We start from the raw sequence: 54723 nt of genomic DNA on the forward strand, positions 1-54723 counted from the left end.
TCCAGTGTGTTTATTGGCTGGCGGATAGGAGCTGGAGAACCGATATTCCTGACTCAGAGTAGCGCCCTAGGAATGTCAGTTGCCATGTACTTTGCACTGATTGCAGGCGTCTTTGCTCTTGCCTACCTGGCCCACTGGATGAGCCATACTTTTGGTTCAACGCCAACCTTTACTCAGGCGCTAGAATTAGCCGCTTATACAGCAACCCCTTTATTCATGGTCAGCATTGCAGCTATTTACCCTCAAGTATGGTTCCTTATGATTGCCGGGTTAATTGGTGTTGCCTATTCCGTTTATCTACTCTACACAGGTGTGCCGATTCTTATGCATATCCCCGAAGAGCGTGGCTTTATTTATGCTAGTTCCATCGTGACCTGTGGCTTGGTTTTACTGGTATCCATCATTGCCGGTTCAGTTATTCTCTGGAACCTGGGTCTTGGACCGCAGTTTAGTCACTAATGCTTAAGGGAACGAAGTAGTATTAGAGGCGAGAGATAAGAAGCGAAATAAATAGAGGTTAGAGAGGCGAGTTTGAGTCAACCCGACCTCTCGCCTCATAAATCTAAACCCCTTCGTTATGTAACTCGAGATTTGCCAAATCCTGCTGAATTTCACGAGCTTTAGAATCTTCACTTCGCAGACTTTCAAGGTAATCAAGATATTGCTGGTTAACATCACCGGTAACATAAGTCCCGCTAAAGACAGAGGTTTCAAACTCTTTAATATCTGGATTACCGTCAGCCACCGCAGCCACCAAGTCATCAAGGTCCTGGAAAATAAGGCCATCAGCACCAATCATTTTACAAATTTCATCAACTTCACGACCATGGGCAATCAGCTCATTAGCACTTGGCATATCAATACCATAAACGTTAGGAAAACGTACTTCCGGCGCTGCTGATGCCAGATACACTTTACGGGCTCCGGCTTCACGGGCCATTTCAATGATCTGCTCAGATGTCGTACCACGCACAATGGAGTCATCCACCAACAGGACATTCTTATCCTTAAATTCAGAGCGAATGGCATTAAGTTTACGGCGTACTGACTTACGGCGCATATGCTGACCAGGCATAATAAAGGTACGACCAACATAGCGGTTTTTCACGAACCCCTGACGGTATGGCTTATCCAGTGTACGGGCAATTTCTAGCGCGCTGTCACAGGAGGTTTCCGGGATAGGAATGACAACATCAATGTCATGGTCATACCATTCTCGCTTAATTTTCTCCCCCAACTTCTGTCCCATACAAACACGAGCACTGTAGACTGATACTTTATCGATAAAGGAATCCGGGCGGGCAAAGTACACAAACTCAAAGATACACGGGTGAAGCGCCGGGTTTTCTGCACATTGCTCAGTATATAACTCACTATTGAAATCTATATATACCGCTTCACCGGGCGCAACATCGCGAACAAAATCAAAACCGACAGCATCAAGAGCAACAGACTCAGATGCCACCATATATTCCACTTTTCCGTCTACTTCACGACGTCCCAGACACAAGGGGCGAATACCATTAGGATCACGAAATGCAATCAAGCCATGACCAATTACCATAGCCACAACGGCATAAGCACCAGAAACTATTTTATGAACGGCTCGGACAGCAGAAAAAATATCATTCGGAGAGAGGGGGTAAGAAGCGGCTTTTTCTAACTGGTTAGCCAATATGTTAAGGAGGATTTCTGAGTCAGATGAGGTGTTAACATGACGCCGGGCCTCTTTAAACAAACTCTCCTCAATATCTGCGGCATTGGTCAAATTACCGTTATGCGCCAGAGAGATGCCGAAAGGAGAGTTAACATAAAACGGCTGAGCCTCTGAGGCGCTTGAACTCCCTGCGGTCGGGTATCTGACGTGACCAATTCCCACACTTCCCTGTAGCCGCTGCATGTGCCGGGCCTCAAACACATCCCGCACCAAACCGTTAGCCTTACGAAGACGAAAACGATTGCTTTCCAAGGTAACAATACCAGCGGCATCCTGTCCGCGATGCTGCAGCACGGTCAGTGCATCATAGATAGACTGGTTTACCGGGGTAGATCCCACGATTCCGACAATACCACACATGTCCTAAATCCTCGTCACGCATTAAGTAGCAGTTAAAGCTGCTTCAACAATTACTCATTATTCCGCGGGTTCCGGTTAACCTGATTTAACCGAATCCCGCGGAAAGGTATCCCAAAAAGCAGCTTGTACACCGGCACTATAATGCGCCGGGCAAGAAGCTTGACGTGTCTTTGAGATAAGTGAAAAACCATTCAATCACCACGCCGAACTGCGGAATCAACTGTGACTGCTGCCACCAATCTGCCTTGGCAAATCCCGTAAAGGCGTCGATGAAGAACAGTATGGCAGATACAATTAGTACCCCCCTCACTCCACCAAAGACAACACCCAGAACCCGGTCCGTTCCTGATAACCCGGTCTTCTGGACCAACTGTCCAATCACATAGTTCACTACCGCACCGACAATCAGTGTCGCAATGAACAAGGCAGCTATTGCGCTACCATTACGCAACATCTCATCATGAATGTTCGTAAAATATGCTGCCAGCTCAGTATAAAAATTACTGGCGATGAAAAAAGCAGCAAACCATATAACCAGTGACAATGCTTCTTTAACAAAACCACGGATCAAACTGACCAGTGCAGAGAAGCCTATTACGCCTAAAATTACGTAATCAATCCAAATCATCATTTGTTGTTTTCGTCTTGTTGGTGCGTATTCTAACAGAAAAAATGAGAACGCAAACGTTTACCTAAGGGTTTAGTGGGTTAAATCTGAGCAATCGGCCCTTCAATCCGGTTAATTTTTCCAAATCTTTGAGCTGTGCCGACAGCTTCGATTTAGAGACATCCGGACCGACAACAACCCGAGCCAAGTCTCCTGGTTTTGGCTGCTTGGGAAAAACATGCGCCTGATAACCGGCATCTCGTAATTTTGCAACCAGCTGGTTTGCGTTATCGATATTGCGGAAAACACCTAACTGAACCACCCAGCCACTGTCATGATTACCGACTTTCGGTTTTTCAACCGGGTACGGTGCCACTTTCAACGGTTTGACGTTTAAAGGCTCGGAAACACCTTCCAGCTCCTGAGGTTCCTCTATAACCACGGTAACAGGCTCAGGAGGCAAATCAATTTCGGCGAACTGAGGTTCAGGGATAGTTGCAAACTCATCTTCAATGCCAATTTGAGGCTGAAGGGGAATACTGGCGAACTGCTCCTGGTAATGCTGCTTCTTCCCATCGAATAAATCAGGCAGGAAGATAACGCCGATAGCGACCAGAATAATGGTTCCGACCAGTCGGCTTTGGAATTTACTTGCCACGTTTACTCCTGTGTTGATGAAATATGGCTGGAAACTTGACCGACAGTGTAAAACGAGCCAAACACGATTACCATATCATCGCTTTCAGCCTGAGCTAGTGCCGCATCATAAGCTTGTTCCGGAGAATCAAAAGCAGCCTGCTCTCCTTCTAAATGCGAAATAATCTCTTCCGCTTTCGCAGCACGGGGACCTTCTAATGAAGCCGGATACCAAACGTCTACAATGTCTTTCATCTCAGCCATTGTTGCTGCGATATCTTTATCATGGAGCATGGCAACCACAGCGTGGATACGCTGTCTGTTTTCGCGCTGTCGGATCTTCGTCAATTGCTCAGCAAAATACTGCGCCGAGTGCGGGTTATGGGCAACATCCAGGATAGTCAGCGGAGATTCCGAAATTCTCTCCATACGTCCCGGCAGGGATGCTGTGGCAAGACCTGCGGCAATGTGCTCATCACTGATATCCAGCTCGGCAACGCCCAGCGCCATCAATGCTGTTGCCGCATTTGGCAGCGGTAGAGACGGCATCGGCAGATCCTGCAAATCAAATGCACCGCAATGCCAACTCCAGCTATTACCATTCTGCTGGTAATCGAACTGATAACCAACCTGATAGAGCTGCGCACCAATATCATCAGCGTGGGCCGGCACACTGGCTGGAGGATTCGGCTGACCACACACGGCTGGTTTTTCTGCCCTGAAGATGCCCGCCTTTTCATAACCGATAACTTCAATGTCATCACCCAGCCAATCAACATGATCAACCGCCAGGCTGGTGATCACCGCCACATCATGGTCAACAATATTGGTTGCATCCAGGCGTCCGCCCAAACCGACTTCTAAAATAGCCACATCGACCTGATGTTGCTTAAATAGTTGCAGCGCAGCCAGGGTACCAAATTCAAACAAGCTCAAGCTGCTATCTGACCGATTTTGTTCGATAGCGGCAAAAGCATGAGTATGTTCGCTATCGGCCAGTTCTTGGCCATTAATACGTACCCGCTCGTTGTAGCGCACTAGATGAGGAGAGCTGTAAACACCAACCTTGTAACCGGCTTCAAGCAAGATGGCTTCAAGGATCGCGCAGGTTGAACCCTTGCCATTGGTACCAGCAACAGTAATCACGCGAGGTGCAGGTTTAGTTAACTGGGCGCGCTTTGCAACAGCAAACGCACGATCTAGGCCAAGGTCGATAGCACTGGTGTGGAGGTTTTCTAAATAAGTCAGCCAGGAGGAAAGAGGTGCCGTGGCTTGTGGGGCTGTCAGTCCGGACATTGTCTTCATTCTAATTAGTACCAATAATAGGTACTAATTTAACACTGAAACGAGTCTGAATTCATGTAATCACAACAATAAATTCAATCAACAGATTGTTCTATAGCTGAGATAGCCACTCAAACCCGCTTCAGTTTCATCAGTAGCGATTATTCCTGTTCGCTATCTATTTTAGGCTCATCAGCAGGCTTTTGCACTGGCACGACCATTGGTGATGTCGCATGCGTCATCTTAGCCACCAGACCACCAATACGCTGACGCATTTCACGGCGATCTACGATCATATCAATCGCACCGTGCTCAAGCAGAAACTCACTGCGCTGGAAGCCTTCCGGTAGCTTCTCACGTACAGTCTGCTCAATTACACGCTGACCGGCAAAACCAATCAGGGCCTTCGGCTCACCAATATTGATATCACCCAGCATTGCCAAACTTGCAGATACACCACCCATCGTCGGATCTGTCAGAACCGAGATAAATGGCAGGCCTTTGGCAGACAGACGCTCAAGAGCAGCACTGGTTTTTGCCATCTGCATCAAAGACATCAGAGCTTCCTGCATGCGGGCACCACCACTGGCAGAGAAACATACCAAAGCACAGTTGTTAGCAATCGCTTCGTCAACAGCGCGAACAAATTTAGCACCGACAACAGAACCCATTGAACCGCCCATGAAAGAAAACTCAAAGGCGCAGGCAACCAAAGGCTGCTCCAACAGGGTACCTTTCATTACTACCAGAGCATCTTTCTCGCCGCTCGCTTTTTGCGCCGACGACAGACGATCTTTATATTTTTTCGAATCGCGGAACTTCAGTTTATCCTGTGGCTCCATCTCACCTGCGATCTCTACCTGGCCTTCTGCATCCAGGAAAGTTTCCAGGCGACGACGCGCCTTCATGCGCATGTGATGATCACACTTAGGGCAGACTTCCAGATTACGTTCTAGCTCTGCATGATAAAGCACTTGTTCACATGACGTACATTTGGTCCATACCCCCTCAGGGATAGACGCTTTTCGAGAAGAAACAATGTTGCTTTTCGTAAGGATCTTTTCAAGCCAGCTCATGAATGACCTTTAATCTTCTTATTTCCCTGCTACATAGCAGAGAATTACAAATTCGTTAAATTACCGACGTGGAATTAAAGCACAAAGTTGTCGATCTGTAGATAAAAAACTGGTTGTACTAGTTAGTTAACAAGGCCCGAATTCGGGATCTTAGTTCAAATAATTCCGATTATGCGTGATGTGGAACCGATAAGTAGTCCCAACATCACCTATTAATCCGGCAGAAACAGCGGGCCAATAGATGCCTTTGGCAATTCAAACTCTTCCGGATAATCCACGTCAACCAGATACAGACCTTCAGCTTTCGCCGTTGCCCCTGCAAGGGTTCTGTCTTTTTGCTCCAACAACCATTGAATCCATTCTGGTTTTTCTTCACCGCGACCAACCTTAATCAGGCTACCAGTGATATTCCTAACCATATGGTGAACGAAAGCGTTCGCCTTAATATCAATAATGACGAAGTTACCCTGGCGAGACACATTCAAGTGCATTAGGTTACGCCAAGGGCTAAGTGATTGACAATGCACAGCACGGAATGATGTGAAGTCATTCTCACCCAACAGGTACTGACCGGCCTCATGCATCTTTTCGGTATCAAGTTCACCATGGTAATGGCTTACACCTGTACTCAGAATTGCAGGTCTTAGTGCATGATTATAGATGATATAGCGATAGCGGCGAGCAGTTGCTGAAAAGCGGGCATGGAAATCCTCACTGACTTCTTTCGCCCAGCGAACAGCAATGTCTTTTGGCAGTTGAGCATTCACGCCCATTGTCCAGGCCGCCATTTTACGATTTACATCAACGTCAAAATGAACAACCTGGCCGGTACCGTGAACACCGGAATCAGTTCGGCCTGCACATTGCACTTCTACAGGCTTGTTCGCAATCTTAGTTAATGCTTTTTCAAGTCGCTCCTGCACACTGTCAACTTCACGCTGACGCTGCCAGCCATAATACTTGGCACCGTCGTACTCGACACCTAAAGCTATTCGCATAATTTACTTCGTTCTTACTGTCGGCGCAGATGGCCTGTTTTCTCTAAGGGATGGGGGATTATAGGGAAAAAAGGAATGAGTTGCGAGGACGTAAAAAACGACCCTCGAACTTATAACGTTTCGAGGGTCGTGTTGATTGTGACAGCGATATTTTTCTTAACGCCTAATCTTCTGCAGCAGATCCTGTGCCTGTCGCTGGCTCTGTGCATCGCCGTTCTTAGCAATGTCTTCCAGCAAATCCTGTGCACCTTCTCTGTCATTCATCTCAAGGTAAGCTTTAGCCAGATCTAACTTGCTGGCATATTCCCCCTGACTGTCAACATCAAAGGCAGATACATCAGATAACACATCTGGGAACTCATCCAAGCCAACTTCCAGATTCAGCGGTTTATCTTCCTCTTCTGCCAGCTCATCTGCATCCATTTCCTTTAACAGCTCATCTATGCTGATGTAGTCCGTCGGTGATATTTGCTTATCAACCAACTCACTGTCAGGCTGCGCCGAGAAATTACCCTGCTCATCCAGTTCAGCCAACAACGATTCCGTATCAAAAGCATCAACATCTTCAAGCTGCATCTGAGGCTGTTCAGCCCAGTCTTCTGTAGCAATTTCAGGCTCCGGACTCGATGCAGCCCATATTTCGGAATCTTCTTCCGACATTTCTAACTCAGCCGTAGCAAGACTGTCCTCAGCAAATGAGCTGGAAAGCAACTGCTCACGCTCTGCATCCAGTTCATCATGCAACGCCCAGTCAGCCGGTTCAAAATTAAAGCTTGAATGTCCAGTATATGTATTATCGGCAACCTGTTCTTCATCAAGCACTTCAGGCTCGACAATAACCTCTCCGGCCTCCTCAAGTCCGGTACCCGAAACAACAGCGTTATCATCAACCATTGTCTCCGGAGACTCGACAACATCGCTTTCAGAATCCTGAGCGAATGGCTGGGTCGGCTCTGATCGCTCATCTTCACTGACCAAGTTTGATTCAGTGAAATCCGGTACAGTTTCAACATTATCAAATACAGCTTCGGAACTGTCAGTCGGCAAATTTTCTTCTGCCGGAGCAGAGACTACTTCCGGTTCTGTCGATACCGGATTCTGAACATCAAAAGCAGACGGCTTTTCATCAGCAATAGCATCACCCAGCACCGACTCTGGCTCTGCATCCGGCTCACTTAGCAGTGCTGCCATATCCAAGCCAGCAGTGTCCACCAGCTCATCATCAAAGATGTTTTCCGGCTCTTCAACGTGTACCTGAGATTGTGCCGGAGCAGGAGCAGACTGACGGTTATCCTTCAGCCCGTGTTCCAGCTCATATTGCTCAAGCTCATGCTGCTCATCAAACGATGCCTGCAACGCTTCGTCTTCACTGAATTCTGGCAGTGAATTGGGATCCAATGTCTCAAATTCAATGTGCTGTTCGCCATGAATCGAAACAGGCTTGTCCTCTGCAGATTCCGCCGCAACAGCCTCTTGCGAAGCAACATTTTCAAGCGGTGTAACTTCATCTGTCTGACGTGCTAGCTCTTCCTGCTGCGGCTCAGCAACTGAATGAACATCCGCCGGAGCAGCTTCTGCCGCTTGCTGCAGCTGTTTAACGATCTGGTCAAGTGCAGCCTGCTCATCATCGTCAGAAATGGCTGTAAACTCATTCTCAAGCTCTTCTGCTTCAGGATCATTGAAGGCCGCTTCTTCATCAAACTCAGGCAAATCATCAAGATTCAGCGGATCAATTTCACTTGCATCTAATGATGCCTGCTCAAATACTGCCGAAGGCTCATCTGGCTCAGACTCGGCCAGCGCCACCTCTTCATCAAATGTCGGGAACTCATCATCAGCAATAGCTGACAACAGCCCCTCCTCCAGGTCGCCTTCAAAAGGCTCGGGTAGTTCTGAAGTAATTTCGGCTTCGGCTTCGGCTTCGGCTTCGGCTTCGGCTTCGGCTTCGGCTTCGGCTTCGGCAGGTCCAGTATTCCCTAGAAGCTCATTTAAATCTTCTGATGCCGCTTCATCCTGTACGGGTTCTTCTGCTAAAAGCTCTTCCTGCTTTTCCTGAATATCCAGGCTTTCAAGCAACTCATCGACACTTTGTTCAATATTTTGAACGTCATCAACCTGCTGCTGTTCTGCAACTGAATCAACTGCCGGTATCTCATCAATACCATCAAGCAGAGCATTAATCTCATCGACACTGTCACGAGCTTCATCTATCGCATCTACACTGTCATCACCAACATCAGGCTCTTCAACAGTTTCAACAGTTTCAGCAGTGAAAGCTGACAGCTCTTCAGCAAAATCGGTTCTCTCAGCTTCTGGCTCTGGCTCTGGCTCTGGCTCTGGCTCTGGCTCTGGCTCTGGCTCTGGCTCTGGCTCTGGCTCTGGCTCTGGCTCTGCAACATCCTGAGCTACTTGCTCATTCAACGCATCATTTAAAATTGCATCAAATGCACTGCTTCCCGCTTCCGGAAAATCAGCATCTTCAGGTTCTTCATCAGCTAAATCCGATGAAGAGTCTTCCGATTGTCGCGACACAGGTTCAGCAACAGCAGGCTCAGATTCAAATTCAGGATCAGAGAACAGATCATTATGTTCATCCAGCTCACTTGTTTCCAACTGAGCTGACACGTCATTCAGTTCCGGCTCTTCAGACGGAATATCAAATTCCGCATCAGCCAACAGCTCTGCGTCACCTTCGCTGTCAGCTGCCGCCACATCTGGCTGAACACTGTGATGTTCAAGAATGTCATCCAGTAAATCTGTGCTGGTTTCATCAATAACGACATCAGTAGCATCAGTAGCATCAGTAGCATCAGTAGCAGGCTCTTTGATGTTCAGCTCATCAAACGCCTCAGCGATATCCTGAGCATCACCAGTGTCACTATCAAGCCCATCTACAAGCTCATCAAGTAACGCAGTGCTGTTTTCGTCAATTGATATATCATTATCAAATAAAGACTTATCTGAGTCATCGCTATCCAGAAGTTCATCCAGCAGTTCTGTGCTGGTTTCATCAATTACGATTTCATCATCAACAGGCTGGTTTTCTTCAAGCAACTCATCCAACAGCTCTGTGCTGGTTTCATCAATTACAATGTCGTCATCAGCAGGCTGATTTTCTTCAAGCAGCTCATCCAGCAGCTCTGTACTGGTTTCATCAATTACGATGTCATCATCAGCAGGCTGATTTTCTTCAAGCAGCTCATCCAACAGCTCTGTGCTGGTTTCATCAATTACTATGTCATCAGTAGCAGGCTGATTTTCTTCCAGTAGCTCATCCAGCAGTTCTGTACTGGTTTCATCAAACACGCTTTCATCATCAGCGGGCTGATTTTCTTCCAGTAGCTCATCTAGCAGTTCTGCATTAGATTCATCGAAAACGCTTTCATCACCAGCGAGCTGTGTTTCGTCAATCAGCTCATTCTGTAGTTGAGCATTGTTTTCAGCAAAAAGAGAATCCAGTTCTTCTTCCGGAAGCGCATTTTCTTCAGCTGCGAAGATAGCATCAGCATCCGCAAGAGCCTGATCAACAGCAGCCTGCTGAGCAACCTCTTCAGCCTTATCTACAACGGGTTCGTCAACATCTGTGACCTGAGTCGCACTGATGTCCTCAGGTTCACTCTCACCAATGGTTGCAAATAATGAATCCAAATCATCTTGGTTAATAATCTGCTCTGATGGTTCTTCCTCTTTTTCCGGCGCCTTACTAACGTCCACTTCAGACAGCAAGTCATCAAGAATCGACTGATCCAACAACCCCTCTTCAATGCCCTGATCCGAAACCAGGTCATCATCAAGCTTGTCCATTGAGCCGTTATCAGCAAGATCGAAGTTATCGTCTTCATCAGAGTCATTCTGCAACGACTGTTCCCACATAGAAGCCAGCGCTTCATCTGAGCTCTGTTCTGAAGACTGCTCCATTTCGTCAAGTGCGCGTTCCATGTCTTCAAGGCCGATCGCCTCTTCGTCACTCTTGACGGAAATACTGCTTGGAGTCAGGCCGCTATCAATTTCGAACTCATCATTACTGTTCGCTGAAAGGTCCAACATATCCAATGAATCCGACGCCTTCGCAGCAGATGCATCCCCTTCGGCAGAGAACAGACTGGTTTCAGGATCATTAAACAGAACATCTTCATCAGCACCGAAAAGGTCATCCAAATCATCGTTACTGTCAGGACCTTTATCATCACCCGGAGGCGGAACCATCGCAGGCTCTTGTGCTTCCGGCGCATCAAGAGATTTAACCTCATCGTCTTCGTTCTTACGTCTCATCATGAAGAACGCCAGCACACCTGCAATCAGTGCGCCTGGGATAAATGCTACGGCAGCAAGAGCCAACGGGCTGGCAATCAGGTTATCAACCCATGATGATTCAGGCTCAACAGCTTCAGGTATCTGAGCCTTTTGCTGGTCAATAAAATCTTTGATCTGCTCTCGCAGAATATCATCACTACTAACCTGCTCTCTCAGAGCTGCCACTTCATGTTGCATTTCAGAAAGACGAACGCGCAACAGGTGGTTACTTTCCAGCAGTTTGGTCATTTCAACATCTGATGTATCCAGCTGTTGCTGAAGTGCAGATGGTTTTGGAGGAATCGCACCTCTGTCTGTTGCTCCAGCCTTAGCCGGGGTCGATGTCACCCTTGGTGAGTTTTTAACAACAGTTTCTTGAACCGACTCAGGTTCAGGCTGAGGTGACGAAACAACAACAGGTTCCGGCGCTACCGTAGCAGGTGTTGGCTTTGGTTTCGGAACCGGTGCTGAGCTCCGATTTGTACGCTGGCGAGGCTGCTGCTTGTCGGTCTCCAGACGACGTTTAACGCTATCAACATCTTCCTGAAGTGCTTGCCCCAGGGTAGGCATGACAAGAGTACTCCCTGGGATCAAACCGTGGATATTGTTATTCTCAAACGCATCCGGGTTAGCGCGGTGAATAGCACCGATGATCTGGTATACAGAAATACCACCACCGTCTGGCATGCTACGCGATGCAATCGACCACAAGGTTTCACTCGGCTTAGTCGGACCATAAAGAAATGAGGGGTCGACAGCTGAACTGCTTGTTGCAGGTACGGTATTCTGAGGAACGCTCTGGGTATTTGCCCTCGCCGGAGTACGCTCCACAACAGTAGTCGGCGCTTCAACCGCTGAAGGGCCAATAATGCGAACTGCATTCGCCTGAGCCGGCATATGGAAGGCTGCACTTGCGATAATTGCCGGCAATAAAATTCGTTTGATCATATTCGATAGGTCAGGCACTGCCTGTTATCCTCTCTGACAGAGATAAGTAATTCGTTTCGGGCACCGAACTGTTGGAACGAGATCGATTAATGGTGCTTAGCATAAAGAATCTATCGACCTCTCATCAAGACTCTTGAGCAGTAAAAGAGGATTGTTGCTAACCTGACGGGTATGTCAAGGTTGTCAATAGGGTTTTACAATGGAGATCATATCCAGAAATCAAGTCGTTCAGATATGAATATCAAAAAACTGGTTTTAAGTAACGAGAGACGAGGTTCTCGTGATGAGTGAACATTAGAGCTAAATGCGCTCGCCTCTCCGTTTCTCACCTCTCGCTACTTATTACCACTTACAGATACTCTTCAATCAGTTTCTCTGCAATCTGAACACTGTTAGTTGCCGCGCCCTTACGAACGTTGTCAGCCACTACCCACATATTCAGGCCACAAGGATGGCTGATATCTTCACGGATACGGGCAACCATTACGTGGTCTTTACCGGTGGCATCACCAACCTGGGTCGGATAGTCGTTGCCGTGGAAGACTTCAATACCCTCTGCGTTTTCAAGCAGGTTAATCGCTTCTTCAACATGAACTGGCTGGCAAGTTTCAACATGAACCGCTTCAGCATGACCGTAAAACACAGGTACACGCACACAGGTCGGGTTCACTCGGATATTGCCGTCACCCAGGATCTTCTGTGTTTCCCACACCATTTTCATTTCTTCTTTGGTGTAGCCGTTATCCATGAACTCGTCGATATGCGGCAGGCAGTTGAAGGCAATTTGCTTGTCGTAAACATTGTGCTCTGCAGGCAAACCGTTCAGCAGCTTCGCAGTCTGTCCTGCCAGCTCATCAATGCCCTTCTTACCTGAGCCAGATACTGACTGGTAAGTGGCAACATTAATTCGCTCAATACCGTAAGCATCCTGGATTGGCTTTAGCGCCACCAGCATCTGAATAGTTGAGCAGTTCGGGTTAGCAATAATATTGCGGTTGCGGTAATCCGCCAGTGCGTGCGGGTTAACTTCCGGCACAACCAGTGGTACATCATACTCATAGCGGAAACGAGAGGTGTTATCGATAACAACCACACCGTAATCGGCAGCAATCGGTGCCCAACGGTCAGACGCTTCTGCACCGGCAGAGAAAATAGCAATCTGTACCTGACCCCAGTCAAATTCTTCTACATCAGTTACGCGTACGCTTTTGCCTTTAAAGCGCAAGGTCTTTCCTGCACTGCGGTCAGATGCAAGCAAATGAAGATTGCGAACAGGAAAATTGCGTTCCTCCAGGACCTCTACAATAGTCTCGCCAACAGCGCCTGTTGCGCCGAGTACTGCAATGTCATATTCCTGGCTCATTGAGTTTCCTCTACTGTAAAACCTAATTTAGCCAGCGACTCTACCCCAAAACCGCCCTTCCCGGCTACTGTAATCGCACTATATTCTCGTCGATCCCAGTAATTTTTTCTCATCCCATCAAAAGCAGTTGCCATTTGGGCTTTATCACCAACGGTACGTCCCATTTCACGACGGAACAGTGCATCATCTTTACGCACATCATAAATAAGTTGAATAAGCGAAAACAGATCCGGCTCCTGCCACTGTTGACTCAACCTTACATAAGGCACAGGAGCAATCGGAAGCAGGCTTGAAGCTTCTATATGTTTATCAAGGCCAAGGAACTGACAGTAACTATTGAAAACCATCGTCGTTCCACGCGCCTTTCCTTCAAGTCCATAACCGGCAACGTGCGGAGTTGCAAATGCCAGCAGGGGCATCAACTTAGGATCGACCAGCGGCTCATGCTCAAACACGTCCAGGACGGCGGTCAATGCTTTTCCTTCACCGGATTCACTTCGTTGCAGTGCTTCTTTCAATGCCAGATTGTCCACGACTGGGCCACGAGCTGCGTTAATTAAAATCGCTCCCGGCGCTAATTTTTGAATAAACGCCTCATCGGCAAGATAATAAGTCGGATAATCACCGTCACGGGTGATTGGCGTGTGCAAGGTGATCACATCACATTGTTCCAGCAGTGTATCCAGATTGTGAAACTGACGCGCATCACCTTCTGCCTCTTTCAGAGGATCATTTAGCAAATAACGGATACCCAATGCATCCAGACACTGCGCCAAATAACTGCCGACATTACCGGCCCCAACAATACCAATGGTTTTATCAAAGATTGAAAAGCCCTGTTGCTGCCCTAGTACCATCAGGCTACTGAGTACATATTCCGCTACACCGACTTTGTTACAGCCCGGTGCCGCCGTAAAGGTGATCCCTCGCTCCGCCAGCAATGCCTGATCCACATGATCCTGACCCGCAGTTGCGGTGCCAACAAAACGTAACTTGTTTGCCTTCTCCAGTAATACCGCATTTACCTTAGTGACCGATCGGATCATAAGAGCGTCAATATCAACTAAATCATCAGCTGTCAGTGTACGTCCGGGTTTGGAGATAACGTCGCCGAGTTGGCTGAATAGTTCAGCGGCGTAAGGCATGTTTTCGTCTATGAGGATTTTCATGAAGGGATTCCTTTAGAGGCCGGGTTCTGTGAGCAGAGCCTAGCTGAGTGAACTGACAAAATAGTATTGGGGAATGTGAGGGGATTCAAGTTAAATCAAGGGAGTAGAGGAAAGAGAATAGCTTAGAGTGACGACTAAAAAGGCAACAAAAAAACCCGGCTGAGCGCCGGGTAAAAAAATCCAGGATATAAAAAAACACTAACTTCCGTGATAGACAGCTCCCGCAAAAGAAAATACTATTCAACAAAAAGTTAATGCCGCGTCTGTTTTAAACGGCACTGGCCGCAATAACCAATCTTTCGGTACCTCGCAAAAAGCCGGACAAGATTGGTTCTTTGGCCAGTGCCACCCCGGAAAATACTGAGAGAGGCGAGGTTTAAGTGTCGAGTGCCGAGAAATTCCTTCTCATGTCCCAAACCCCGCCTTTTATTACTCGGGTATTAACTAACCTTCGTACTTCTTGATAACCAGTGTGGCGTTTGTACCACCGAAGCCAAAGCTGTTTGACATAACAGTCTTCAGTTCCTTCTCACGGGTTTCAGTAACGATATCCAGACCTTCAGCAGCCGGATCCAGGTTTTCAATGTTAATGCTTGGCGCAATAAAGTCGTTGTCCAGCATCAGCGTGGAATAAATCGCCTCGTGAACACCTGCAGCACCCAGTGCGTGACCAGTCATCGCCTTGGTTGCAGAGATTGCCGGGCTGTTACCGTCAAAAATTTCTTTAATCGCCTGAAGCTCTTTCGCATCACCGACCGGAGTAGATGTACCGTGGGTGTTGATGTAGTCAACCGGCTCATCCAGATCCTGCATCGCCATCTTCATACAGCGAACCGCACCTTCACCAGACGGCGCTACCATATCGTAACCATCCGACGTTGCACCATAACCTACAATCTCACCGTAGATCTTAGCGCCACGAGCAAGAGCGTGTTCCAGCTCTTCGACAACAAGCATACCGCCACCACCGGAGATCACGAAACCGTCACGGTCTGCGTCATAAGTACGTGAAGCCTTGCTTGGATCGTCGTTGTACTTAGTCGATAGCGCGCCCATAGCGTCGAACATCATAGTCAGCGTCCAGTCCAGTTCTTCACCGCCACCGGCAAAAACAACGTCCTGCTTGCCCAACTGAATAAGTTCAAGCGCATGACCGATACAGTGTGCTGATGTTGCACACGCAGAGCTCATGGTGTAGTTCACACCACGAATTTTAAATGGTGTTGCCAGACATGCTGACACAGTTGATGACATAGTACGAGGTACCATGTAAGGACCAACTCGCTTCACGCCTTTCTCACGCAGTGTATCTACTGCTGTGCACTGATTCTGAGAAGATGCACCACCGGAACCCGCCACCAGGCCAGTTCGGTCATTAGAAACCTGATCTTCAGTCAGACCTGCGTCTTCAATTGCCTGTTCCATAGACAAATACGCAAATGCTGCCGCATCGCCCATGAAACGCATTTTCTTACGATCGATATGTTCGGACGGGACCATCTTCAAATCGCCCCAAACATTGCTTCGCAGCTTCATTTCTGCGAACTGTTCAGAGAAGTTAATACCGGATTTACCCGCTTTCAAAGATTCCAGCACTTCCTTAACGTTGTTACCGATGCTGGATACGATACCCATGCCTGTAATTACGGCTCGTTTCATGATGAATTCCTACTGTCATTTAACGCCCAAGATAATAACGGGTTTATTTACAGAAAGTGGTCAGCTTTCCCTTCAATCAGGTACAATCCCTGTCAATTTCACTTTTTCAGTTCGTTATTGCTGCTGGTTCTGTATCTTTACTGAACAGATTCAGGCACTAACGACACCCAGTTACACCGTATAATGAGGTTTCCCCTTGTCTGAGCTGTCCAACAAGCGCATTGAAAATGCCATTCTTGACTGGAATGAGTCCGGAACACCTGTTTCCAATGACTTTGACGATGTTTATTTCTCCAATGCCAACGGCCTGGAAGAAACACGTTATGTTTTTCTCAAACAAAACGGCCTTCCCGAGCGCTGGGAAACCTTTAACCGCCGCCGCTTTGTCGTCGCTGAAACCGGATTCGGCACCGGACTGAACTTCCTTGCCGTCTGGCAATGGTTCAAGGCGTTCCGCGCAGCTAATCCTGAAGCGAAAACCAAAGAGCTGCACTTCATCAGCTTCGAAAAATTCCCGGTCACCAAAGCCGATCTAGTCAAGGCCCACCAGTCATGGCCTGAGTTGGCAGAACTGGCAGAGCAACTGCACGTTCACTACCCGCCTGCCGTTGCCGACTGTCACCGCATCGTACTGGAAGACGGCATGATCACCCTCGATTTATGGTTCGGCGATATTAAAGAATGTATGCCTCAAGTATGGACCAATGATGAAGGTATCGTGGATGCCTGGTTCTTAGACGGCTTCGCCCCAAGTAAAAACCCGGAGATGTGGAACCAGGATTTGTTCAATGGCATGGCCAAGCTTGCCCGTGAAGGTTGTTCCACCGCCACCTTTACCGCCGCCGGTTTTGTCCGCCGCGGCCTGATTGAAGCCGGTTTTGAGATGAGCAAAGTCAAAGGCTTTGGCACTAAGCGTGAAATGCTGGCTGGTAAAGTTACCGAGCGCCGTTACAAAGCTAACTTCAAACCCTGGTATGCTCGAACTGCAGCTGACAGTTCACAGGATGTCGCTATCATTGGCGGCGGTGTCGGCTCGGCGACCACTGCGTTATCACTGGCACGTCGCGGTGTAAATGTCACCCTTTACTGTGCAGACCACCAGCTGGCAGAAGGTGCATCTGGCAACCGCCAGGGCGCAGTTTATCCGCTGCTGAACGGCTCCAACGATTCCCTGTCGCGCTTTTTTGCCCCAGCATTCCTTTATGCCCGCCAGTTTGTTGAGCAAGCGGCAACGAAAAAGACGTTTGCCCATGACTGGTGCGGTGTCACTCAGTTAGCCTGGGATGACAATGCAGAAAAGAAACTGGGCAAAATGCTGACCGGAGGCTTCCCAAAAGAGCTTATCCGCGCATTAAACATTGAAGAAACAGAGCAAACCATCGGCCTGCCTTCTGGTCACAGCAGTGTTAATTATCCGCAAGGAGGCTGGCTCTGTCCTCAGGAACTCACCCGAGTCCTGCTCCAGCTTGCTGAAGAAAGCGGTCTGCTGACAATCAAAACAGATACTGATATTTGCCAACTGGAACAATTGGCAGACAAAACAAGTTGGTTACTAACTGACAGCCAGAACAATCAGTATCAGCACAACAGTGTCATTGTGGCTAATGGTCACCGTTTTGCAGAGTTTGCCCAAACCAAAGAAATTCCGGCCTACTCTGTTCGCGGCCAAGTGAGCCATATTCCAACCAATACCGAACTGACAAAGCTGAAAACCGTACTTTGCTACGACGGTTATCTAACCCCGGTTAACCAGGAGACGCAAAACCACTGCATCGGTGCCAGCTATAACCGTGGCCAAACCGAACTGACGTTAAGTGAAGCTGAACAGCTTGATAATAAACAGCGCTTGGTTAACTGCCTGCCGGGTATCGACTGGCCTACGGATGTTGATGTATCTGCAAATCAGGCTCGCGTCGGTGTACGCTGTGCCAGCCGTGATCACCTGCCATTTGTCGGCAATGTCTGTGATTATACGTCGCTGCTTGAGCAATACGATGACCTGAAAGACAAACAAGATCAGGCGGAACAAGTACCAACCTACCAGAATCTTTATTCAATGATTGGCCTGGGTTCTCGCGGCCTGAGCTCCGCACCGCTACTGGGTGAGCTGCTGGCATCTGAAATTTGCGGTGATCCGCTGCCGTTACCTTTAGATGTCCTGGATGCCCTTCACCCGGGACGAATGTGGGTAAGAAAGCTGCTGAAAGGGAAGAAGCTTTAACAAATCGAGCTATCAGTCACGAGAAATTGGTAGCGAGAAACGAGGTATAAAGAGAGACAAATTTGTCTTCTCGAAACTCTGTTCTCGCTACTTTAAACTCTGACACCTATTCCACCTGCGCTGTCACCGGGGGAGCCGGATCATCACCGCCTCCTGTATCTGATACTGCGACACCGATTACGACAGCTGCTACACCAACAGCAAGCACTGTTGCCGTTAATCCTCCGGCTGATGCAGCCAATGCGGTATTTACACCGGCTGCAGTCCCGGTTGCCGAAGCTTCGGCTGCCGTTGACACTGAAGTAACAGGTGATGTTGAAGGTGTTGAACTCGCCCCTGACTGGGCAGCCGTTCCGTCGGCAGCGCATACCGACGTGCTCATCATTCCGGCACAAATGAGTGCAACTATAGACTTATCCATATCATTCCCCGAAAACACACAGCGAGCTTATTGATATGGAAGTAAGTATAGGAGAGATCCGGCGATTTTGAGGTAAGTATCCAAAAGGGATAGAAGACTCTTAGAATTGAGAATATTGCTCTGGGTAGACTAATAATAAAGAGGCGAGAGCTAGGTTGGTATAACAATTCTTATATCTCAACTCTTGCATCTAAGAATTTGTTAGCTTTTAGTCTGAACCAAACAGATCACGGGTATAAACCTTATCTGCAACATCTTCTAAATCTGGCGACATACGGTTTGATACAATCACATCCGACATCTGCTTAAATAGGCCCAGATCTCTGATAACTTTAGAGTTTAAAAAGTCATCTTCTTTAAGTATCGGCTCATAAACTACCACCTCAACACCCTTGGCTTTTATCCTTTTCATGATCCCCTGAATACTTGATGCTCGGAAATTATCGGAACCAGCTTTCATAACCAAACGATACACACCGACTACTTTCGGTTGCTTATGCAAAATGGAATCTGCAATAAAATCTTTACGAGTACAATTGGCCTCAACAATTGCGCCAATAATATTGTTTGGCACTTCCTGGTAATTCGCTAGCAGTTGTTTAGTATCTTTCGGTAAGCAGTAACCACCATAGCCAAAAGACGGATTGTTATAGTGGGAACCAATTCGAGGATCCAGGCCAACACCCTCAATAATTTGACGAGAATCCAATCCCTGAACTTCAGCATAAGAGTCCAGCTCATTAAAGTAGGCAACACGCATCGCTAGGTATGTATTTGAAAACAGCTTAACCGCTTCAGCTTCTGTTGAATCAGTATAAAGAACTGAAATATCCTCTTTACAAGCACCTTGTACTAATAGCTCTGCGAACTCTTCAGCTCGATGAGAACGTTCACCGACAATAATTCGCGACGGATAAAGATTATCGTACAGAGCTCGACCTTCCCGAAGAAACTCAGGAGAAAAGATAAGGTTTTCACAACCTAATTCTTCTTTGATACGACGTGTATAACCAACAGGCACTGTTGATTTTATCACCATAACGGCATCAGGATTAATAGACATTACATCCTTTATCACAGCTTCAACAGTTGAAGTATTGAAGTAATTAGTAATCGAATCATAGTCTGTTGGCGTAGCGATAATAACAAACTCTGCCCCCTGATAAGCTTTTTGCTTCTCTATTGTTGCAGTCAGGTTTAATGAGTGATCCTTTAAATACTCACTGATATCTTTATCTTCAATAGGTGAAACTCGTTGATTAATCAAAGTGACTTTTTCTTCAACGATATCAAGAGCAACGACCTCGTTATTTTGTGCTAACAGCACAGCATTGGACAAGCCAACATAACCTGTTCCCGCAACAGTGATTTTCATGACTCCACCTCAATAATAAGCTATCCGTAACTGATTACATTGTTACGATTGACCGGAATAATATCCCTATTAATCAGTAGCAAAACCTGTACCTTATACAAAAGATTATTAGCGAAATGCCCCCAAAATTGTATGTTTAGAGTTGCGCACCTTCAAACCAGAGTTACTTCATCTTGATAATCTATAAATAAGTTACAGTCAAAATTGTTCATTCATTTCGTCTGCAGCAACAATAACTTCACAGCTTGGTTTTACCCTAAACAATTCCCTTGCTAAAGATCTCTGAGCCTTTACATCGCCATGAACAATTCGAATAAGCTCCGGTCCCTGCTTAATACCAGCCACAAACTTCAACAAATCCGCCTGATCAGCATGAGCAGAATAACCAGACATAGCATGCACTTTAGCGGCAACCTTTACCGGCTTACTGTTAATTTCTAAGCACTCAGGCTGAGACAGCAAACGACGTCCAGGTGTTCCTTTCGACTGATACCCAGCAAAAATAACATCTGTCCGGGCATCCGGTAGCAAGGCCTCCAAATAATTCATAATTCGTCCTCCCGTGCACATGCCACTTGCAGCCACAACAATGGCAGGTTCCCCTGTCGCCTTAAGGCGATTGACCAAAGCCATATGATCAGAGTGCTGATTAATCGTAATGCACTGCTGAAATGAAAGCGGGTGACGCCCTAAATTCAAACGTAATTTGGCTTCCCGGGCCCATAACCACTGTAATGTCTGGTATTGCTGTGTTATTTCAATAGCAAGAGGTGAATCTAAAATTACCGGCAGCTGCTGCCAGTTAAAGCAAGGGTCAGCACTATTCAAACCCGAGGCTAGAGCCCGGGTGATGATATTTTCGAGATCAAACAGCAATTCTTGGGTGCGTCCGACACTAAATGCCGGGATCAAAATCGCCCCACCGTCAGTAAGTGACCGCTTTATAATCTCAGCTAACTGGTCTTCACGTTGAGAAATAGCACTATGACACCTGTCGCCATAAGTACTTTCCAGAACTAAAATATCAGCAGATTCAGGCGAAATGGGGTCAACAAGTAACGGCGTCCCTGAAGGACCGAGATCTCCAGAGAATACGACTGATTTACCATCGGGCAGTTGGAGTTCGATATAAGCTGAGCCAAGAATATGCCCGGCAGGACGAAAGATGAGACTCATCCGATCACCTTCCGGTAACACAAGCTGAACCCGGCAGTCGTAAGGTATCGGTTTGACAAGACTTTTGACAATCCCTGTGAAACGCTCACATTGGGATCTATTCAATCCGAGAAGGATTTTCAGCCCGTCTTCGAGCATCATCGGCAACAAGGCCGCCGTTGCTTCCGTGGCATAAATCGGCCCACGAAACCCAGCGGCCAACAACCATGGCAATCGTCCGACATGATCAATATGGCAGTGAGTCAGCAACAGCGCTTGGATATGGTTAATTGGAAACTCGATATCAAGAGGACCACCCGACTCTTCGCCCTGAAACAGGCCACAATCGACCAAAATTCCGTAATTTCCAATCTTTATTTCATGGCACGATCCTGTCACTCCGACACAAGCACCATGATGAATAATTTTCACGCCTTCCACTGGCACCCTCAACATCCATTGCACCCTACAACAGTGAAATAATGATGACAGAGCCAAACCAGCAGATAAGTAAAACCGATTAATAACTAGAGCAAAATCACGATAAATTCTGCAGTGTCACATCGTTATCAAGCAATAAAGCAAGGCCCATCGTATCCATTGCTCGGACCTCTTTGCTATTTTTTGACGTCATTTTTATATGTTGTTTGTGGATAGCACATCAAAATCTTACTAAGATTTGGTTAATAAAATCCGATAATAAACCGACAAGCTTTTAGTGGGAAACAACACCTACAAAACGCTACTTAGCTCAACTTAAACATAAAAAACTCTGCCAATATCAGAAGTCACTTTATCAAACATAGGCAACAGGTATAATATGTGTCAGTTTTTACTTTTTCGGCAGAAGGTATAATCAATGGACATTGAACTTGCGCTAATTTTTGCCACCTCTTTTTGCAGCCTTTTTGTTCTCAGAAAGTTTGCAAAAAGAGTTGACCTCGTAGATATCCCCTCAGCCAGAAAGCAACATCAGGGCGCCATCCCATTAGTCGGTGGAATCGGTATTTTTCTGACGGCTGCGATAGCTCTGATACAATTGCCGACACTAACCACCAAACCGACGCTTTACCTACTCTGTGCCTCGGTTTTGGTTATCATCGGTGCCATTGATGACAAGTATGATATTAGCTTTAAAACAAGGCTGCTTATTCAACTCTTAATGTCAGCTCTTATGATTTCAGTCGGAAACCTCTACCTGAGTAACCTAGGTAACCTACTTGGCTGGGGAACGATAGAGCTTGTGTTTCCCTTAGGCTGTCTTATTACTGTTCTGGCGACAATAGGTGCGATTAATGCGTTCAACATGGTAGACGGTATTGACGGACTGTTAGGCGGACTATCTACAGTAACATTTGCTTCGTTGGGATACCTTTTCTGGCTACATGGCCAAGATAGCCTATTTCAGTTTTGCCTGGTGATTGTCGTTGCCACCCTTCCTTATATTATGCTCAACCTTGGGTTCCCCTTTGGTAGACGCTATAAGATTTTCATGGGCGATGCCGGCAGTGTCTTTATCGGCTTTACTGTGGTCTGGTTGCTGATTGTCGGCTCACAAGGTGAAAATACCGCCTTCCGTCCGGTAACTGCACTCTGGATTATCGCCCTGCCTTTAATGGATATGGCAACAATTATGATCCGCCGGGTAAAGAAAGGTCATTCGCCTTTTAAGCCCGACCGAGAGCACCTGCACCATATCTGCCAACGTATCGGCTTGTCGCCCAAAATGACACTAATGGCCATTTGCACCCTGGCAACCACCTCTGCCTACATTGGCATCTTGGGTGAACAACACCAGGTCAGCGAGTCGATCATGTTCTGCGCCTTCATTACTTTGTTTGTAGCCTACTTCTCCGCCATCAACTACATCTGGCGACTCACCGCCTTCCTACGCAAAGTGAATGTGAAGGTAGTATAAAGGGAAGAGGAATAGGTTAAAGTGGCGAGTGCGAAAATTATAAGCTCAGACTTTCGAAACTCGCCCCTCGTTACTTTGCGCTCTCCTGAAGACTAAAATCCCCCCCAAGACTATCCCTCTCTTTTCAATTCTCGTCCATAAAAGCCTCATTTTTCTGCTCAGGCATTCTCTCCTCTCGGGAATTGTCACATTTTATTAACAAGACCAAATGCCAAACATTATTTTAACGCTACACTGTTTATATGCCCCATTGAGAATATAAATGTATTACTGACGATTTTTTATGAGTAGGGGCTACCGAGCATTGCTCAGCCTGAGCATGGATTGCAAGGAGGGATGTATGCAAAACCAGAAGATGATGGCGTTCAGCAAAAGCTTCACCTTGGAAACAATTATTCACCAAGGGTTTGTAATACTCTGGAAATGTCAGCTGTTTCTCGATGAACTGGAGAAATATGACAAACAGGCAAAAGCAATGCGACGGGATGATAGGTTAGGGAGTTGAGGGGGGAGTAGCGAATGATGAATGATGAAGCAAAGAACAAGAGGGAAACGAGGACCGAAAGTTTAGCCTCTTCACTCGAAACTCAACTCCCGGTTCTCGTAACTCATCCCCTCGACACTAATACGTTAGCGCCTTAATCTTTATCGTTATCTGAAACGACAACAGCTAAAATAACTATTCAGCACTTTGAGATGTTTCTGAAGCCACCGCATCAGGTATAGTCGGCTTATTTACCCCAAACAGACGATGGATAAAAGTCGTAATACGCCAAATGTAACTAATTACGAAGAAATAAACGGCAAACACAGACAAGAAACTAATGAACATCACGCATTCATTAATCTTCGCCATATCAGACCACACTCCAATACCAGCCATAATTGACGCCATCATACAAATCACAAACAATGACATGCGCGATGACAAACCAATTCGCTGGCAAATATGATGCAGGTGCTCACGGTCAGGCTTAAATGGTGACTGCCCTTTGCGAATACGGCGAATCATAATAGTAGCCATATCCATCAAAGGAATTGCAATTACCCACAGCGCGGTTACCGGACGAATATGAGTGGTGTTGGTGCCCTGGGTTGCCTCAATTAACAACCAAATCACAGTGAAGCCAATAAAAATGCTGCCGGCATCGCCCATGAAAACTTTAAAGCGGCGCCCTAGCGGAACTCCTAAGTTAAGCATAATATAAGGCACCATCGCAGTTACAATCACACCACAAACCATCGCAAGCTGCATGTTACCATCAGCAAAGAACATAAAGCCCAACGCGCCGAAAGTAACGGAAGCCAAGCCACCTAACAAGCCATCTATACCATCGACCATGTTAAAAGCATTAATTGCACCGATAACACCTAACACAGTAATCGCATAACTGGCTGCGACAGAAAGCTCAATGGCTTCACTTCCCATTAAATAGCCTAAGTTATGAAGGCTTTTGCCACCAATGATCATCATAGCAAAAGATACCCCGGCCTGAATCAACAAGCGTAACTTAAAACTAATATCAAATCTGTCGTCAACCACACCGGTAAAGACAAGAATCGTTGCACAGACAATGAATAAAAGAGAGTCTGACGTCAGCTCAGAAAATACCAAGTGGGTAATAACAAGCGTAATAAAAATAGATACACCACCAACTAAAGGAATAACACCCTGGTGTAATTTTCGAGCGTTAGGCTTATCCACTAAGCCAATACGTTTTGCTACCTTTCGAAAGATAAAAAGCGAACAAAACGACAAAATGAAGACAAAAAGAAATGCAGAAGACATAGTTATTTTCTTATTAGTGTCGAGTGTCGAAATAGTATTTAGAGATGAAGGCGAAGAAAACAAATGGGCCAGTGATCCTGTAAGAAGGTCTAATTAAGTCATCAGAATAATGCACGTTTTTCTCAAAAATCGAGACTATAGCTACTCGGAACTTTAATTCCAAAGGACCTTAGGAACATAGGAGCCAGTTTTACTAATACTATCCGACCAACTTCAACTCTGCCCCATCAAAAGCCAATGTTTTCAGATAATCAGCGAAATCAGCACCTAACGCATCATGGCGAAGGCCGTATTCAACAAATGCTTTCAGATAACCCAGCTTGTCGCCACAGTCGTGAGATTTACCTGTCATATGAAACGCTTCAACAACTTCTTCAGTCATCAGCATATCAATTGCATCAGTCAACTGGATTTCGTCGCCGGCTCCTGGAGGAGTGATTGCCAGCTTGTCCCAGATTTTTGAAGATAGGACATAACGGCCAACCACCGCCAAATTCGAAGGTGCATCCTCTACCGCAGGCTTTTCAACCATCGCGGTCATAGAAAAAGAATCACCACCTTTCAATTCAACGCCACCACAATCAACCACACCGTATTTTGACACATTTGCCAATGGAACAGGTTCGACCATGATCTGGCTAAAACTAGACTTTTCATAACGTTGAACCATCGCAGCCAAGTTATCAGAAGTTTGGTCAGCGGTATACTCGTCAAGAATGACATCAGGAAGAACAACGGCAAACGGCGCGTCGCCAACTAAAGGTTGGGCACACAATACCGCATGGCCTAAACCTTTAGCATGCCCCTGCCGCACATGCATGATGGTTACATCACTTGGACAAATTGACTGGACTTCATCAAGAAGCTGACGTTTAACACGCTTTTCAAGCGTTGCTTCCAGCTCATAAGAAATATCGAAGTGGTTTTCAATAGCGTTCTTAGACGAGTGAGTAACTAAAACAATTTCCTTTATACCGGCTACAACACACTCATTCACGATATATTGAATAAGCGGCTTATCGACAATAGGCAACATTTCTTTTGGAATTGCCTTAGTTGCCGGCAGCATGCGTGTACCTAGCCCCGCTACTGGAATGACGGCTTTTGTGATTTTTGTCATAAAAGTCCTTAATAAAAACTTTAATCGACCGCCTTAATATTATGACGGCAAAAAAGCGAAATCCAAAGAAATAGAGATAACGCTATAATCGGCTAAGCCTGCACGGCCAACCGGTTAAATAAAAATGTTGTATCTAAATGAGCCCACCAACGTGTCTCTGCTCTGGCTCAGGCAATGGACCTGTGAATGCAATACGGTGTGAAATCAGGCCCTTGCCAAGAAGGCATGGTGTCTGCCAATAGGCTAAACTATTGCCCTTTTTGCTTTAACGTTTCTAAACTTGCTGCTATATCAGCGTGGCTACTAAACACATCAAGCATATCCTTCGCCATTAAATCTCGGCTAAACCTCGGCCCAGCCTCAATACTTGCTTTTCTTATTTCATAATAAAAAGCTTGATCAGAATAAAGCTTCAAAATTGCCTCAGAAATCTGAGCAACATTTTCACTTTCAACCACAATTCCAGAGTTCGTGTCTTTAATAATTGCAGTCGCTTCCCCTTCTGGCACACTCATGATGGTCGGTATCCCCATCCCCATACATTCAAAAATCTTAGAAGGAATTACTGTTCTAAATAACTCACTATTGATAAGTGGTACTAATGACACATCACACAATGACCAAATTCTTGGCATCATTTCTTTTGGTTGCCGATCTATTAACACAACATTTGACAGTCGCTTTTCTTTAACTAAATCAACAACTTTCTGCCTTGCTGCTCCTCCGCCAGCGAACACAAAGCGAATATCATCGTTACCTTTCAGCTTTTCAGCCACAGCAACGATATGCTCCAAACCATGAGCCATACCATGGGTGCCGATATAACCCGCCACAAATTTGCCTTTTAAGCCATATTGTTCCGCTAGTTCTTCATCTTTGCTTTCGGCAGGCTCATATTTGCTTAGGTCAACACCATTTAGGACGACATCGATTTTTGAACCATCAATGCCACGCTCTATCAACTCTTTTTTAAATGCATGAGTCACAGAAATAATTGAATCCGCTCGTCGATAAAGGAACATTTCTATCTTTTCCAAGGTGCGAATTGCAAAGCTCTCTTTCATCGCACCGACGGCTGTAATAGAGGCCGGCCAAATATCCCGTAACTCAAAAACAAATGGCTTCCGGCGAACAGCAGATAATGCCCAACCAGCACAAGCACAGAAAAACTGAGGAGATGTCGCAACTATAACATCGGGCTTTTTCTGAAATAATCCAGCAAGAAAGCCAGATAACATGAACGACATATAATCGAGAATGCGTTTGACAAACCCTTCATTGGCTGTGATAAAGGTTTTTACTCGAACAACCCGAATGCCATCCAGATCAGAAACATCATAGAGCTTGTTTTGATACCCCTTGAAGACTTTCCCTTCAGGAAAATTTGGCGCACAAGTGATCACCGTGACTTCATGCCCTTGCTTTTTCCAGCGAACGGCATGTTCGTAAGTTCGCGTAGCAGGGGCATTACCTTCTGGTGGGAAGTTATCTGTTAAAAATAATATATGCATACTTAATACCTGAGGATAAATTCTAATTGAGGCTCAGTAAATGTGATAACTAATTTCTTATTAGGGATGCTAATGCCAAACTCGGGATGCCACGTAGTACGAGCAATCTCCAACTTACCGTTAGACTCAACAAATAACCTCTCTCCGGTGATTAATGTTAGCTCAACAATGTCACCGACTTGAGTTACTTCAACATCGGGATGAATATGATAATGAGCCACCGCTGAGGTAAAACTGCCATCCACCTTATCTGTAATAACTAATTGTTCATCTGTGAACAACCAATTGCGACTATGTGTCACTTTTCCAGAAAGGCGTTTATAGCCATTGTGAGAGCAAGAGACTTGTAGCTTTCCATTCTGCTCATTTATAACTGGCTGTGCCGGATAAGCTCTTCTTGCTACCCGAAAACCACTCCATACTTCAGATGAATCTTGTCCATCCACCTCTACCGTATTGTGGCTTTCGGTTTTCCTTTGACGTAAACGCTCCTCGCTTAACCCGTATATGCTGGTTCCACCATTCACAAACACACGTTGACCAAATGCGCTTAATTCAAAAGAGAGCGTATCGGCATGGGCGTGCCCGGGGATGTAATCAGGTCCTACCTTTGCAATATCTAAAATAGCCTTTATTTTGTCATTCTGTGCTACAAAATAACCACTATCTTTTAGATAATCACTAATAAGCTCGGGACCTGCAGGTATTCTTTTCTGTCTGACTTCAATACCTAAAGCAACAGCATACTCATGAAGGCAACCTTGTCTCGCCGCAATACCTTTTGCAGAATCATTAAAGAATGAAACATCACCATCAGGGTGACTCATGGCTGTGGCCCAATGCAGCATTTTTTCAATGGTTAACTTCCATTGCCCTTTACGATGATTTAGCGAAACCAAATTATAAGTATTTGCTAAATTATAAAGATCCAACATATCAGCAAGAATAATATTGTGATACATAGGGCTTAGCTCAAAGTTACCACCATCTTGCAAAATCTGCTCAGGGATCTCTTTATCAAGAATTTTTAATCCTGTATCCAACCAGCTCTCAGCGCGGTCACCGTCAAAAAAACATCCAGCAAAGACAAGTGCTTTAGCATTAGCAAATAGGTGATTACCCAGTAGATGATATTCTAAATCTTGCGCTAATACGTTAGCTTGTTGGTATATACTGGTAAGCACCTTAGATGATGGCTCACCAATTGATAAGAAGTACTTTACCCAATTAACGATTCGTAATGATTGTGGATAGGGTTCCCAACCATTTCCTGTTAACGGCGAATTTTCATCAATCCATTTATCAATTAAATTATCTAGTGAAGCTTTTCTGTTTAACGCCTGCTCGGCGTTCAGATCATCAAAGTAATGAAGGTTATAGAGCCAAAGTTTTTCCTGTCGCTCATCGTTCCAGTCGCTTACTTCACCCTCATGATTTAAGAATTTAAACTTTTTTCCACCAATAAAAGGACTTGGTAAAAGTTCATAACGAATCCATTGTTGGCTTTTTGGTCGAGGTTCTCCACCTTCATCACAAAGTTGAATCTTGTTAAATTTACGTTGGAGTCGATTGAGAATTTGGACAGGTTTTAAGTGTTTTACAGTATGAAAGAGTCGATGTACTTTATTCATAAATTGAGAGGGAGTTGAACTCCCTCTTTGACCTCTACTAGTTAACGAAAACTTTCAGCAACCTGGCAAGATACCCTTGCCACCTCAATAATCTCATCAAATGAAATTGGTGAAGGTTTACCTTGCTGAATACTCTCAATAAAGGCTTTCGAACAATTATCCTGTCCCTTATCCTGAGACATTAGCTTTTGTTTCGTAAAGCCTTTCCAGCCAAATCCGATTAACTTTCTAAAGTTATCTAATTGAAGAACTGCGTCATTTGCAAAGACTTCAATACGCTCTTTAGGAAACGCTTTACCGCCATTCGCAAAATAATGAATGGTACCAATAGAGCCATCCTCAAAAGAGAGAGTAATAGAAGCTTTATCTTCTCTAACAGCTACTCCTGGTGCATCACCCATGCACATTGCATTAAAGCCAGTGATCTTGCAACCAGCCAAATGGCGCATCAAATCAATGTAATGACAAGCCTCGCCAATGATACGGCCACCACCGACATTTGGATCTTGCGTCCAATGTTCTGCAGGAATATCACCCGCATTCATTGTCATGATGAACGTTTTTGGCCCCTTAACTGAAGAAAGCAACTCCTTCATCTTTAAAACATTCGGTGCAAAGCGGCGGTTGTAACCAACCATCACTTTTGGCAATGTTTCGCTAGAATTGTATGCAGCCTCGATTTCATCTATTTCAGACTCTTTCAACGCAAGCGGCTTTTCAACGAACACATGCTTTTCTGCCTTCAATGCTGCAATAGTCTGCTCGGCATGAAGGTTATGCTGAGTAGCAATAACAACGGTGTTAACTGCACTATCGGAAATCACCTCGTTGAAGTCAGTAGATGCCTTAGCAAAGCCTTGCTTATCTCCGTGATGAACTGCGCTTACACCTGCACTGGTTACAACGGTATCTAGTTTAGCACCCGCTGATTTGAACGCAGGCATAAGTACTCGTGAAGCATAATTACCAGCACCAACAAAAGCACATACCGCATCGGAAGCAGAATGGGAAACGCCCACATTCAGATTTACCGAACGCTGAGTGAGTGATTCAACGTTGTCGTTAGGATAATCAAGAACAATACCTAATGAAGAGCGATCATCAAGGCACTGATAAGCCTCCAGTGCATCATTGATTGAAAAACGGTGGGTAATAAGAGGCTTAACATCTAAAGCGCCCGTCGACATCATATCCAAAACGGCCTCGAAGTTGCGCTGTTCCGTCCAACGAACAAAACCGACCGGATAATCGTTTCCTTTATCTTCATACTCTGTGTCATAACGACCCGGGCCATAAGAACATGATACTTGGAAAGTCAATTCTTTTTCGAAGAAGTCAGCACGTGAAAGCTCGAGACCTACAACGCCGACCAAAACAATTCGGCCACGCTTACGACACATGGTTGCTGCTTGTGAAACTGGCTCATTACTCTTAGTGGAAGCCGTAATAATTACAGCATCGACACCACGTCCTCGAGAGAAAGCTTCTGCGGCTTTAATTGGGTCTTCGCCTTTAGATAAGTCAACAGTTTCCGCGCCCAGTTGTCTCGCTAAATCACATTTAGATGAGTCAAAATCAATACCGAGCACACGACAACCATTTGCTTTTAACAGCTGAATTGTAACAAGACCAATTAGACCAAGGCCGGTTACTACAACGCATTCACCTAGAGTTGGTTGAACTAAGCGAACACCTTGTAATGCAATCGCACCTAAAACAGTAAATGAAGCAGACTCGTCATCCACATTATCAGGCACTTTTGCACAAAGGTTTTTAGGAACACGAACAACTTCTGCATGATTACCGTTAGAAACTACTCTTGTACCTACTTCAAATTCAGAATTGCCGTTATCTAGCACAGTACCAACATTACAATAACCAAGGGGTAAAGGCTGATCTAATTTAGATCGAACAGCATCAACAGTAGGCATTAAACCATCAGTTTTGACTTTATCCAATACCATTTTTACTTTATCTGGTTGTTGTCGAGCTTTGTCTAACCAATTCGCTTTACCAAAGTCAATTAACATTCGTTCTGTTCCAGCGGAGACCAATGTTTTTGATGTACTGATAAGTAAATTATTGTTTTTCGATTGTGGACAAGGCACATCAACCAAAGAAGTTTCGCCATTAGCGATATTTTGAAGAACTTGTTTCAAAGCATATCCTTTTAAATCTTTATAAATGGATTAATTTTACCTTCACCAACAGAAACAAATCTTCCGTCAGTAACAACATAAAATGCAAAATTGTCTCCTAACCGCTTTTTAAACTCTTCATTAATTGAATTTAAATCACTTTCAGAAGGCTCTATTTTTTTTCTTATAACTAGACAAATATTGTCATTTCGTTGTTGAATTTGCCATTTACCAATAAAATTGTAATGTTCCAATACTGTATAAAAGTTTGTAACGGGTATTTTACAGCCTTTCGAAGACTCTAACACAGAATCTAAACGTCCAATAACATTAGTTAAATAAGGTAATGACATAGAACAAGATTGTTTATCGGTAACTATCGCAACATCACCTGTTGCATAGCGAATTAATGGCATTGCGTAGTTATTTAAGTTGGTCCCAATAATTTGATATTCGTTATCAGTTTCTGTTGGCTCTAACTCTAACAAACCATATTCATCATAATTGTGCATACCTTTACAATTGCAACAACTACCAAACATAACGATTTGTTCAGCCAAACCATAATGGTTAGAAACAACACAACCAAAAACATCACTAATTAACTCTGAATCAGAAGGTGAGAGATATTCGGAAGCAGTTAGTACAGCCTTAAGATTAGGCTTTGGATGCGTTGGATTTCTAATTAAAAAATCAGACAAAATTTTTACCGATGAAGGATACCCTCGAAGAAATTTCACATCATATCTAACCATCTCATTTAAGTAGTATGAAATATCATCATCAGACATATGAAAAGGACTAAAATAGATAAAATTTCTGAGTTTATCGTATTTTATACGACTCTCACCAGGCTTAGGGCAATAACTTCTGACAATGGCCATTTTATCTCTAAACCTATAACCCGCCCAATGCCAATGTCGCCAAATACAAGCTTGCTCAACAATCCAATGTTTATATGAAACCAAAGCAGTAAAAGGATTACCAGTTGAGCCAGATGTTTTAAAAACCAATGAAAAAAAACTACGTTTTTTATTAATCAAGTTTTGTGATTCTTGGCGAGCAAGACTTTTTGACAATATGGGAACCTTTTTTACATCTTCAATAGTAACTAAATCAACATTAGGATCAAAACCACAAGAGTCATAATACCCCTTATAAAAAGGGATCTCTCTATAAGATGTAATAACAAGATTTCTAAATTTTCTGAATTGCTTTTCTTTAAGCTTGCCCTTATCTTGATATGCATTCTTTGCCAGATAAAATCTGAAATACAAAAGCCCAGACAAGACTAATAAAGGATCAATAATTTTATTAAGCAATTTCATCTAAAACATCAACCAGTACATTTAAGAAGATAGTCATTTGGCTAAGCGTACCTACACTTATTCGAGAATAGGTCTCCATATCATCAACATGTGCATATGAACGAATAAAAATCTTATGGTTTTCAAGTTTCTGAATAATTTCTCTATTTTTCTCACCAAAATCGACAAACACGAAATTACCACCTTCATAACCAAGAACATTTAGCCCCATATCCTTTAGCCTATCAACAAGCCATAATTTACTCTCATTAACTTCTTGAACATATTGTCTTGTATATGAGATATCGTGAAGTGCTGCTAATGCTGCCAATTGTGAACAACTAGAAATGTTTTTTGGATTTCTAACTTTGCGCAAACCTTCAATATTATGGCGACTTGATATTGCATAACCTATTCTAAATGAAGCCAAAGCAAAAGCCTTAGAAAAAGTTCGACAGATGACAATATTGTCGAATTTCTCAACTAAATCAGAGGCAGTTATCTCTGTGAATTCGTAATAAGCTTCATCGATAACAAATAGAACATCATTATATTTTCGAAGTAACTGTTCAATCAAATTATAATTATATACATTTCCAGTAGGATTATTTGGATTACAAAGATAAACAATTTTAGGCATTTCTTTATTCATAAAATATGTAAAATTGTCTTTATTGAAAGTAAATTTGGTATCTTTACTTAGTTTAAAATGCACAATATCAGCACCAACACTTTGCGCGGCGGCACGAAAATTATCATATGTCGGGCCGATCATTGCAACCTTATCTCCCGGATAAATAAATGTCCTAATAATATATTCATGCAGCGCATCTGAACTTGCAAAATATTCCACACAGTCAATTGACTGGCCAACATATTCTGCTATCGCTAAACGTAGTTCCGTGTTATCTACATTCGGATACCAATTCAAACGACCTGTAGATAAAAATTCAGAGATATACTTTGATACAAGTGGAGTAGGCTGAATTGTTGCTTCATTCCAATCTAGCTTTAACATATGTGGATCAGACGTATAATCCCATGCTTTGTGTGAACTAACCTTATATGGATTTAGAGAACGAATAAATTTATTAAAGAACATAACATCACCATTTAAACTTATATTTTACCAACAAGCCAGAAAGAAAAAGTACTATTATTGAATACCAAAATGTAAATCCTGAAAAACCATCTCTGACAAAAAAGTAAAACAACAACAATAGAAAAGAGCAGCGAAAAAGACTTGAAATTTCATTTGTTTTAATATTAATCTTAGCCATATAGGAACACATTAACGCCCAAATCAGTGCATATACTACTGGCCCCAGATATCCAAAAAACATATAAGATTCTGATATAAACCCATATGTGGTGGTATGATATTCAACCACACTAGATTCATAACGTGGTTGCCAATATCTTCGATAAAAACCAACTAAAGGTTTATCAGACCAGAGTGAACGCGGAACAATCGCGATCATTGTGTCAGATATACCAACAGCCGTATACTCTAAATTCCAGTTAAAATCATTGATTACTCTAGCACTGAAGTATGGCTCTCTCTGATAATCTGCTAACTTTGACAAGAAACCAACTTTTGATCCCGAATCAGATGTAACGACAAAACTAAAGGAAAACCACAATAACGCAAGAAACAAGCAACCGAAACCAAAAATCTTTTTTATAACATTGAAATTTGACAGCTTAAAACTAAAAAGTTTAAAACTAATTACAGACCAATACACAATTATCCATAAATAGTTCTGCTTACCACCACCAAAAAAGACTAAAATTAGTGGTAATAATATTATACAAAATCTTATGATATAATTTAAATCTTTACGCTTCAAAAAAAAGTAACATGAAACAAACAAAAGAGCATGGAGAAAAACAGAATGAATATAGTTAATAAACCCAGTACCTTTTTTAATATAAGTATAATCTCGTGGAGACATAAATCTATCAAACACTGCTGCTGGGGAAAAGCTAAGACCAGTTGCCAAATAAATATACTTAACAATTAACGCAAGTATAAATAGAATCAGCACGTTTTTATATGTAACAGTACCATTTATAACACTCACACTCCAGTTTCTTGCACCTTTAAAAACAACAGCTGAAATAAGAAAATAAAACAGAAAAAATGAAACAGAAAATGCAAGAATAAAAAACTCAAGTTTCTTTAGCTCAGAAAAATCAAGCCCATTAATTAAAGATGGAACAATAGCGAAGTAATAAGATGAACCTAGTATGGGCAATAAATAGACAAATATTATACATGACGACAAAACAAATACTGGACTAGGAAAATAATAATTCTTTCCTAAAATTTTAGATTCTAGAAGAACAGATAAAACCAGCATTGAAAAAACAATTAAAATCATATTAAAATGCTACAAAATATCTTTTAAGACAGAATGAACACGCTTATCCCAACAGATAAAATCATCATAAGAAGTCATCTTCGATTCATCCTTATCTTTCTGATAATCCATAAAACAGTTAATCAAGCCTAAAACATCACCATATTTAACCCCAGTAAAGCCATAATTATCAATAAATATTTCAGAAGCTTTAATATCATTATTTACAATGACATTTGTTGATGTGAATAATGCGTCGTACCATTTATTTGGTTCCGCTCTCTGATGTATCTCATAGACGGGGTCATAAAATGAAAGAAGCAAATCCATAACATAGTAGATTGCCAATGCATCGGCATTTGAAACACAACCTATGTAGCTTACAGATTTAAACAATTCTAATCTATTAATTACACGATCATCGCCGGACCCAGCAACAATAAAATGTATTGGCAGTTTCATATTTTCGCACTTTTCAATGGTGTTTAATATGAAATCAATTCCTCGTCTTTCAGACATCCAACCATTAATATACACATTTAATTTATTATCACTTCTTAGATGCTGCCATTTATTAATTTTCTTTTCTGCTTCAGCTAAAGTCTCACTGTGAGGTGTATTATGAATAACTCTGATATTATCACGTTGTTCGTAGACCCTATTTTCACCTGGAACCAAATGCAAAATAGCCTGTCTTGCCACAAAGCTCTCTAATTTTAGAGCAATTGATTTAACAATTGGGTGACCACGATAACTAAATGCCAAATTATCTCTATCAAGATAGATAAATTTTATTTTTTTAAAATGGCATAATAAAGCTACAGGAAATCCACTCTCAAATTTCGAGCATATAACTACATCACCACTCTTTCTCTTAAACAAGCAATCAATAAAAACTAAAAACATCCAAATAGGATAGACCAACGCTACATATTTTGACCCATCATTACCATAATTAAGCAAAACACGGGTTTTAACACCTTTATGTTCAGAAGAGCTCGGGGTATTTTTTCTCCGCCAACAATGAAATGTTATTTTATCAGTATAACAACTTAGAACTTTTGCTAGTTTTGATAAATAAGGTTGACTGTTGATATTATATCCAACAGAGTAAATATGAACATTAGCTTTCATTTGAAATATATTCCACAGTTATAGATTGCGCATCAAATAATGGTAACATCATCGAAACATAATCATCATATGCTTCACTAAAGTCTGTTGATTCAACCATTTTAATAAAATTAAATACTTTCTGCTTTGTTTCTTTCGTATTAACTTCTAAGCTATTGAGTGACAAACAAGCTGGATGATTCTTTAACAGTTCTAAGCAAGCATCATTTTCTGACTGGTAAATATTGATAACTGGCTTACCACTAAAAATTAGGTCTGATATTTTACTTGGTAATTGATTATCTGTAGTATTTCCAAGGTTAACAATAATGGATGCAGCCGATATTTTTATATCAAGTTGATTTTTTGGAATCATCCCATTAATAGATATGTTAGCTAACAAATTAGTATCTAGTTGAAAGACACTAATAAGTGTATTGCAATCGACCCCGTAAATTGAACATTTGTAATCATCATTGTAACTATTAACTATAGATAAAAGTTGAATAACATATGATGGTTCTCTTACTTTTGAATAGAATCTTCCTGCATAAACGACTTCTCCACTTGGATTAAAAGCATATTTAAAAGGAGGATTATTTCTAATAGGAAATAACACATTCACTTTCTCATCTGATAGTTTAAACTCAGATAAATATTCACCTTTCATCATATTATTTGTCACAAATATTTTATCTGCTAGCTTCAGAACCAAGTGCTCTGCTATAAAATTAAGCTTAGAATAAAAAAATGAGTTGACCTTTATATCTTTAAGTAAAAAAAATGGGTCACCAATATCGACATGCCAATGACATTTTTCATTAGCTTTTTTTTTCGCGTAAAGACCAAGAAGATGAGAGGAGAATGGGTGCGAAACAGATATTATTAAATCGTAATCATTTTTCCCCATTAAACTTTTCAATATTGGTAAAGACTTTACTACCCAAACTATTCCATAGTCAGGCCATCGTAAAGTTATGCATAAATTTCTCAGTCGAGATTTTATCCACCCAAGGATACCATTACATTTTTCAACCTTTCCTGAATCTGATGAAGGATTCAAAGGCAGCGTATGTGTACAATAAGTATCTTGAGAAGCAATGTTCTCATTTTTCCCAGCATGAATAACTGTTAAGTTATGCCCAAATTCGGTTATTTTTTGGCCTAATGAATTCCAACGAATTGCTCGAGGGCTTGATGATTCACCATAATTAAACGATAGCAGTAGAATTTTCATGAGTCTTATTTACAATAATAACTAAAATATTAAGGATAGTCGTAGATATTAATGTCGATATAGAAAGAATATATACTGGCTTAATATTATACAATGATGGGGCTACTATTAAGGTACATGTCTTTATTATCACTGCAAAAAGAAAAATTACGATAACATCAACATGTTTACCACTTGCTAACAACTTATTAAATGAACGAATTGCAAAAAATGAAGTTATTAGCGATAAAGATAGTATCTGAAAACACAATATGCTTTCTGGATAATTATTGTTAGTTAATATAGGAAAGATAAACGGCGAAATAATAATAGCCAATAAGAGACATATTATGAAAAAAGAAATAATAAGGAAAAGCCCTCTTACAGAGTCTTCACTATCAATTTTATTTATGCTCGGCAACACAACAGTATTTATAGAAGATATAACCAAAACAAAAATAGAATAAAACCGAAGCGCTGTTGCCATGACAACGGTATCATATTCAACCATTGCAGCACTAGAATATATTATATCGATTTGCCCCCAGACAGATAAGATTAATAAATACAAAACAATTTTTAGATCTGCTTTTGAGAAATACAGCTTAAATCCAGAAAGCTTTTTAATTTCAAATGCTGAATCACCGCGATTAAAAAGCAAAAATGCCGCCATGAAGATAGATACACACAAAAATAAAACTTCTGATTTAATTTCAAAGAAATTTGATAGAAAGAAAACAGTCATACTTCCAAAAAGCACAAACAAATATCTGTATACAGTTTCTTTACTTACTTTTTCAAATACATTTAAACTTTGCCAATAAACTCTTCTATAGATAAAAGATGAAGTTAAAAATATAAATATTGCAATTGATATTTTCAACTCAATTGAGTCAAAAGCAGAATATGAAAAAACAAGGATAAATGATAATATATTACCAACAAAAAAAATATACCTAAGTACCGTTATCCTATATTTTTCTTCCAAGCCATCATTAACAATTTTTTGGATTGAAAAAGTTGCAGATGGGTCTAAGCAGATCGCAATAATTGAGTTTGCTATAACAAATAATGCTACATTTTCTTCTGATTGACTCCACGTCAATATTAAAAATGAGACAAACGAAGCAAGTTTAGCTATCAAATCGCCTGTTAAGACACGTAAAATGCTGCTAATCATTTTCAATCTTCAGTGTAATTATAGGCTTGTGTTTTCCTGTTTTGGGATCACGCGGTATTTCTTTTAGTTTTTCAAATTGAATTTTTGCAGAGTCACCTAAACGTTGTAATAGCTCTGATTTCAGCTTTTTCTCGAAATCAGCTGTAGCATTCGGTTTAAGAACATATTTAACAACAAAATCACTGTTTGTTACTTGCACCAACTGAAAAATTGAAATATATTCAGCGAATTTATAAAAAACCGTATATATATTAACACATGGTACACTTCGATCAGCTAATACAATGATATCTGATTCCCGACCTAGTATTTTACCAACAACTACATCTGATCCTTGTTTACAAGATGAATGCTTCATCTCTTTAAAGCTAAAGAGATCGCCAGTATCATAACGAACTAGTGGATAGCTTGAATTTAAAAAACCAGTTCCCACTATTTTCCTATTTTTACCGTCACCTATAAACTCAACAATTCCGTAATCATTATTTATATGATAACCACCACACTCTCTACATGAGGTAAGTCTAGCAGACGCCTCTACATTATTGTAAACATCTAATACTTCGCTATTTGGAAATGCTATATACGCGGTCTTATACCATAGTTCAAACATCATTTCCGAAGAAACATAAATAGCTTTTACGTCAGGCAAACATTTCCTGTTTTTTACTAGATATTCAGAAAAGATCCCTAAAGATGATGGATAAGTGAAAATGTATTTAATCTTGCGTTCTTTTAATATTTTATAATATAGATCCATATTTTCATCAGTCATATCATAGGCCGACATCATCCAATGTCGATAGTATCTCAAATACTTAATTACCTTCTCATTCACTTTTGGAACATAAGATCTTAGCCACGCAATCTCTTCTCCTGGAGTATAGCCTTTAATTGCCAAAGAACTATATGTAAAGTACTGTTCTTCATAGCGATCTTTCCACGTCCTGTATAAAACCAAGGGTTCACCAGAAGATCCGGATGTTGATAACCTTACTTCATCTTTGTGATTTACAAATTCAAAACAGGATAACAAGGTCTTTTTATTGATAACAGGATATGCATCTAAGCTTTCCGCATTAATTACATGCTTATATAATGCTTTATTACTTGCTTGATTTAATAATATTGACAATCTTTCATTTTCTATGTCGACAAGTGCATCTCTACTCAATAAGGCCCTATTAGTACACACCTGTAGACCATTAATAAATCGATTATGTACTAAATTATAAGGAAGATAAGATAAGGATAGCTTAGCAATATTTTTTATATCAGTGACCATTAATTATTCTCCAATTATTATTCTCAGCCACTTTAAGTAGTTCTTTGTTAGGACCTTCTACCACAACTACTCTATTGGAATGCTTAAGCATTGGCAGGTCAGTTATATGATCCGAGTAAGCAACGGACTCAATAATATTTAATTGATTCTCAAATTTAATAATTTCTTCTAATTTTCTTTCGGCATACATAAAGTCTAAAGATAATTTATTTCCTTTTTTTTCAATCTGTGATGTTATATAGTGATATACGTTCACATCTAACATATCAAAAAAAGGCTTGATATAATATTTTAAGGCCGCGCTTACTACTACCAACTTATATCCATTAGATGTTAAATTTCTAATTTCAGAAATTACATTTTGATTGATATGTTTTTTTATTAGCAGACTTGAATAGCTGTGACCATACTTATCCAAATTGTCGTAAACTTTATGATCTAAATTCTCTATTCTTTCAGAAACTTCTGTTCTTCTTATTTTATCGTTAAATATGGATAATAAATTTATCTCTCTTAATTGAACATACCTTATAAATGATCCAAGTGTAAATTTATTTACCGCTGTATGACAAAAATCCAAGTATATTACTTTAATATCATTACTCATAATTAACATTCTCACCATATACATTACAAGCTTGCACATCTGAACAAAATGGCTTCTTGAATAAAAAATCATCGTTATAATAATCTGCTATTATCAATTTTTTTTCGTTGCTAACCTTTATTTCACGACAAAACTTATATTTATTTAGAACAGTGACTTCAATTCTAATTTTATTTTTATCAATGCAAATATGTTCAATGTCAAAATGTGGTTTGTTTAATTTAAATGGCAAACTAAGATCAGTAAATACATCTAATTTTATAGGCGTATTATGGGCGAGGCTTGATCTGTAACGATTACGATTGGCTAGACTATATGTATAGCTTGATACCCCAGGATCTCTTCCATAAACTTTTCCATTCACCCAGATTTCGCTATGTAAAAGATCTAAATGATCATGACCTCCCTTCCCATTCTGACCAGTTCTCGTTAGACTTACACTGACATGACAGTTTCTAGAGCGCACTATCAATGAACCAAATTTTGAGAAATATTTCGACGTTTCAAACTCTACCTCTTCGTCAATGTTTATTTCTTTAATATGGTTATTTTGATATTCTTCTTTACCATTAAAACCATAATTAAAGTGATTTTTTATATTTGCTTTAGATATTTTATTATATGGATTATGAGAATGTTTTATATTTTGTTTTGCAACAAAATAACCAGAATCATCATCTCCTATTTTAGCATAAGTTCCATCTTGTCTTATATGCCAAATTGAAAAATCATTAATTTTATTTATTATTTTTTTAATTTCTTTATCTGATTTTCTTGAATCTATCTGCGCATTATATTCTTTTGGTTTATCTATTTTTATTAAATTATTTTCCTTTTCAAAAGCATATCTATCATATAATTCATGTACTATATTAACTGCATCACTCACAAAATAATGATAGCTAATTGATGATTCAAAATTACCACCATCTGATCCAAATTGATTACCTATTTCGTACTTAAATCTATTGTAATAAAAGCTTTTAAGTTCTGCTAAACCTCTAAGTGACGCTAGGGTATATAGAATTCCACATACACAAATTAAATGATGATTACCAGTATATTGAGAATTCCATTCATCATGATAAAGCATATAAGATAGATGTTTTATTAAAATATCATCATAAGCGCTTATATCAAGATCCAAAAGAATAAATATCGACGTTAAACTAACTAACCTCAATGCCACATCCATTGGACATTGCCATTGTACCCCTTTATAGTCTACTGTATTATTAATAAAACCATTGAGTGCTTCATTAATAATATTAATGTATTTATCTTCTCCAGTTTGTCTATATGCCTTTGCTAAAACTACCAGATATTGAATCCGTCCAATTTCCCATAAGTATTTTACATCCGTTTTTTCAAATGTCTTAGCCTGAAAGTAAAACTCATCCTTATTATATTTCGTAAGATACTTTGGGCATTGATTCCAAAATGCTTCAGAATTAAAGTTAGCTCTGCATCTTATATCAAAAATAGATATACCTTTTTCAATAATTTCATCTGCAGCAGTCTTACTATCATCATTAATCAGCAATTCTTTTATTTTGGAGTTTTCTTTAAACTTAAGAACTAAAGACAATTCATTGTATTTTATTTTTATTTGTCTGCTTTTTTTTACGTACCTAGTTAACATTCTTAAATGGTTTATTTTTCTATATATCTTTCTTAGCATCATAGACCAATAGTGAAAATTGTAATTTATAGAGTCAGCACAGCTCATACCAAAATAATATCGCTTATCGTTAATCAACGAGTTAATGCTCCGCTTTCTGAGGCTAATGCGGATGTTCAAATTCCTGAAAAACGCACTTATCAATATATTATGCAATATGGTTGATTTAATAGGTAACGTAATTGATTGACTAACATGTAATTTGTTATGTCCATGCTCTTGCCATTGTTCGATTTCACATAAATGTTAACTAAAAACTAATCTATGCATGTTGGGTCTTATTAATGAATTAGTCATTTTACTCCAATTGCATATCTTAATTTAATGTATAAAGAATCTTAAGACTCGCTCAATATGAATTGGGGCCTACGCCCCAATCTTTATTACCAAATACCTTTAGTATCAATAAACTGACCTGAATTTGGTTTGTTTACTTTAAATTCTTTATGATCTACCAATAATAATTGAATATCAGCTTCCGTTGATGCTATATCCCAATCAACTAACTCAACCCCTTTGAGCTTAGTTGGCAATCTATCAATATTTGGTTCGACAGCGATGACTCGACCACAGTGCATGGCTGCTACTTTCTTTGTGATCTCAAGAGCTGGACTTTCACGCAAATCATCAATGTCAGGCTTAAATGCAAGACCGTAACAGGCGATGGTTACTTCACGTGCAGTTTTTTCAGGGTTTGTCTGTAAGAAGTCAGCAATCGCTAGCTTCACTTTTTCAATTACCCAATCAGGCTTACCATCATTGACTTTGCGTGCCGTATGAATAATCTGCGCTTCTTCAGGCGTTTTAGATACAATAAACCATGGATCAACAGCAATACAATGACCGCCAACACCCGGTCCAGGCTGAAGAATATTGACGCGAGGATGGCGGTTGGCAAGAGCAATCAACTCCCACACATTAATATCCAACTTATCGCATATAATAGAAAGCTCGTTGGCAAAAGCAATTTGAACGTCGCGAGAACTATTTTCGGTGAGTTTTGCCATTTCAGCTGTACGCGCATTGGTGATCACACACTCACCCTGTACAAACGTTTTGTACAGTTCTACTGACCGCTCTGAACAACGTGATGACATACCACCAATTACACGATCATTCGCCACCAACTCACGGACAACGTGTCCAGGAAGGACTCGCTCTGGACAGTGGGCGACGTTAACATCCGCATTTTCACCTGCTGTTTGTGGGAATGTCAGGTCTGTACGTGCTTCAGCCAACCATGCAGCCATTTGCTCTGTCGTACCAACAGGTGATGTTGACTCAAGAATGACAAGATCACCTTTTTTCAAAACAGGTGCAATAGCTTTACTTGCCGCTTCAATGTAGGACAGATCTGGCGCTGGTACTTCCCCATCTTCACATGGCAAGAAAGGGGTAGGAACTGCAATTAAAAATGCATCAGCCGGTTCCGGAGTAGTGACTGCTTTCAGATATCCTTCATTCACTGCCGCACTGACAATCATATCCAGTTCAGGCTCTACGATATGAATTTTACCTTGGTTAATGGTATCCACCGCATACTGGCTGACATCCACACCAATCACTTTTTTCTTTCGTGATGCAAACATGGCGGCGGTAGGTAAGCCAATATAACCCAGGCCGATAACTGAAACCGTTTCAAATGACATCATTATTTTCCTAATTTGTTCTTAACTATTTATTTTGCTAATTCATCAATAATTCGTTCACATGCTTTGCCGTCACCATAAGGGTTATGAGCATAACTCATGGCTTGATAGGCTACTTCATCAGTAAGCAGTGTATTCAAATTACTTACGATCTTTTCAATATCGGTACCGACTAGTTTCACAGTACCTGCTGCAACTGCTTCAGGACGCTCAGTGGTATCACGCATCACCAATACCGGCTTACCCAGTGACGGTGCCTCTTCCTGAATACCACCCGAGTCAGTCAAAATGATATTTGCGCGGCTCATCAAGTAAATAAACGGCAGATATTGTTGAGGCTCAATCAAAAATACATTCTCGATACCCCCCAAGATGCGATTAACCGGTTCACGGACATTCGGGTTCAAGTGCATCGGGTACAAAATTTGAGTGTCAGGATGTAATTTGGCCGTTTCTGCCAATGCCTGACAAATACGTTCAAAGCCCCCTCCGAAGCTTTCACGACGATGGCCGGTGACCAAAATCAGCTTTTTGTTTTCATCCAAGAACGGGAACAGAGCAGCTAAGGTAGCATTTAAGTCAGCGTCACTATCTATTTTTTCTTTCACCATCAACAGCGCATCAATGACCGTATTACCGGTTACTGAAATATTCTGCTCGTCATAATTTTCTTTCAGCAAGTTTTGTTTTGAGGTTTCAGTCGGCGCGAAATGGTATTTTGTCAACGCCCCTGTCAATTTACGGTTGGCCTCTTCCGGCCAGGGCGAATAAATATTGCCGGTACGCAACCCCGCTTCCACATGACCAACTGCAATTTGCTCATAGTAAGCCGCCAGACTTGCCGCGAAGGTGGTTGCCGTATCACCGTGTACTAACACCACATCAGGGTTAAATTCTTGTAGCACCGGTTTTAGTTCAAGCAGAATTCGTGCGGTCACATCATTAAGTGTCTGGCCGGCTTTCATCAGATTTAAATCATAATCGGGGATGATCTCAAACAAATCTAACACCTGATCGAGCATTTCCCGGTGCTGCGCCGTCACACAGACTTTCGCCTCAAAGCGCGCATCGTCCGCTAACGCGTGCACCAAGGGTGCCATTTTTATTGCTTCCGGACGGGTTCCAAAAACCGTCAAAATACGTTTCTTTGCCATATTCCTTGCCAATTTAAACTAAAATTAAATATGAGATTGCCCATGTAACGTTGAATATTTTCATCATCAAAACTCAGATCTAAAAGCGGCCTGAGACAAAAACTGTTTTGGTTGAGACACAAAAAAAGTCCGCACAGGACTTGTATCATCAGGGATAACGGGGGATTGAGGTATTTCCTGCCAATAGGTTGCGCTATTAAAAAATAGTATTTGCGAATATATTGAAGCAAGGCGCAGTTCCCTCCGCCTTACTTCAATATTCAAATAATTAATGATTATTTAGACTCATAGCTATAATTGTAATAACCATAATTACCGCCGTAATAACTACTCGCCTTACGCACAACAGCATTAAGAATAAAGCCTTTAATCTCAATACCATTCTGCTCGAAGCGTTGCTTGGTTATTTCAACTTCTTTAACTGCGTTCTGACCAAAACGACCAACAAGTAATGTTGTTCCTGCATGTGCACCGACAATAGCCGGATCCGTTACCGCCAAAATAGGCGGCGTGTCGACAATTACCATATCGTAATTTTCAGACGCCCAATCCATCAATTGTTTGAATCGCGGATGCATTAGCAGTTCTGATGGGTTTGGAGGCACGTCTCCACGTGAAATATAATCCAAGTTATCAACACCGGGCTTCTTTATTAAGGACTCGATTGAAGACTGACCGCTTAGGAAATCAGAAAGACCTGGTTTATAAGAAACCGCCATCTGTTTTTCCATCCGACCTTTACGCATATCCGCATCGATCACCAATACTCTCGAGCCGGATTTTGCCACAACAGCCGCCATGTTGGCAGAAACAAATGACTTACCGATACCCGGGCTAGGGCCCGAAATCATCAAAATATTGTTTTTAGCTTCCATCATGGCAAAGTGCAGGCTGGTGCGCAGGCTACGTAACGCTTCGATAGACAGATCAGCCGGGTTTGAAACTGCCAATAGGGTCTCTCCAACGGAAAGTTTTTTCTTACTTTTCTGCTTCTTCTCCAGCTCAATTTGCCAATCTGACATGGGAACACTAGCATAAACAGGTAAACCAATCGCTTCAATTTCATCCGGATTTTCAACACCTCGGTGAAAAGCTGAACGTAATAAAGCGATAGCGACAGCCAACATACCACCTAGTAATGTAGCCACCACAACAATCAATGATTTCTTTGGTTTTACTGCTTTTGTGTATGACTGTGCACTATCCAAAATACGGACATTACCAACTGTACTGGCTTTTACAATATTTAGCTCTTGTACTTTATTCAGTAGCTGAACATAAATCTGTTGATTAACCTCAACATCACGAGTGTAACGTAGCACTTCACGCTGAGTTTTGGGTAACTTTTGGATTTGTTTATTCAGGCGTTCACGCTCAGCAAGTAAAGTTTTACGCTTATCAAGTAGTGATTGATAAGCCGGGTGCTCCTTAGTAAAACGCTGTGATATCTCACTCTCTTTAAACGTCAATTCATTAAGTTGCGCTTCAATGGTTACCATCACATCCAGTGTCGACTTTGCTTCTAATCCCAGGTCGATGGATTCATTTTCTTGGCGATATTTATTTAACTGATCTTCTGATACGGTCAGCTGAGCCTTAATATCAGGCAAGTGTTTACGCAAAAACTCCAAACTATTTTCCGCTTCAGCAGAGTTACGCTCAACATTTTGCAAAAAGTAATTCTGACTAATGTCATCTAGGATTGCTTTAATATCGGCTCTGTTCTCACCAGTAAATGAGAGCTGTAATATGCCCGTTTTCTTACCGCGCTCATTAACTGACAAATTTTTCTGTAACCACTGAATTGCATCAATTCGAGAGCGTTTTTTTACAGTAAATGCTGCCCCATTCTGTGCTGTAATTTCAGTCACAAATAGATTAAATTCACCCTGTTGTGCTAACTCACCAACGCGCCCCTGCAGTACAACACGTTCATTCTTATCAAGCAACTCATAAGTCCCTTTTCGTGCATCTGACACACTGATTGTAAATACAGGCACATCAATATCATCAGGCAACTCAAAGCGACTTATTTCAATATGGTTCTGTTGCCCCTCAATACGAGCTAAGCCTTTGCCAATCACTGGTAAATAATTAGGTGTTACTACTGTTGTTAAATTCAGCTTATCGACAGTTTTCCCCAAAATCATTCGCGACGTAATGATTTCAATCTCAGTGTTGGATGACGACTCACCAGCAAACATTTCACCCATATCACCAAGGGCAGACATACCGGAGCTTTTTTGTTCAACTTGGATTAAGGCGTCTGCTTTATAAATTGGAGTGGCTAACAGCGCATAGGCCACCCCCATAACAGCAAACAAAAAGGTAATTGCTATAATGTTCCAACGATTATCAACTAGAATACCAAATAGTTTGCCCAGATCGATTTCATCTGAGTACGTTTGTTTGGTTTGAAGGTTTTGTGTAATGCTCATTTAAAATTCCAGGAATGAGTATTTGACTAGAGGCGAGGATTAAAAGACGAGGTGCGAGTAAAATAAGCAGACTTTCCGCAGCTACTCACATCTACTAAACTCGTCCCTGGCTACAACTTCTTCGCCCAGGCTTGAGCGGCTTCGTCAATCAAGCTGTAGGCATGTTCAAAGGCTTCTCGGCTTTGGCGATATGGATCGGGAATGTCTTTCTGACCAATCCATTGCCCAAACAGCATTGTCTTGCCGCGCACTTCGGGGGCTATCTTGGTTACCGCTTCAATATGTCCTTTTTCCATCACCAGAATCAGATCATATTCCCTACAAAGGTCACTGGTTAGCTGCTGCGCAACATGCCCTTCCAAGCTGACACTGTTAGCTGCCGCAACTTCTGTTGCTATACTATCTGCAGGCTTACCCACCAGCGCACCAACACCGGCAGAAGCGATATGTTTACTCGGTAGCAATTTTTTCAATAGATATTCGCCCGACGGAGAACGGCAGATATTGCCAACGCAGACGATTAGGATTTTTTGGAACATAAGACTCTCCTGTTACGAGAGTTTAGAGTCGAGAGTCGAAAAGTAAACTTGGAGCACTTGGCAAACAACTTAACGCCCCAGGGAGTTATACAAGTCTCATAACGACTCACTTCTATACTCTGAACATTCTTCATTTATTTGGGATGTACGGTACTTGATTAAGCCACTAATCATTCGAGTAACGTCTATCAACTCTACAATCAAATCATTTGTGTTTTTTCAGATACAACATTAACCTTCCATGGCTAACTGAGGGAACTATCACTCGATACTCTCTATCTCAAATCTAGAAACTTCGTTTCTATGGCCAAGTCCGGATACGTAGTACACCTTCACTCAACTCATTGAACCCAGTGATAGTAGGTAGAAGTTGACTGATAACACGATTCCAGCGGGTAATAGGAGCCGCTGTTACGTAAATAATATCGTACGGTTGCAAGTCAAATTCGGTACCTATTACTAATGCAGATGCGTCTTTGATATTTAGCTGATAGATGTTGGCAATAACGCTGGATTCATTGGCTTTATTACGGTTACCACGAATAACAAAGATACCAGTGGCATCCGCTTCTAATTGATTTATACCACCTACCGAGCTAAGAGCTTCGGTCAGGCTCATACCAGCGCGATCAATTTTCAACAGTTTAGGATCGTTGACTTCGCCCATAACGAAAACTTTTTGCGCATCATTACGAGGCACATGAACAATGTCACCAGGACGTAATAAGCGGTTTTGAGTTAAATCACCACGCTGCATCAATGCATAAAGTGAAATACTCTCTTCCCCCCCATTACGAGTAAGCGTTACGTTGCGCCAGTCAGCATCTTCAGCTAACCCACCCGCACGGTTAATCGCATCCAATAATGTTAACGGTACATTAGTGATGGCCTGTTGACCCGGCTGATTAACCTCACCTGTGATATAGGATTTTTGAGAACGGAAAGCGGCAACATTGACATCAACCTGAGGACTTTCAATATATGCTTTCAGGCGGTTCGCCATCTCATCCCGAACTTGGGTTACCGTTTTACCACCGACTTTAATCAAACCAATATAAGGATAAAAAATAGTGCCGTCGGCATGTACCCAATTACCGGATTCACTAGAGCTTCGGTAAGAACCGGCTGGAATCGTCAGTTCAGGATGGTCCCAAATAGTGACATTAAGAATATCTCCCGGACCAATTCTGTATTGATATCCGGTAATTTCCGCATCCAAGACTGGATTACTTTTCGATACGACCCTAGGGGTTTTCATCTTACTTACTGTACCAGCTGTCAGCGGGTACACATTAACCTGTTCGGATATATCCGTTTTCTGCTCACTATCTATCGCAACAATATTCTTATTATTGACATTCAAATGTGAGCCGGGCACCGTGCACCCTACCAGCATGGTCGATGCCATTGCAGATATCAGAAGCTTCTTTGTGAAATGCATATTTGGGTTCGAAAAATTAAAGGTTACGACATCCTGGATCCTAGGTACTGGAACCAAGTAGCTAAAATTAGTCTCGGTTTCAAACGCAAACCGAAGCTGAGAAACTGTAGGGAATGAAAAGCTATAACTCTACCGAGTAAGTTATTCCAAGAGAGATATTAAAGTTACTGCGCAACTTTAAAATTTCTTCTCTTAATTCTTTAAATTTCGCGTAGCTAAGAACTTACTTAACAGCTTTACTTCATCCCTGAACAATCCGGTATTTACGGAATTTCCATGCTACCGCCCTTGGGTTATAGCTCCCAAAGCGCCTTAGCTTATACCATTTTGCTATTAAGGCCCTTGATATAACTAGCCTCAAGCATATTCTTACAAGCACCTGATGCGTTATCCACAATGCCTTTGTTGTACTTGTAGTTCAGTGGCCACTTTCTAAGTGACAAATAACAAATCACCCAACTACAGTGTAGTCAATAAATGACAAATTTCTCAATTACAGTTGTGATAATTATACTACACAATAAACTTCATATTAGGAATAAAAATTTACATACAAGAATGCCCAAAAACACAGCAAGTACTTATAACGCTTTGATTTTAAGTAACTTAAGGAGAAAGAAATGATAGGGCGGACGCGCAGGAAGTGGGAGTTACTTAAGACTCATTATTGATGGTTTTGTTATCACACCACGTATCATCAGCATTTATATATATATAAATGCCCATTTTGGCGCGATCAGAAATATTCATCTACTTCCGGTTCTTCCATTGCTAACCAAACAATAACCCAATATTATTAGTCGAGCGTACCTCTGGGTTATGTTATTTGCCCCCATCATTATCGACATGAAATTCGTGTCAAAAATAGAATGATGACGAACATAATCGTATGTCCTTCAAACCTGTCACGGTAATTAATACAGGTTTAAGACACAATGGGGCTGATATTGGTCATTATTTTGTGGGTATATTTTTTCCTGTGAATAAATATCCATGAGTAAATGGCAATTATAACTAGAGATACCCAAACTAAAGCGGGAAAAACGCCTCTACGTTAATTGTAAAAAGTAAGGGAATAGGATGAAAAAAACTGCAATTGCCCTGCTAGCAGCAATGTCTATGGCTAGCTCTGCGTTTGCTGCCACTGAAACGGCTGGTACAGCAGGCGCAACTTCATCAGCCTCAACGGCTGGGGCTACAACGGCCACAACAGCAGCCTCTACAGGCGCTGCAGCCGGTACTGCTGGAGCTACAGCAGCCGCTGCCGGTGGTATCACCGCCACAGCAGTAGCTGCCGGTGTTGCCGCTACAGTAGCTGCTGTTGCCGTTGTGGATTCAAATAACAATAGCACAACTAACTCTGTTACAACTCCAAGTGCTTAATTCTCTCAATAGAGCATTAATCCAAGGATAAAACAGAATAATCATAGCCGCTCCTTTAGGTGCGGCTATTTTCAAGTAATAGCATGCAAGTTTAAGTACTAAAAACTTATTCATTTCTATGCTTGCATTTCTAAACCAGTAAATGGAACTTGCCACTAGAATGCGGTTATTTCATCGAGCTTTTCACCTATTTCTGTTGTTTTTGATTACTGCTGTTATTTCCGGCTGTAGTCAAAAATTCAGTGACGTTAATGATACGCTTAACATCGCCTTGTTTGGTGATACCGACACCCGGCTGGATAGAGATGATATCCGCAACCTGCCCTACGCCAGCATCTATGCCCGTATCGGTGACGGGCCACAGGCGTTTATGGTGTTAGCACTAGCCGAGACACCAACAAAACTAGGCACACAAACCCAGAGCCAGTTGCAGGGCCAGCCACTACAACTAAAATGGCTATCTTCAGACAAGGGGATGCTGGTAACCGAATATGGCCGCCTAGTCAAAACCCTCAACCTGCCTCAAGGTAACTTGCTCAGCACCCTCAGCCAGCATCCCGATCCCTTACGTCTAGGTCTTCAACTGCCGAACACCCCAAAACACTGGCAACGCACGATTGACTGGCAACCGGGTTATCATTTGGGCTACCAGCTGAAATCCACCTTTTCACGCCGGCAGGATGCGGTAATCATGCTCAATGACAGGCCTGTTGAGGTCCTGTATTTTACCGAAGATGTTACGGTCAATAGCTTAGATATCGAGTATCAGAATGAATTCTGGATACATCCTGAAACAGGAAAAGTACTAAAAAGTAAGCAAAAACTGGCTCCGAGCCTGCCTTATATCGAAATCACCCTTTTGAAGCCTTATTCATAAACACGGAAAGACAATGAACACGCTCATTTCATTCATGACTCGTGCAAAATCAGTTGTGCTCCCCCCCCTGATGTTTTATGCACTATTAGCGGTTACTCCCTTAATGGCTGAGCCGATCGAAGTTCAGGTAACCGCTTCTGCACAATACAATCAACACCTAAAACTCAGCTATCCAGCACCAGTTCGCCTGCAGCAAGTATTGGCAGATAGCATAGCCAACCTACAGCAACTGCCATTGCCGCCAAAACACAATCAAAAGAAGGGCAATACAGATCAAATCTACTGGCCGGGCGCTGCACTATTAACTGCACGAAGCAACCCAGAGCAAAAAGCTGTTTTAGCCAAACTAAATACGCTCAGTACCATTTGGCAGAATGAAGGTCGTAATGCCGTATTAAACCTGAAAACCTGGCTTAAAAACGAACCCATTGGCCAGCGTGTTTTTAATTCACTTGATTATGATTTAGTGCGCATTGAAATGACACAGAACCCTTTGATCAGTGAAGATGTGGCTGTTGTTTTACCACCCCGCCCCAATTCGGTATGGCTATTGGGAGCAGTAAAACAACCGGAAAAACTTCAGTGGCGTGAACGATCGAGCGCACAGCGCTACCTTGAAAAAATCACTCCTCTCAGCAACTCAGATAACAGCTCTGTGTGGGTGATCCAACCGGATGGCATTGTTGAAAAACATCCTATTGCCTACTGGAACAAAGAACATATGGATATCGCTCCGGGCGCTATCATCTATCTGGGTTTCGCGGCATTGCCTGATGACCTTGACTCTCTGAACGAGGAACTGATCAACCTGCTAAGGAACCGGACACTGTAATGAACACCAAACTCACTACTTCGTTATCAGCCATTACTCTGGCAATGCTTCCTGTTCTTCAAGGTCATGCAGACGAATTCAGCTACCCCGCATTCAAACCATCACAAACGGATTTCGGCGGTGTCGGCTTAATTCAAATGCCATCAGCGCGTATGGCACCTGAAGGCGAGTTTAATATTGGTACGACTTATAATGATGAATACCATCATTACACAGTTTCCCTTCAGTTGTTGCCATGGCTCGAATCCACCATCCGTTACACCCTGGTGCAGGATTTGCTCTATAGTAATGACCCAAGTTTCAGCGGTGACACCAAATACACAGATAAAGGGATAGATTTTAAAATCCGGTTACTCAAAGAAAGCTACTGGCTGCCGGAAACGTCTATCGGTGTTCGTGACTTTGGTGGTACCGGCCTATTTGACGGTGAATATATTGCTGCCAACAAGCATATCGGCCCATTTGATTTTACCGTTGGTATCGGCTGGGGTTATATCGGCAACAGCGGTAACCTTACCGGTGATAAATCCCAAGGCAATGACTGTAACCGCAATACCGAGTACAAAGGCAATGGCGGCAGTATTGACTTCGATCGTTGGTTTACTGGCTGCAGCGCTGTATTTGGCGGCATGGAATATCAAACACCTTGGCAGCCACTGCGCCTGAAAGTCGAGTACGATGGTAACGACTACCGAAGTGACTTCCCGGTTACCCGTGGCGGCATCGACATGACACAAGACAGCAAAATCAATTATGGAGCGCTGTATCGACTGGGAAACTGGGGCGATGTACGCGTCAGCTATGAACGCGGCAATACCTGGACATTCGGTTTCAACCTCAATACCAACTTCAATGATATGAAGGCCATCTGGCGCGATGAACCAGCACCCGCCTATCAACGCTTATCGAGCACAAATGCCAGCAATAACATTACCGAGCTCAGTGATGATGAATGGCTGCAACTGGCTCAAGACCTGCACCAAATAGCCGGCTACGACGATCCGACAATTTACGCGACTGAGGAAACAATCACTGTGGTTGCCCCGCAAAGCAAATATCGTGATCGTGCCGAAGCCCATGAGCGAGCAGCGGCCCTAATAGCAAACCAGAGACCGGACGCGAAAGAATACCGACTAATTGAAACGGCCAACCATCAGGCGGTGACTGAAACCCGCATTGATAGCGATAAATTTGGCCAATACGCCCGTAATGAGTATTTCGGTGCCAATATTGATGATGCAACGACGACCGATAACCCTGATGCACCGAAAGGGCAGTTAATCGCTAAATCCGACAAGGCTTGGGATATCGGCGTTGCCCCTACCCTTCAACAGTCCTTCGGTGGATCTGAAAACTTCTATATGTTTAACATCGGTATTAATGCCGGTGCAAATTACTGGTTAGGCAATCATGTTGAACTGGCAGGTTCGCTGTACTTCAACCTTTATGATAACTACGACAAGTTTCTGTATGAAGTACCGCCAGATGGTACAGATCTAAAACGTGTCCGTACCTTGGTTCGCCAGTATATTAATGACAACCCGGTGAGAATGAATAACCTGCAGCTAACTTGGATGGATCGGCTGGCAGATAACTGGTATGCGCAGGCATACGGCGGTTATCTGGAGATGATGTTCGGCGGTGTGGGAAGTGAAGTGCTATACCGTCCGCTTGGCAGTAACTGGGCTTTAGGTGTTGATGCCAACTATGTTATTCAGCGCGATCCGGATTCTCAGTTTGGTTTCTTTACCGAAGAAGTGCAGTTTGATCCTTTGACCGGGCGAAACTACCGGGTTCAGACAGGCGCAATAACCGGACATGCGACAGTTTACTATCAGCCACAGTGGGAGTGGTTACCAAATACCCTGTTTAAAATCAGTGCCGGCCAATATCTGACAGAAGATAAAGGGGTCACCATTGACTTCTCGAAACAGTTTGACAGTGGCGTAATTGCCGGGGCTTTTGCCGCAATCACCAACCTTTCGGCTGATGAATTTGGTGAAGGCAGTTATAACAAAGGTTTCTATATTTCGATTCCTTTCGACATCATGACAGTGAAACCAAGTACTAACCGCGCAAACATTTCCTGGTTACCACTAAGCCGTGATGGTGGTCAGATGCTGAACCGCAAATACGAGCTATTTAGCATTACCGATGCCCGCTACCCATGGTACGGACGCAAGGCAATGAACTAATAATAGATTAAATTTCTGGCGATACTCAAATTGAAATATGCAATTTGAGTACTGTCTAGTCCTAAAATAGGTTG

Annotated in this window: 40 protein-coding genes (1 of these 40 running past the window's edge); 8 read left to right on the forward strand and 32 right to left on the reverse strand. The window is 42.3% G+C overall.

Features of this window, described 5'->3' with window-relative positions:
• On the forward strand, positions 1 to 459 hold the 3' portion of the coding sequence (locus C942_RS21170) for a Yip1 family protein (protein WP_007470124.1). 141 nt of this gene lie to the left of the window's left edge; 459 of the gene's 600 nt are visible here — the last part of the coding sequence; its start codon lies beyond the left edge, outside the window; it ends in the stop codon at positions 457 to 459.
• A gap of 103 nt (positions 460 to 562) precedes the next feature.
• Here the strand turns inward: C942_RS21170 and purF are convergent, their stop codons facing one another.
• The 10 genes from purF to fabB all read right to left on the reverse strand — a co-directional run bounded on the left by purF (position 563) and on the right by fabB (position 16110).
• The gene (purF, locus tag C942_RS21175) at positions 563 to 2077 is read right to left on the reverse strand and encodes an amidophosphoribosyltransferase (protein ID WP_007470126.1); all 1515 of its coding nucleotides are present in this window, start codon (positions 2075 to 2077) and stop codon (positions 563 to 565) included.
• Between the two features lie 136 nt (positions 2078 to 2213).
• Positions 2214 to 2705 carry a colicin V production protein gene (gene cvpA / locus C942_RS21180; protein WP_036801375.1) on the reverse strand — a complete coding sequence of 164 codons (492 nt, stop codon included), beginning with the start codon at positions 2703 to 2705 and terminating at the stop codon, positions 2214 to 2216.
• A 64-nt stretch (positions 2706 to 2769) separates the two neighbouring features.
• Positions 2770 to 3342, reverse strand: a complete 573-nt coding sequence (locus C942_RS21185) for an SPOR domain-containing protein (RefSeq protein ID WP_007470130.1) — start codon at positions 3340 to 3342, stop codon at positions 2770 to 2772.
• Positions 3343 to 3344: 2 nt separating this feature from the next.
• Complete coding sequence (gene folC / locus C942_RS21190; RefSeq protein WP_007470132.1) at positions 3345 to 4616, reverse strand: bifunctional tetrahydrofolate synthase/dihydrofolate synthase; 1272 nt, start codon at positions 4614 to 4616, stop codon at positions 3345 to 3347.
• 149 nt (positions 4617 to 4765) lie between these two features.
• Positions 4766 to 5680: an acetyl-CoA carboxylase, carboxyltransferase subunit beta gene (gene accD / locus C942_RS21195; protein WP_007470133.1), complete on the reverse strand. Its 915-nt coding sequence runs from the start codon at positions 5678 to 5680 to the stop codon at positions 4766 to 4768.
• Positions 5681 to 5892: 212 nt separating this feature from the next.
• The gene (gene truA / locus C942_RS21200; RefSeq protein ID WP_007470135.1) at positions 5893 to 6678 is read right to left on the reverse strand and encodes a tRNA pseudouridine(38-40) synthase TruA; all 786 of its coding nucleotides are present in this window, start codon (positions 6676 to 6678) and stop codon (positions 5893 to 5895) included.
• Positions 6679 to 6834: 156 nt separating this feature from the next.
• On the reverse strand, positions 6835 to 11919 hold the full coding sequence (locus tag C942_RS24470) for a FimV/HubP family polar landmark protein (RefSeq protein WP_051035885.1): 5085 nt from the start codon (positions 11917 to 11919) through the stop codon (positions 6835 to 6837).
• A gap of 349 nt (positions 11920 to 12268) precedes the next feature.
• Positions 12269 to 13282 (reverse strand): aspartate-semialdehyde dehydrogenase, encoded by a 1014-nt coding sequence (locus tag C942_RS21210; RefSeq protein ID WP_007470139.1) that lies wholly within the window; start codon positions 13280 to 13282, stop codon positions 12269 to 12271.
• On the reverse strand, positions 13279 to 14451 hold the full coding sequence (locus C942_RS21215; RefSeq protein WP_007470141.1) for a 4-phosphoerythronate dehydrogenase: 1173 nt from the start codon (positions 14449 to 14451) through the stop codon (positions 13279 to 13281). Before C942_RS21215 ends, C942_RS21210 begins: the two co-directional genes overlap by 4 nt.
• A gap of 444 nt (positions 14452 to 14895) precedes the next feature.
• Positions 14896 to 16110, reverse strand: coding sequence for a beta-ketoacyl-ACP synthase I (gene fabB, locus C942_RS21220; RefSeq protein WP_007470143.1), 1215 nt, complete (start codon positions 16108 to 16110; stop codon positions 14896 to 14898).
• 205 nt (positions 16111 to 16315) lie between these two features.
• On the opposite strand from fabB, the gene mnmC reads away from it, so the two are divergent.
• The gene (mnmC, locus tag C942_RS21225) at positions 16316 to 18331 is read left to right on the forward strand and encodes a bifunctional tRNA (5-methylaminomethyl-2-thiouridine)(34)-methyltransferase MnmD/FAD-dependent 5-carboxymethylaminomethyl-2-thiouridine(34) oxidoreductase MnmC (RefSeq protein WP_036801407.1); all 2016 of its coding nucleotides are present in this window, start codon (positions 16316 to 16318) and stop codon (positions 18329 to 18331) included.
• A gap of 106 nt (positions 18332 to 18437) precedes the next feature.
• Here mnmC and C942_RS24820 read toward each other — a convergent pair whose 3' ends face one another.
• The 3 genes from C942_RS24820 to C942_RS21240 all read right to left on the reverse strand — a co-directional run bounded on the left by C942_RS24820 (position 18438) and on the right by C942_RS21240 (position 21738).
• Complete coding sequence (locus C942_RS24820; protein WP_007470147.1) at positions 18438 to 18752, reverse strand: hypothetical protein; 315 nt, start codon at positions 18750 to 18752, stop codon at positions 18438 to 18440.
• A gap of 208 nt (positions 18753 to 18960) precedes the next feature.
• On the reverse strand, positions 18961 to 20127 hold the full coding sequence (locus C942_RS21235; RefSeq protein ID WP_007470149.1) for a nucleotide sugar dehydrogenase: 1167 nt from the start codon (positions 20125 to 20127) through the stop codon (positions 18961 to 18963).
• Positions 20128 to 20325: 198 nt separating this feature from the next.
• Complete coding sequence (locus tag C942_RS21240) at positions 20326 to 21738, reverse strand: MBL fold metallo-hydrolase RNA specificity domain-containing protein (RefSeq protein ID WP_007470150.1); 1413 nt, start codon at positions 21736 to 21738, stop codon at positions 20326 to 20328.
• 403 nt (positions 21739 to 22141) lie between these two features.
• Between C942_RS21240 and wecA (C942_RS21245) the strand changes: the two genes are divergently transcribed.
• Together wecA (C942_RS21245) and C942_RS25195 are read left to right on the forward strand one after the other, a co-directional pair.
• Complete coding sequence (wecA, locus tag C942_RS21245) at positions 22142 to 23200, forward strand: UDP-N-acetylglucosamine--undecaprenyl-phosphate N-acetylglucosaminephosphotransferase (protein ID WP_007470152.1); 1059 nt, start codon at positions 22142 to 22144, stop codon at positions 23198 to 23200.
• A gap of 340 nt (positions 23201 to 23540) precedes the next feature.
• Positions 23541 to 23705 carry a hypothetical protein gene (locus C942_RS25195; RefSeq protein ID WP_007470154.1) on the forward strand — a complete coding sequence of 55 codons (165 nt, stop codon included), beginning with the start codon at positions 23541 to 23543 and terminating at the stop codon, positions 23703 to 23705.
• Positions 23706 to 23879: 174 nt separating this feature from the next.
• Here C942_RS25195 and wecA (C942_RS21250) read toward each other — a convergent pair whose 3' ends face one another.
• The 19 genes from wecA (C942_RS21250) to C942_RS21340 all read right to left on the reverse strand — a co-directional run bounded on the left by wecA (C942_RS21250) (position 23880) and on the right by C942_RS21340 (position 49362).
• Positions 23880 to 24989, reverse strand: a complete 1110-nt coding sequence (gene wecA / locus C942_RS21250) for a UDP-N-acetylglucosamine--undecaprenyl-phosphate N-acetylglucosaminephosphotransferase (protein WP_007470156.1) — start codon at positions 24987 to 24989, stop codon at positions 23880 to 23882.
• A gap of 199 nt (positions 24990 to 25188) precedes the next feature.
• Complete coding sequence (gene galU, locus C942_RS21255; RefSeq protein ID WP_007470158.1) at positions 25189 to 26109, reverse strand: UTP--glucose-1-phosphate uridylyltransferase GalU; 921 nt, start codon at positions 26107 to 26109, stop codon at positions 25189 to 25191.
• 248 nt (positions 26110 to 26357) lie between these two features.
• Positions 26358 to 27620, reverse strand: a complete 1263-nt coding sequence (locus C942_RS21260) for a glycosyltransferase family 4 protein (protein WP_007470160.1) — start codon at positions 27618 to 27620, stop codon at positions 26358 to 26360.
• A gap of 2 nt (positions 27621 to 27622) precedes the next feature.
• Positions 27623 to 29251 (reverse strand): heparinase II/III family protein, encoded by a 1629-nt coding sequence (locus C942_RS21265; RefSeq protein WP_007470162.1) that lies wholly within the window; start codon positions 29249 to 29251, stop codon positions 27623 to 27625.
• 41 nt (positions 29252 to 29292) lie between these two features.
• Positions 29293 to 31410 (reverse strand): bi-domain-containing oxidoreductase, encoded by a 2118-nt coding sequence (locus tag C942_RS21270; RefSeq protein WP_036801380.1) that lies wholly within the window; start codon positions 31408 to 31410, stop codon positions 29293 to 29295.
• A gap of 11 nt (positions 31411 to 31421) precedes the next feature.
• Positions 31422 to 32717 (reverse strand): phenylacetate--CoA ligase family protein, encoded by a 1296-nt coding sequence (locus tag C942_RS21275; RefSeq protein WP_007470166.1) that lies wholly within the window; start codon positions 32715 to 32717, stop codon positions 31422 to 31424.
• Positions 32704 to 33798: a pyridoxal phosphate-dependent aminotransferase gene (locus tag C942_RS21280; protein WP_007470168.1), complete on the reverse strand. Its 1095-nt coding sequence runs from the start codon at positions 33796 to 33798 to the stop codon at positions 32704 to 32706. The genes C942_RS21275 and C942_RS21280 overlap by 14 nt, the downstream gene beginning before the upstream one ends.
• A 4-nt stretch (positions 33799 to 33802) precedes the next feature.
• Positions 33803 to 35080: an O-antigen polymerase gene (locus C942_RS21285; RefSeq protein WP_007470171.1), complete on the reverse strand. Its 1278-nt coding sequence runs from the start codon at positions 35078 to 35080 to the stop codon at positions 33803 to 33805.
• Between the two features lie 9 nt (positions 35081 to 35089).
• Positions 35090 to 36193, reverse strand: coding sequence for a glycosyltransferase family protein (locus C942_RS21290; RefSeq protein WP_007470173.1), 1104 nt, complete (start codon positions 36191 to 36193; stop codon positions 35090 to 35092).
• On the reverse strand, positions 36183 to 37409 hold the full coding sequence (locus tag C942_RS21295) for a glycosyltransferase family protein (protein ID WP_007470174.1): 1227 nt from the start codon (positions 37407 to 37409) through the stop codon (positions 36183 to 36185). The genes C942_RS21290 and C942_RS21295 overlap by 11 nt, the downstream gene beginning before the upstream one ends.
• Positions 37384 to 38568, reverse strand: coding sequence for an MATE family efflux transporter (locus tag C942_RS21300; RefSeq protein WP_007470176.1), 1185 nt, complete (start codon positions 38566 to 38568; stop codon positions 37384 to 37386). Before C942_RS21300 ends, C942_RS21295 begins: the two co-directional genes overlap by 26 nt.
• The gene (locus C942_RS21305) at positions 38561 to 39853 is read right to left on the reverse strand and encodes a phenylacetate--CoA ligase family protein (protein WP_007470178.1); all 1293 of its coding nucleotides are present in this window, start codon (positions 39851 to 39853) and stop codon (positions 38561 to 38563) included. The genes C942_RS21300 and C942_RS21305 overlap by 8 nt, the downstream gene beginning before the upstream one ends.
• Complete coding sequence (locus C942_RS21310; RefSeq protein WP_157372671.1) at positions 39843 to 40460, reverse strand: HAD family hydrolase; 618 nt, start codon at positions 40458 to 40460, stop codon at positions 39843 to 39845. Before C942_RS21310 ends, C942_RS21305 begins: the two co-directional genes overlap by 11 nt.
• Positions 40453 to 42219 (reverse strand): heparinase II/III family protein, encoded by a 1767-nt coding sequence (locus tag C942_RS21315; protein WP_007470183.1) that lies wholly within the window; start codon positions 42217 to 42219, stop codon positions 40453 to 40455. Before C942_RS21315 ends, C942_RS21310 begins: the two co-directional genes overlap by 8 nt.
• Positions 42220 to 42524: 305 nt before the next feature.
• Positions 42525 to 43790, reverse strand: coding sequence for a UDP-N-acetyl-D-mannosamine dehydrogenase (wecC, locus tag C942_RS21320; protein WP_036801388.1), 1266 nt, complete (start codon positions 43788 to 43790; stop codon positions 42525 to 42527).
• A 29-nt stretch (positions 43791 to 43819) separates the two neighbouring features.
• A complete protein-coding gene (gene wecB / locus C942_RS21325; protein ID WP_007470187.1) occupies positions 43820 to 44944 on the reverse strand; it encodes a non-hydrolyzing UDP-N-acetylglucosamine 2-epimerase in 1125 nt (374 codons plus the stop codon).
• Between the two features lie 275 nt (positions 44945 to 45219).
• Positions 45220 to 47382, reverse strand: a complete 2163-nt coding sequence (locus tag C942_RS21330; RefSeq protein WP_007470189.1) for a polysaccharide biosynthesis tyrosine autokinase — start codon at positions 47380 to 47382, stop codon at positions 45220 to 45222.
• Positions 47383 to 47492: 110 nt separating this feature from the next.
• Positions 47493 to 47921, reverse strand: a complete 429-nt coding sequence (locus C942_RS21335) for an arsenate reductase/protein-tyrosine-phosphatase family protein (RefSeq protein WP_007470191.1) — start codon at positions 47919 to 47921, stop codon at positions 47493 to 47495.
• Between the two features lie 301 nt (positions 47922 to 48222).
• Entirely contained in the window at positions 48223 to 49362 is a 1140-nt protein-coding gene (locus tag C942_RS21340; protein WP_036801390.1) for a polysaccharide export protein, read from the reverse strand.
• A 1080-nt stretch (positions 49363 to 50442) separates the two neighbouring features.
• Here C942_RS21340 and C942_RS21345 point away from each other — a divergent pair.
• The 4 genes from C942_RS21345 (at position 50443) to C942_RS21360 (ending at position 54649) form a co-directional block, all read left to right on the forward strand.
• On the forward strand, positions 50443 to 50745 hold the full coding sequence (locus C942_RS21345) for a hypothetical protein (protein WP_007470196.1): 303 nt from the start codon (positions 50443 to 50445) through the stop codon (positions 50743 to 50745).
• Positions 50746 to 50905: 160 nt separating this feature from the next.
• Positions 50906 to 51622, forward strand: coding sequence for a YjbF family lipoprotein (locus C942_RS21350; RefSeq protein ID WP_007470199.1), 717 nt, complete (start codon positions 50906 to 50908; stop codon positions 51620 to 51622).
• A gap of 13 nt (positions 51623 to 51635) precedes the next feature.
• A complete protein-coding gene (locus tag C942_RS21355; protein WP_157372672.1) occupies positions 51636 to 52454 on the forward strand; it encodes a capsule biosynthesis GfcC family protein in 819 nt (272 codons plus the stop codon).
• Entirely contained in the window at positions 52454 to 54649 is a 2196-nt protein-coding gene (locus C942_RS21360; protein ID WP_007470203.1) for a YjbH domain-containing protein, read from the forward strand. Before C942_RS21355 ends, C942_RS21360 begins: the two co-directional genes overlap by 1 nt.
• The last annotated feature ends 74 nt before the right edge of the window (positions 54650 to 54723 follow it).

It is taken from the genome of Photobacterium marinum, from assembly GCF_000331515.1.
Lineage (GTDB): Bacteria > Pseudomonadota > Gammaproteobacteria > Enterobacterales > Vibrionaceae > Photobacterium > Photobacterium marinum.

What these genes read in the sequence shown, in the direction of transcription:
- C942_RS21260 (WP_007470160.1), bottom strand. Translation starts at nt 27,620, where the DNA reads ATGCATATATTATTTTTAACAGATAACTTCCCACCAGAAGGTAATGCC.
- C942_RS21275 (WP_007470166.1), bottom strand. Translation starts at nt 32,717, where the DNA reads ATGAAATTGCTTAATAAAATTATTGATCCTTTATTAGTCTTGTCTGGG.
- C942_RS21280 (WP_007470168.1), bottom strand. Translation starts at nt 33,798, where the DNA reads ATGTTCTTTAATAAATTTATTCGTTCTCTAAATCCATATAAGGTTAGT.
- C942_RS21350 (WP_007470199.1), top strand. Translation starts at nt 50,906, where the DNA reads ATGCGGTTATTTCATCGAGCTTTTCACCTATTTCTGTTGTTTTTGATT.
- truA (WP_007470135.1), bottom strand. Translation starts at nt 6,678, where the DNA reads ATGCGAATAGCTTTAGGTGTCGAGTACGACGGTGCCAAGTATTATGGC.
- wecC (WP_036801388.1), bottom strand. Translation starts at nt 43,790, where the DNA reads ATGTCATTTGAAACGGTTTCAGTTATCGGCCTGGGTTATATTGGCTTA.
- galU (WP_007470158.1), bottom strand. Translation starts at nt 26,109, where the DNA reads ATGACAAAAATCACAAAAGCCGTCATTCCAGTAGCGGGGCTAGGTACA.
- C942_RS21310 (WP_157372671.1), bottom strand. Translation starts at nt 40,460, where the DNA reads ATGAGTAATGATATTAAAGTAATATACTTGGATTTTTGTCATACAGCG.
- C942_RS21240 (WP_007470150.1), bottom strand. Translation starts at nt 21,738, where the DNA reads ATGTTGAGGGTGCCAGTGGAAGGCGTGAAAATTATTCATCATGGTGCT.
- C942_RS21210 (WP_007470139.1), bottom strand. Translation starts at nt 13,282, where the DNA reads ATGAGCCAGGAATATGACATTGCAGTACTCGGCGCAACAGGCGCTGTT.
- C942_RS24820 (WP_007470147.1), bottom strand. Translation starts at nt 18,752, where the DNA reads ATGGATAAGTCTATAGTTGCACTCATTTGTGCCGGAATGATGAGCACG.
- C942_RS21360 (WP_007470203.1), top strand. Translation starts at nt 52,454, where the DNA reads ATGAACACCAAACTCACTACTTCGTTATCAGCCATTACTCTGGCAATG.
- C942_RS21345 (WP_007470196.1), top strand. Translation starts at nt 50,443, where the DNA reads ATGAAAAAAACTGCAATTGCCCTGCTAGCAGCAATGTCTATGGCTAGC.
- C942_RS21305 (WP_007470178.1), bottom strand. Translation starts at nt 39,853, where the DNA reads ATGGTCACTGATATAAAAAATATTGCTAAGCTATCCTTATCTTATCTT.
- cvpA (WP_036801375.1), bottom strand. Translation starts at nt 2,705, where the DNA reads ATGATTTGGATTGATTACGTAATTTTAGGCGTAATAGGCTTCTCTGCA.
- C942_RS21215 (WP_007470141.1), bottom strand. Translation starts at nt 14,451, where the DNA reads ATGAAAATCCTCATAGACGAAAACATGCCTTACGCCGCTGAACTATTC.
- C942_RS21290 (WP_007470173.1), bottom strand. Translation starts at nt 36,193, where the DNA reads ATGAAAGCTAATGTTCATATTTACTCTGTTGGATATAATATCAACAGT.
- wecA (WP_007470152.1), top strand. Translation starts at nt 22,142, where the DNA reads ATGGACATTGAACTTGCGCTAATTTTTGCCACCTCTTTTTGCAGCCTT.
- C942_RS21295 (WP_007470174.1), bottom strand. Translation starts at nt 37,409, where the DNA reads ATGAAAATTCTACTGCTATCGTTTAATTATGGTGAATCATCAAGCCCT.
- accD (WP_007470133.1), bottom strand. Translation starts at nt 5,680, where the DNA reads ATGAGCTGGCTTGAAAAGATCCTTACGAAAAGCAACATTGTTTCTTCT.
- C942_RS21285 (WP_007470171.1), bottom strand. Translation starts at nt 35,080, where the DNA reads ATGATTTTAATTGTTTTTTCAATGCTGGTTTTATCTGTTCTTCTAGAA.
- folC (WP_007470132.1), bottom strand. Translation starts at nt 4,616, where the DNA reads ATGTCCGGACTGACAGCCCCACAAGCCACGGCACCTCTTTCCTCCTGG.
- wecB (WP_007470187.1), bottom strand. Translation starts at nt 44,944, where the DNA reads ATGGCAAAGAAACGTATTTTGACGGTTTTTGGAACCCGTCCGGAAGCA.
- C942_RS21265 (WP_007470162.1), bottom strand. Translation starts at nt 29,251, where the DNA reads ATGAATAAAGTACATCGACTCTTTCATACTGTAAAACACTTAAAACCT.
- C942_RS21335 (WP_007470191.1), bottom strand. Translation starts at nt 47,921, where the DNA reads ATGTTCCAAAAAATCCTAATCGTCTGCGTTGGCAATATCTGCCGTTCT.
- C942_RS21330 (WP_007470189.1), bottom strand. Translation starts at nt 47,382, where the DNA reads ATGAGCATTACACAAAACCTTCAAACCAAACAAACGTACTCAGATGAA.
- purF (WP_007470126.1), bottom strand. Translation starts at nt 2,077, where the DNA reads ATGTGTGGTATTGTCGGAATCGTGGGATCTACCCCGGTAAACCAGTCT.
- C942_RS21340 (WP_036801390.1), bottom strand. Translation starts at nt 49,362, where the DNA reads ATGCATTTCACAAAGAAGCTTCTGATATCTGCAATGGCATCGACCATG.
- fabB (WP_007470143.1), bottom strand. Translation starts at nt 16,110, where the DNA reads ATGAAACGAGCCGTAATTACAGGCATGGGTATCGTATCCAGCATCGGT.
- C942_RS24470 (WP_051035885.1), bottom strand. Translation starts at nt 11,919, where the DNA reads ATGATCAAACGAATTTTATTGCCGGCAATTATCGCAAGTGCAGCCTTC.
- C942_RS21235 (WP_007470149.1), bottom strand. Translation starts at nt 20,127, where the DNA reads ATGAAAATCACTGTTGCGGGAACAGGTTATGTTGGCTTGTCCAATGCT.
- C942_RS21300 (WP_007470176.1), bottom strand. Translation starts at nt 38,568, where the DNA reads ATGATTAGCAGCATTTTACGTGTCTTAACAGGCGATTTGATAGCTAAA.
- C942_RS25195 (WP_007470154.1), top strand. Translation starts at nt 23,541, where the DNA reads ATGCAAAACCAGAAGATGATGGCGTTCAGCAAAAGCTTCACCTTGGAA.
- wecA (WP_007470156.1), bottom strand. Translation starts at nt 24,989, where the DNA reads ATGTCTTCTGCATTTCTTTTTGTCTTCATTTTGTCGTTTTGTTCGCTT.
- C942_RS21355 (WP_157372672.1), top strand. Translation starts at nt 51,636, where the DNA reads ATGAACACGCTCATTTCATTCATGACTCGTGCAAAATCAGTTGTGCTC.